Annotated in this window: 42 protein-coding genes and 1 pseudogene; 26 read left to right on the top strand and 17 right to left on the bottom strand. The window is 59.5% G+C overall.

All coding sequences use genetic code 11. From position 1 onward, the window contains the following. The first annotated feature begins 444 nt into the window (after nucleotides 1-444). From E4P00_RS09865 to E4P00_RS09835, 7 genes are read left to right on the top strand one after another with little or no spacing between them, the layout of a single operon-like run. Nucleotides 445-2,067: a methyl-accepting chemotaxis protein gene (locus E4P00_RS09865; protein ID WP_032877491.1), complete on the top strand. Its 1,623-nt coding sequence runs from the start codon at nucleotides 445-447 to the stop codon at nucleotides 2,065-2,067. Further along, nucleotides 2,067-2,579 (top strand): chemotaxis protein CheW, encoded by a 513-nt coding sequence (locus tag E4P00_RS09860; RefSeq protein ID WP_248091045.1) that lies wholly within the window; start codon nucleotides 2,067-2,069, stop codon nucleotides 2,577-2,579. Before E4P00_RS09865 ends, E4P00_RS09860 begins: the two co-directional genes overlap by 1 nt. After that, nucleotides 2,576-3,832 carry a protein-glutamate O-methyltransferase CheR gene (locus E4P00_RS09855; RefSeq protein WP_032877489.1) on the top strand — a complete coding sequence of 419 codons (1,257 nt, stop codon included), beginning with the start codon at nucleotides 2,576-2,578 and terminating at the stop codon, nucleotides 3,830-3,832. Before E4P00_RS09860 ends, E4P00_RS09855 begins: the two co-directional genes overlap by 4 nt. Further along, complete coding sequence (locus tag E4P00_RS09850) at nucleotides 3,829-4,530, top strand: chemotaxis protein CheW (protein ID WP_032877488.1); 702 nt, start codon at nucleotides 3,829-3,831, stop codon at nucleotides 4,528-4,530. The genes E4P00_RS09855 and E4P00_RS09850 overlap by 4 nt, the downstream gene beginning before the upstream one ends. Beyond that, on the top strand, nucleotides 4,527-6,806 hold the full coding sequence (locus E4P00_RS09845) for a hybrid sensor histidine kinase/response regulator (RefSeq protein ID WP_032877487.1): 2,280 nt from the start codon (nucleotides 4,527-4,529) through the stop codon (nucleotides 6,804-6,806). The genes E4P00_RS09850 and E4P00_RS09845 overlap by 4 nt, the downstream gene beginning before the upstream one ends. Next, on the top strand, nucleotides 6,803-7,813 hold the full coding sequence (locus E4P00_RS09840) for a chemotaxis response regulator protein-glutamate methylesterase (protein ID WP_078820447.1): 1,011 nt from the start codon (nucleotides 6,803-6,805) through the stop codon (nucleotides 7,811-7,813). The genes E4P00_RS09845 and E4P00_RS09840 overlap by 4 nt, the downstream gene beginning before the upstream one ends. A 52-nt stretch (nucleotides 7,814-7,865) precedes the next feature. Next, nucleotides 7,866-8,867 (top strand): PleD family two-component system response regulator, encoded by a 1,002-nt coding sequence (locus tag E4P00_RS09835; protein WP_032877485.1) that lies wholly within the window; start codon nucleotides 7,866-7,868, stop codon nucleotides 8,865-8,867. 147 nt (nucleotides 8,868-9,014) lie between these two features. Here the strand turns inward: E4P00_RS09835 and E4P00_RS09830 are convergent, their stop codons facing one another. The 5 genes from E4P00_RS09830 to E4P00_RS09810 all read right to left on the bottom strand — a co-directional run bounded on the left by E4P00_RS09830 (nucleotide 9,015) and on the right by E4P00_RS09810 (nucleotide 12,311). Then, a complete protein-coding gene (locus E4P00_RS09830; protein ID WP_087945225.1) occupies nucleotides 9,015-9,269 on the bottom strand; it encodes a bacteriocin immunity protein in 255 nt (84 codons plus the stop codon). A 30-nt stretch (nucleotides 9,270-9,299) separates the two neighbouring features. Beyond that, nucleotides 9,300-9,566 carry a bacteriocin immunity protein gene (locus tag E4P00_RS09825; RefSeq protein ID WP_348984607.1) on the bottom strand — a complete coding sequence of 89 codons (267 nt, stop codon included), beginning with the start codon at nucleotides 9,564-9,566 and terminating at the stop codon, nucleotides 9,300-9,302. A 218-nt stretch (nucleotides 9,567-9,784) separates the two neighbouring features. Continuing rightward, the gene (locus E4P00_RS09820) at nucleotides 9,785-10,039 is read right to left on the bottom strand and encodes a bacteriocin immunity protein (protein WP_032803300.1); all 255 of its coding nucleotides are present in this window, start codon (nucleotides 10,037-10,039) and stop codon (nucleotides 9,785-9,787) included. Nucleotides 10,040-10,043: 4 nt separating this feature from the next. Continuing rightward, complete coding sequence (locus E4P00_RS09815; RefSeq protein ID WP_248131309.1) at nucleotides 10,044-10,970, bottom strand: S-type pyocin domain-containing protein; 927 nt, start codon at nucleotides 10,968-10,970, stop codon at nucleotides 10,044-10,046. A 27-nt stretch (nucleotides 10,971-10,997) separates the two neighbouring features. Next, entirely contained in the window at nucleotides 10,998-12,311 is a 1,314-nt protein-coding gene (locus tag E4P00_RS09810) for a hypothetical protein (protein ID WP_248131307.1), read from the bottom strand. Nucleotides 12,312-12,843: 532 nt separating this feature from the next. On the opposite strand from E4P00_RS09810, the gene prfB reads away from it, so the two are divergent. The 7 genes from prfB to E4P00_RS09775 all read left to right on the top strand — a co-directional run bounded on the left by prfB (nucleotide 12,844) and on the right by E4P00_RS09775 (nucleotide 19,473). Further along, nucleotides 12,844-13,939, top strand: a protein-coding gene (gene prfB, locus E4P00_RS09805) for a peptide chain release factor 2 (protein ID WP_098465888.1) whose coding sequence is annotated in 2 segments (ribosomal slippage) — nucleotides 12,844-12,915 and nucleotides 12,917-13,939 — 1,095 coding nt in all. Because the reading frame shifts where the segments join, the coding sequence is not laid out codon by codon here. Nucleotides 13,940-14,019: 80 nt separating this feature from the next. Next, nucleotides 14,020-15,522 carry a lysine--tRNA ligase gene (gene lysS / locus E4P00_RS09800; RefSeq protein WP_005785507.1) on the top strand — a complete coding sequence of 501 codons (1,503 nt, stop codon included), beginning with the start codon at nucleotides 14,020-14,022 and terminating at the stop codon, nucleotides 15,520-15,522. A gap of 84 nt (nucleotides 15,523-15,606) precedes the next feature. Next, the gene (locus E4P00_RS09795) at nucleotides 15,607-16,323 is read left to right on the top strand and encodes a TetR family transcriptional regulator (protein WP_078820451.1); all 717 of its coding nucleotides are present in this window, start codon (nucleotides 15,607-15,609) and stop codon (nucleotides 16,321-16,323) included. 53 nt (nucleotides 16,324-16,376) lie between these two features. Then, entirely contained in the window at nucleotides 16,377-17,654 is a 1,278-nt protein-coding gene (locus E4P00_RS09790; RefSeq protein ID WP_005785511.1) for a flavohemoglobin expression-modulating QEGLA motif protein, read from the top strand. A gap of 108 nt (nucleotides 17,655-17,762) precedes the next feature. Beyond that, entirely contained in the window at nucleotides 17,763-18,668 is a 906-nt protein-coding gene (locus E4P00_RS09785) for an alpha/beta hydrolase (protein WP_032877483.1), read from the top strand. Further along, on the top strand, nucleotides 18,665-18,991 hold the full coding sequence (locus E4P00_RS09780; RefSeq protein ID WP_017529735.1) for a hypothetical protein: 327 nt from the start codon (nucleotides 18,665-18,667) through the stop codon (nucleotides 18,989-18,991). Before E4P00_RS09785 ends, E4P00_RS09780 begins: the two co-directional genes overlap by 4 nt. A gap of 170 nt (nucleotides 18,992-19,161) precedes the next feature. Continuing rightward, nucleotides 19,162-19,473 (top strand): hypothetical protein, encoded by a 312-nt coding sequence (locus E4P00_RS09775; RefSeq protein WP_248131304.1) that lies wholly within the window; start codon nucleotides 19,162-19,164, stop codon nucleotides 19,471-19,473. 402 nt (nucleotides 19,474-19,875) lie between these two features. Here the strand turns inward: E4P00_RS09775 and E4P00_RS09770 are convergent, their stop codons facing one another. The 3 genes from E4P00_RS09770 to E4P00_RS09760 all read right to left on the bottom strand — a co-directional run bounded on the left by E4P00_RS09770 (nucleotide 19,876) and on the right by E4P00_RS09760 (nucleotide 21,771). Continuing rightward, a complete protein-coding gene (locus E4P00_RS09770) occupies nucleotides 19,876-20,661 on the bottom strand; it encodes an OmpA family protein (RefSeq protein ID WP_005785517.1) in 786 nt (261 codons plus the stop codon). A 56-nt stretch (nucleotides 20,662-20,717) separates the two neighbouring features. Further along, a complete protein-coding gene (locus E4P00_RS09765) occupies nucleotides 20,718-21,143 on the bottom strand; it encodes a DUF4398 domain-containing protein (RefSeq protein ID WP_005785519.1) in 426 nt (141 codons plus the stop codon). A 283-nt stretch (nucleotides 21,144-21,426) separates the two neighbouring features. Further along, on the bottom strand, nucleotides 21,427-21,771 hold the full coding sequence (locus tag E4P00_RS09760; RefSeq protein ID WP_005785520.1) for a hypothetical protein: 345 nt from the start codon (nucleotides 21,769-21,771) through the stop codon (nucleotides 21,427-21,429). Nucleotides 21,772-21,967: 196 nt separating this feature from the next. Here E4P00_RS09760 and ppc point away from each other — a divergent pair, with 196 nt between their 5' ends. The 6 genes and pseudogenes from ppc (at nucleotide 21,968) to E4P00_RS09730 (ending at nucleotide 28,430) form a co-directional block, all read left to right on the top strand. Next, complete coding sequence (gene ppc, locus E4P00_RS09755; RefSeq protein ID WP_216090825.1) at nucleotides 21,968-24,613, top strand: phosphoenolpyruvate carboxylase; 2,646 nt, start codon at nucleotides 21,968-21,970, stop codon at nucleotides 24,611-24,613. A gap of 280 nt (nucleotides 24,614-24,893) precedes the next feature. Then, a complete protein-coding gene (adk, locus tag E4P00_RS09750) occupies nucleotides 24,894-25,541 on the top strand; it encodes an adenylate kinase (RefSeq protein WP_005785523.1) in 648 nt (215 codons plus the stop codon). Nucleotides 25,542-25,632: 91 nt separating this feature from the next. Next, the gene (gene tsaB, locus E4P00_RS09745) at nucleotides 25,633-26,319 is read left to right on the top strand and encodes a tRNA (adenosine(37)-N6)-threonylcarbamoyltransferase complex dimerization subunit type 1 TsaB (protein WP_248131302.1); all 687 of its coding nucleotides are present in this window, start codon (nucleotides 25,633-25,635) and stop codon (nucleotides 26,317-26,319) included. Between the two features lie 160 nt (nucleotides 26,320-26,479). Beyond that, on the top strand, nucleotides 26,480-26,782 hold the full coding sequence (locus E4P00_RS09740) for a hypothetical protein (RefSeq protein WP_032877477.1): 303 nt from the start codon (nucleotides 26,480-26,482) through the stop codon (nucleotides 26,780-26,782). After that, nucleotides 26,782-27,650: pseudogene (locus tag E4P00_RS09735) on the top strand (DUF72 domain-containing protein). The gene E4P00_RS09740 and the pseudogene E4P00_RS09735 overlap by 1 nt, the downstream one beginning before the upstream one ends. A gap of 81 nt (nucleotides 27,651-27,731) precedes the next feature. Next, nucleotides 27,732-28,430: an extensin family protein gene (locus tag E4P00_RS09730; protein WP_248131300.1), complete on the top strand. Its 699-nt coding sequence runs from the start codon at nucleotides 27,732-27,734 to the stop codon at nucleotides 28,428-28,430. Nucleotides 28,431-28,433: 3 nt separating this feature from the next. Here the strand turns inward: E4P00_RS09730 and E4P00_RS09725 are convergent, their stop codons facing one another. Then, nucleotides 28,434-29,054 (bottom strand): energy transducer TonB, encoded by a 621-nt coding sequence (locus E4P00_RS09725; protein ID WP_216090829.1) that lies wholly within the window; start codon nucleotides 29,052-29,054, stop codon nucleotides 28,434-28,436. A 96-nt stretch (nucleotides 29,055-29,150) separates the two neighbouring features. Between E4P00_RS09725 and E4P00_RS09720 the strand changes: the two genes are divergently transcribed. Further along, nucleotides 29,151-29,933 carry a class I SAM-dependent methyltransferase gene (locus E4P00_RS09720; protein WP_032877472.1) on the top strand — a complete coding sequence of 261 codons (783 nt, stop codon included), beginning with the start codon at nucleotides 29,151-29,153 and terminating at the stop codon, nucleotides 29,931-29,933. 91 nt (nucleotides 29,934-30,024) lie between these two features. On the opposite strand, the gene E4P00_RS09715 is transcribed toward E4P00_RS09720, so the two are convergent. Then, on the bottom strand, nucleotides 30,025-30,678 hold the full coding sequence (locus E4P00_RS09715; protein WP_032877471.1) for a TetR/AcrR family transcriptional regulator: 654 nt from the start codon (nucleotides 30,676-30,678) through the stop codon (nucleotides 30,025-30,027). Nucleotides 30,679-30,771: 93 nt separating this feature from the next. Between E4P00_RS09715 and E4P00_RS09710 the strand changes: the two genes are divergently transcribed. From E4P00_RS09710 to E4P00_RS09700, 3 genes are all read left to right on the top strand, one after another. Then, complete coding sequence (locus E4P00_RS09710) at nucleotides 30,772-31,872, top strand: efflux RND transporter periplasmic adaptor subunit (RefSeq protein ID WP_032877470.1); 1,101 nt, start codon at nucleotides 30,772-30,774, stop codon at nucleotides 31,870-31,872. Nucleotides 31,873-31,877: 5 nt separating this feature from the next. Further along, a complete protein-coding gene (locus E4P00_RS09705) occupies nucleotides 31,878-34,943 on the top strand; it encodes an efflux RND transporter permease subunit (protein ID WP_103733444.1) in 3,066 nt (1,021 codons plus the stop codon). Between the two features lie 235 nt (nucleotides 34,944-35,178). Then, the gene (locus E4P00_RS09700; RefSeq protein ID WP_143508414.1) at nucleotides 35,179-35,430 is read left to right on the top strand and encodes a hypothetical protein; all 252 of its coding nucleotides are present in this window, start codon (nucleotides 35,179-35,181) and stop codon (nucleotides 35,428-35,430) included. Nucleotides 35,431-35,511: 81 nt separating this feature from the next. On the opposite strand, the gene E4P00_RS09695 is transcribed toward E4P00_RS09700, so the two are convergent. The 3 genes from E4P00_RS09695 to plsB are packed head-to-tail and all read right to left on the bottom strand — an operon-like array spanning nucleotide 35,512 to nucleotide 39,200. Then, nucleotides 35,512-36,201, bottom strand: a complete 690-nt coding sequence (locus E4P00_RS09695) for a DUF4197 domain-containing protein (RefSeq protein ID WP_005785540.1) — start codon at nucleotides 36,199-36,201, stop codon at nucleotides 35,512-35,514. A 26-nt stretch (nucleotides 36,202-36,227) separates the two neighbouring features. Next, the gene (locus E4P00_RS09690) at nucleotides 36,228-36,629 is read right to left on the bottom strand and encodes a YbaY family lipoprotein (protein WP_216090831.1); all 402 of its coding nucleotides are present in this window, start codon (nucleotides 36,627-36,629) and stop codon (nucleotides 36,228-36,230) included. A gap of 51 nt (nucleotides 36,630-36,680) precedes the next feature. Beyond that, on the bottom strand, nucleotides 36,681-39,200 hold the full coding sequence (gene plsB / locus E4P00_RS09685) for a glycerol-3-phosphate 1-O-acyltransferase PlsB (RefSeq protein WP_248131298.1): 2,520 nt from the start codon (nucleotides 39,198-39,200) through the stop codon (nucleotides 36,681-36,683). 180 nt (nucleotides 39,201-39,380) lie between these two features. Between plsB and E4P00_RS09680 the strand changes: the two genes are divergently transcribed. Continuing rightward, nucleotides 39,381-39,590, top strand: a complete 210-nt coding sequence (locus tag E4P00_RS09680) for a cold-shock protein (protein WP_003219353.1) — start codon at nucleotides 39,381-39,383, stop codon at nucleotides 39,588-39,590. A gap of 71 nt (nucleotides 39,591-39,661) precedes the next feature. Here the strand turns inward: E4P00_RS09680 and E4P00_RS09675 are convergent, their stop codons facing one another. The 4 genes from E4P00_RS09675 to E4P00_RS09660 form a co-directional block, all read right to left on the bottom strand. Beyond that, on the bottom strand, nucleotides 39,662-40,039 hold the full coding sequence (locus E4P00_RS09675; RefSeq protein WP_216090832.1) for a hypothetical protein: 378 nt from the start codon (nucleotides 40,037-40,039) through the stop codon (nucleotides 39,662-39,664). Nucleotides 40,040-40,094: 55 nt separating this feature from the next. Next, on the bottom strand, nucleotides 40,095-40,904 hold the full coding sequence (locus E4P00_RS09670; RefSeq protein WP_248131296.1) for a putative RNA methyltransferase: 810 nt from the start codon (nucleotides 40,902-40,904) through the stop codon (nucleotides 40,095-40,097). Further along, a complete protein-coding gene (dapE, locus tag E4P00_RS09665) occupies nucleotides 40,904-42,055 on the bottom strand; it encodes a succinyl-diaminopimelate desuccinylase (RefSeq protein ID WP_248131294.1) in 1,152 nt (383 codons plus the stop codon). The genes E4P00_RS09670 and dapE overlap by 1 nt, the downstream gene beginning before the upstream one ends. A 254-nt stretch (nucleotides 42,056-42,309) precedes the next feature. Then, nucleotides 42,310-44,901: a glycosyltransferase gene (locus E4P00_RS09660; RefSeq protein WP_248131292.1), complete on the bottom strand. Its 2,592-nt coding sequence runs from the start codon at nucleotides 44,899-44,901 to the stop codon at nucleotides 42,310-42,312. 217 nt (nucleotides 44,902-45,118) lie between these two features. Here E4P00_RS09660 and tcdA point away from each other — a divergent pair, with 217 nt between their 5' ends. Continuing rightward, complete coding sequence (gene tcdA, locus E4P00_RS09655) at nucleotides 45,119-45,928, top strand: tRNA cyclic N6-threonylcarbamoyladenosine(37) synthase TcdA (protein WP_005785557.1); 810 nt, start codon at nucleotides 45,119-45,121, stop codon at nucleotides 45,926-45,928. Nucleotides 45,929-46,097: the final 169 nt, after the last annotated feature.

Raw genomic sequence — 46,097 nt, 5'->3', positions numbered from 1 at the left:
CAGGGATGCCGGTTTAGCCGCCCCGCGCCATGGATGGCGCGTGGCGGCGGCCTCCCAAATCCATGGCGGATTACGGGCACACCGAGCCTAAGCGAGGTGCCGAGTGGTGGGGCAAGAGCCCTTTTGGTTACTTTTGGCTGGGCCGGCATTCCGGGCTCTTTTCCAAAAGTGACCCGCTGTAAAAGCGGAACCAATAGCAACCGTTACCGCAGCAATGGATATGTACTCGGTCTGATCCAAGATCCCGGTCGACTACAAGACCGCCATCGGGAGCAAGCCCCCCTCCCACATTTGAACTGCGGCCCATCAGTTGGATCTCCCTAGGCACACGTACCACCCATCCCACTTACGCATTCTGTGGATCCCCCCTCAAAAGCGTTGATAAACCCGAGCATCCGCTCAGCTATACTCCCCTCCATTTGAATGCCCCTGTGAGGAATTACTGTGAAGAACTGGACCCTGCGCCAAAGGATTTTGGCGAGCTTTGCGGTAATTATCGCCATCATGCTGCTGATGGTGGTGCTCTCCTATTCGCGCCTGCTCAAGATCGAAGCCAGCGAAAACTCCGTGCGCGACGACGCCGTGCCCGGCGTGTTTTTCAGTTCGATGATCCGCAGTGCCTGGGTCGACAGCTACCTGCAAACCCAGGAACTGGTCGGGATCCACGAAAACCAGGGCATTTCCGATGAAGACAAGCAGGACTACAAGTCATTCGAAGCGCGGCTTGAGCAGCACATGGCCAGTTACGCGGGCACGATCAATATCACCCAGGATCGCACCGAATTCGATGCCTTCGAAAAACTGCACCAGAACTACAACGCCATTCTTGCCCAGGTCCTGGCGGCTCATCAGAGCAACAACCCGGCCGAGGCGCTGAGGCTGTTCAACGAGCAACTGACCCCCGCCTGGACCGCAGGCCGCATGAAGCTCAACGACATCATCAATGAGAACAAACAGGTCGCCGACAATGCCACCGCTGCCATCGATGATGCCGTAGCAGCGGCAAAGGTCAGCATGGGCGTCTCGCTGCTGCTGGCGATTCTCGCCGCGGCGCTGTGCGGCCTGTTGCTGATGCGCGCGATCATGGCGCCGATGCAGCGTATCGTGCAGATCCTCGAAGTCATGCGTACCGGCGACCTGAGCAAGCGCCTGAACCTGGAGCGCAAGGACGAATTCAACGCGGTCGAAACCGGCTTCAACGACATGATGACCGAGCTGACTGCCCTGGTGTCCCAGGCGCAGCGTTCGTCGGTGCAGGTCACCACCTCGGTCACCGAGATCGCCGCGACCTCCAAGCAGCAACAGGCCACCGCCACGGAAACCGCAGCCACCACCACGGAAATCGGCGCCACCTCCCGCGAGATTGCGGCCACGTCCAAGGACCTGGTGCGTACCATGACCGAAGTGTCCACCGCCGCCGACCAGGCCTCGGTGGCCGCCGGTTCCGGCCAGCAGGGCCTGGCACGCATGGAAGAGACCATGCACTCGGTGATGGGCGCCGCCGACCTGGTCAACGCCAAGCTGGCGATCCTCAATGAGAAGGCCGGCAACATCAACCAGGTGGTGGTGACCATCGTCAAGGTGGCTGACCAGACCAATCTGTTGTCTCTCAATGCCGCCATCGAGGCGGAGAAAGCTGGTGAGTACGGTCGCGGCTTTGCCGTGGTGGCCACCGAAGTGCGCCGCCTGGCCGACCAGACTGCCGTGGCAACCTACGACATCGAGCAAATGGTGCGTGAGATCCAGTCAGCGGTGTCGGCGGGCGTGATGGGCATGGACAAGTTCTCCGAGGAAGTCCGCCGGGGTATGTTCGAAGTGCAGCAAGTGGGCGAGCAACTGTCGCAGATCATCCACCAGGTACAGGCCCTGGCGCCGCGGGTGTTGATGGTCAACGAAGGCATGCAGGCCCAGGCCACCGGCGCCGAACAGATCAACCACGCGCTGGTGCAATTGGGCGATGCCAGCAGCCAGACCGTCGAATCCCTGCGTCAGGCCAGCTTTGCCATTGATGAGCTGAGCCAGGTCGCGGTGGGTCTGCGCAGTGGCGTGTCGCGTTTCAAAGTCTGATGAGCGATCTCGCGGCTAAACGCGTCGCCGTCCCGGCAGCGAAAACGGCGTTGTTCCTGGTGTTTCGCATCGGCAACGAACGCTTTGCCCTCAAGGCCACCGAAGTGGCGGAGGTGCTGCCGCGCCTGCCGCTCAAACCCATCGCCCATGCGCCACTGTGGGTGGCGGGTATTTTTGCGCATCGCGGTACGCTGGTGCCGGTAATCGATGTCAGTGCCCTGACGTTCGGCACCCCGGCCCAGGCTCGCACCAGCACGCGGCTGGTGCTGGTCAACTACCAGCCGCAACCCTGGAGTGAAGCGCGTGGGCTGGGGCTGATCCTGGAGCAGGCCACCGACACCCTGCGTTGCGACCCCGCCGAGTTCCAGCCTTATGGCGTGGACAACCAGCAGGCGCCCTACCTGGGGCCGGTACGCGAGGATGCACAGGGCTTGATGCAGTGGATTGGCATTGCCGAACTGCTGAGCGCTGAAGTACGCGCCTTGCTGTTTTGCGCCGAGTTAAGCCTATGAGCAGTGACCCGCGTTTTTCGGCGTTCTTGAAAGAACGCATCGGCCTGGACGTTGCCTCGGTGGGCGAGGCGATCATCGAGCGTGCGGTGCGCCAGCGCTGCCAAGCCTCCCAGGCGCAGTCGACGGAAGCTTACTGGCAGCTCCTGCAACATTCCCACGACGAGCAGCAGGCACTGATCGAAGCGGTGATCGTTCCCGAGACCTGGTTTTTCCGCTATCCCGAATCCTTCGCGACCTTGGCTCGCCTGGCCCTGCTGCGCCTGGCCGAGATCAAGCAGATGCGCGCGCTGCGCATCCTCAGCCTGCCGTGTTCGACTGGCGAAGAGCCCTATTCGATTGCCATGGCCTTGTTGGATGCGGGCCTGGCGCCCCATCAGTTCAAGGTTCAGGGGATGGACGTCAGCCCGCTGTCGGTGGAACGTGCCCGGCGCGGTGTGTACGGCAAGAACTCGTTTCGCGGGGCCGATCTCGAATTTCGCGACCGCCACTTCACAGAAGAAACGGGCGGTTACCGCATCGCCGACCGGGTGCGCGAGCAAGTGCGTCTGCAAGTGGGCAATTTGCTCGACCCGACACTGCTGGCCAACGAGCCGACCTACGATTTTGTGTTCTGCCGCAACCTGTTGATCTACTTCGACCAGCCGACCCAGAAGCAAGTCTTTGATGTGCTCAAGGAACTGACTCACGTGGACGGTGTGCTGTTTATCGGCCCGGCCGAGGGCAGCCTGCTGGGGCGCCATGGCATGCGTTCGATTGGCGTGCCGCAATCCTTTGCCTTCAGTCGACACATAGAGCAGACCCCGCCGCCGGTATTCGTGCCGATGCCTGCGCCAGCACCGCAGCGCAGTGCAGCACCGATACCACTCAAGCCGCGTCCGTTCAGCACGGTCAGCACTCAGGTGCCGCCGGTCAAGGTGCCCCACACCGACGCAGGGGATTTGCTCGGCCAGATCGCGACCCTGGCCAATGAAGGCAAAAGTGCCGAGGCCCGGGCCGCCTGTGAGCGTTATTTAAGCAGCCACCCGCCGGTTGCCCAGGTGTTCTACTGGTTGGGGTTGCTCAGCGATGTTGCCGGCAGCGCCTTGGAAGCCCAGGGGTATTACCGAAAAGCCTTGTACCTGGAACCGCAGCATTCGCAGGCCTTGATGCATTTGGCCGCGTTGCTCGAATCCCAGGGCGACAGTGCGGGAGCGCGCCGGCTACAGGCCCGCGCCGCCCGTAGCGAGCGAGCACACAGTGAGTCCGAACGATGAACAGCCCTGACGCGCTCGACACCGCAGGCCTGGACCTGACGCTGACCGATACCCAAGCCATCGATGACTGCTGGAACCGTATCGGCATTCATGGCGACAGGTCCTGCCCACTGCTGGACGAGCATATTCACTGCCGCAACTGCTCGGTGTATTCCGCCGCCGCCACGCGCCTGCTCGACCGCTATGCCCTGCAGCAGGATGATCAGCGCCCGCAGGCCGCCGCCGAAGCGGGTAGCGAGGTGGTCACCCGTTCGCTGTTGATGTTCCGCCTCGGTGAAGAATGGCTCGGTATCGCCACCCGCTGCCTGGTGGAAGTGGCGCCATTGCAACCGATCCACTCCTTGCCGCACCAACGTTCCCGTGCGCTGCTGGGGGTGGCCAACGTGCGAGGTGCGCTGGTGGCGTGCCTGTCGCTGGTGGAACTGCTGGGCCTGGACAGCACCAGCAGCGTGCCCAGTGGCGGGCGGATCATGCCGCGCATGTTGATCATTGCCGCCCAGGACGGTCCGATCGTCGTGCCGGTGGATGAGGTGGATGGCATTCATGCCATCGATGAGCGCACCTTGAACGCGGCCTCGGCCTCCGGTACCCAGGCCAGCGCACGCTATACCCAAGGTGTGTTGCAGTTCAAAGGCCGCAGCCTGCGCTGGCTGGACGAAACGCAATTGTTGTCCGCCGTGACCCGGAGCCTCGCATGACCCCCGATCAGATGCGTGATGCCTCGCTGTTGGAGCTGTTCAGCCTGGAGGCCGATGCGCAAACCCAGGTCTTGAGCGCCGGCCTGCTGGCCCTGGAGCGCAACCCGACGCAGGCGGATCAACTTGAAGCCTGTATGCGCGCCGCACATTCGCTCAAGGGAGCGGCGCGGATTGTTGGCGTGGATGCCGGGGTCAGCGTGGCCCACGTCATGGAGGACTGCCTGGTCAGCGCCCAGGAAGGTCGTCTGTACCTGCAACCGGAACATATCGATGCGTTGTTGCAAGGCACTGACCTGCTGATGCGTATCGCCACGCCAGGCAACAGCGTGGGGCCGTTGGATATCCAGGCGTACGTGGCGTTGATGGAGCGTCTGCTTGACCCGGCGCAGCCACCCGCTACGCCTGCGCCAAAAGCTGAGCCCGAGCCTGCTCCGGCGCCTATCGTTGAAGCATTGCCGCAAGAGCCAGAGGTTGCACCGCCCGTCAGCAGTGAGCCACCGCGTCAGAACAAGCGCATCACCGAGGGTGGCGAGCGCGTGCTGCGGGTCACCGCCGAGCGCTTGAACAGCCTGTTGGACCTGTCGAGCAAGTCCCTGGTGGAAACCCAGCGGCTCAAGCCTCACCTGGCCAGTATGCAACGCCTCAAGCGCATTCAAAGCAACAGCCTGCGCGCCCTCGATACCCTGGACGGTCACCTCAAGCACCTGGATTTGAATCTTGAGACTCAGGAAGCCCTGGCCGATACCCGCCGCTTGTTGAGCGAAGCTCAGGCACTGCTGGCGGATAAAAACGCGGAACTTGACGAGTACGCCTGGCAGGCAGGCCAGCGCGCCCAGGTGCTATACGACACCGCGCTGGCCTGCCGCATGCGACCGTTTGCCGACGTGCTGGCGGGGCAGGTGCGCATGGTGCGTGACCTCGGTCGCAGCCTGGGCAAGCAAGTGCGCCTGGAAATCGAAGGCGAAAAGACCCAGGTCGATCGAGACGTCCTGGAAAAACTTGAAGCACCGCTCACTCATTTACTGCGCAATGCTGTCGACCACGGCATCGAAACGCCCGAGCAGCGGCTGCTGGCAGGCAAACCGGCGGAAGGCCTGATCCGCCTGCGTGCGTCCCATCAAGCCGGGTTGCTGGTACTGGAATTGAGCGACGACGGCAACGGTGTCGACCTGGAGCGGCTGCGCGGCACCATTGTCGAACGTAATCTGTCGCCGGTGGAAACTGCCCTGCGCCTGAGCGAAGAGGAATTACTGACGTTCCTGTTCCTGCCGGGGTTCAGCTTGCGCGACAAGGTCACCGAGGTGTCCGGTCGTGGCGTTGGCCTGGATGCGGTGCAGCACATGGTTCGCCAACTGCGTGGCGCGGTGGTACTGGAGCAGACGGCGGGGCAGGGCAGTCGCTTCCATCTGGAAGTGCCGTTGACCTTGTCGGTGGTGCGCAGCCTGGTGGTGGACGTGGGCGAAGAAGCCTATGCCTTCCCCCTGGCCCACATTGAACGCATGTGTGACCTGGCTCCCGACGACATTGTGCAACTGGAAGGCCGCCAGCATTTCTGGCACGAGGGCCGGCATGTGGGCCTGGTTGCCGCCAGCCAGTTGCTGCAGCGCCCACCGGGGCAGAGTCCTTCGCAAACCCTGAAAGTCGTGGTGATCCGCGAGCGCGATGCCGTGTACGGGATTGCCGTGGAGCGCTTTATCGGTGAACGCACCCTGGTGGTGTTGCCGCTGGATGATCGTCTGGGCAAGGTCCAGGATATTTCCGCAGGGGCCTTGCTCGATGACGGCTCGGTGGTGTTGATCGTCGATGTCGAAGACATGTTGCGTTCGGTGGATAAATTGCTCAACACCGGCCGCCTGGAACGTATCGCCCGGCGCAGCCAGCAGGCCACCGAAGCACCGCGCAAGCGCGTGCTGGTGGTAGACGACTCGCTGACCGTACGCGAGCTGCAACGCAAATTATTACTCAATCGTGGTTATGAAGTCGCTGTTGCGGTCGATGGCATGGATGGCTGGAACGCATTGCGCTCCGAGGACTTCGACCTGCTTATCACTGATATTGATATGCCTCGCATGGACGGTATTGAATTGGTCACACTTTTGCGTCGTGACAGTCGCCTGCAATCGTTGCCGGTGATGGTGGTTTCCTACAAGGATCGTGAAGAAGACCGACGTCGTGGACTCGACGCGGGCGCCGACTATTATTTAGCCAAAGCCAGTTTTCATGACGACGCCTTGCTCGACGCCGTGGTTGAACTGATTGGAGGCGCCCGGGCATGAGGATTGCGATCGTCAATGACATGCCCCTGGCGATAGAGGCCTTGCGCCGCGCCTTGAGCTTTGAGCCCGCCCACGAGGTGGTGTGGGTGGCCAGCAATGGCCTTGAAGCGGTGCGGCGCTGTGCCGAGCTGACCCCGGACCTGATCCTGATGGACCTGATAATGCCGGTAATGGATGGGGTGGAGGCTACCCGGCAGATCATGGCCGACACGCCTTGCCCTATCGTGATCGTTACTGTCGACCGCCAGGCCAACGTCAGCCGCGTATTCGAAGCCATGGGCCACGGAGCGCTGGATGTGGTGGATACCCCGGCGCTGGGCGTAGGCAACCCCAAGGATGCGGCGGCACCGCTATTGCGCAAGATCCTAAATATCGGTTGGTTGATCGGCCAGCGCGGCACGCGCGTGCGTGCCGAACCCCCACCGCAACGGGTCACCGGCAAGCGTCAACGGCTAGTGGCCATTGGTTCTTCAGCGGGTGGGCCGGCGGCCCTCGAGGTTCTGCTCAAGGGCTTGCCGCGGGATTTTCCCGCCGCCATCGTGCTGGTGCAGCATGTGGACCAGGTCTTCGCCGCCGGCATGGCCGAGTGGCTGAGCAGCGCCTCCGGCCTGCCCGTGCGCCTGGCCTGTGAGGGCGAGCCGCCCCAGGCCGGCGTGGTATTGCTGGCCGGCACCAACCACCATATTCGCTTGTTGAAAAATGGCACGCTAGCCTATACCGCAGAGCCGGTGAACGAGATTTACCGGCCCTCCATCGACGTGTTTTTCGAAAGCGTCGCCAGTTACTGGACCGGTGACGCCGTCGGCGTACTACTGACCGGCATGGGGCGCGACGGGGCCCAGGGCCTCAAGCTGATGCGCGAACAAGGATATTTGACCATCGCCCAGGATCAGCAGAGCTCGGCGGTGTACGGCATGCCCAAAGCGGCGGCGGCGATTGATGCTGCTGTTGAAATTCGCCCACTGGATAGAATTGCGCCCCGATTGCTGGAGGTCTTTGCAAAATGATCGAAAATCTCCCGCCGTGCTGGCTTGCAGGTAGTAATTCAGGTGACTGCACATGAATGATTTACAACTCGACGACTTCAAGACCGATGAGAACGCCGCCATGGTGCTGCTGGTCGACGATCAGGCCATGATCGGCGAAGCCGTGCGGCGCGGCCTGGCCCATGAAGAAAACATCGACTTCCACTTTTGCGCCGACCCGCACCAGGCGATTGCCCAGGCGATCCGCATCAAGCCGACGGTGATCCTGCAGGACCTTGTAATGCCCGGCCTCGACGGCCTGACCTTGGTGCGTGAGTACCGCAATCACCCGGCGACCGCGAATATCCCGATCATCGTGCTGTCCACCAAGGAAGACCCGCTGATCAAGAGTGCGGCCTTTGCGGCCGGCGCCAACGATTACCTGGTCAAGCTGCCCGACAACATCGAGCTGGTGGCGCGTATCCGCTATCACTCGCGCTCCTACATGACCCTGTTGCAGCGTGACGCGGCTTACCGTGCGCTGCGGGTCAGCCAGCAACAGTTGCTGGATACCAACCTGGTGCTGCAACGCCTGATGAACTCCGACGGCCTGACCGGGCTGTCCAACCGCCGCCACTTCGACGAATACCTGGAATTGGAGTGGCGCCGTGCCATGCGCGACCAGACCCAACTGTCGCTGCTGATGATCGACGTGGACTTCTTCAAGACCTACAACGACAGCTTCGGCCATGTCGAAGGCGATGAAGCCTTGCGCAAAGTCGCCGCCGCTATCCGCGACGCCAGCAGCCGCCCTTCGGACTTGCCGGCGCGCTACGGCGGAGAAGAATTTGCCCTGGTCCTGCCCAACACGTCGCCGGGCGGTGCGCGCTTGGTGGCAGAAAAACTGCGTATGGCAGTTGCAGCTCTGAAAATCCCGCACATTGCCCCGGCAGAAGGGGCGAGCCTGACCATCAGCATTGGCTTGTCGACGTTGACGCCGGTGCAGGGCACGGACTGCCGGCAACTGATCATGGCGGCGGACAAGGGGCTGTATACGGCCAAGCATAATGGGCGCAACCAGGTTGGTATCGAGTGAGTTGAGGCTGTACCCCATTAAAATGTGGGAGGGGCTTCCCTCCCACATTGTGAGCGCGGTATTCGTCCAGATTAAGTGCACATGAACGTGGTTGAACGAAGAAACCCGCCATCTATGTAGCGTCGATGGAAGGGGATTGCAGAGAGATTATTCTATTTTAAATCCAGGCCTGCCATTAGCCGCACGCCACTCTTTAACTTCTTTTACAATGCCCTCCGGGCTGTCTTCTCTGTCAGCTCTTGGATAGTAGACAAGATCTGATCCGTCAGGATGCTCCGTAAGTCGCTTGAATGCTAATAGCATTTCGTCATCTTCTTCCTCAGTGCGAGCACTCGCATCACAAAGAGAAGTTACAAAACTTAAAAATTCGCTTTCTGTGTACTCGGAAATTGAGGTTTTCATCTTAATTACCCAATTGAATGGCCGTATTTATTATGGCTCAACCTTAAATCCAGGCTTGTTATTGGTGGCTCGCCAGTTTTCAACTCTTTGAGTTATAGCTTCAATTGTACTTTCTGTGTCCGGTGCGGTGTAATAAATAAGGTCTGTTCCTTCTGGGTGTTCAGTAATTAATTCGAAGTGTTGTAAAAGTTTATCTAGTCGCTCATCGGTTGGAGCGGTATTTTCCTTGAGTATTTCTTTCATGAATAATAAAAATTTATCTTTTGTATACTCGGAAAAACTTTGTTTGAGTTTCATCATTCGGCTCCTTTCTTATGAGGCTCCATGTGGCGTTTAGGGGTTGGTATGCGTAAATTTCAGCATTATGATTCTGACCGCCCATCGGCAGCCGTCTTCGAACTCATTCGAACCGGAAGGTCGATTGTGCTGTTGACTGCCGAGGTTATTGTCGACTCGTTGAGTGAAATAAGAAGTCTGCCATCGTTGTAGAACCGATGGCAGGGGATAGGGCGGCGTTATTCTATTCTGAAACCAGGCTTGCCATTATTCGCACGCCACTCTTTGACTTCTTTTACAATTCCTTCTGGGCTGTCTTCTCTGTCATCTCTTGGGTAGTAGATTAGATCCGCTCCGTCCGGGTGCTCCGTCAGGCGTTCAAACTCGAAAACCATTTCAATGTCTTCTTCTTCGGTGCGAACGCTGCTGTCACAAAGAGAGATTACAAAGTTCAGAAATTCGGTCTCTGTGTATTCGGTGATTAATGTTTTCATCTTTTTAGATACCTTTTCTATGAATTTCTTTATGGCGTTTTGGAGTGGCTATATAGATGTTGTCAATGTCAAAAATCTCGCCGCCTTGAGAAATGAAAATTTTGTGGTGAATTTCGAATTTAACAGATTTCCCCACCCACTCTGATTTGCTTGAAAAGGGAGCTTTCCCATCCAGCATTATCGACAAATTTTGACGTTTGAACTGACTTGCCAGTTCCGAGTCATTGGCAACCGTTTTCCAGAAGGCTTCGCGAAATGCTCTGAAGTTTTTAAACTCCTGACCTTTAAGCTTGTCGGCAATTTGCGAAGGTATAGGGGAGCCTTCGCCTTGTGAGGCCGCTCCTAGCCAGGAACCGGTTATAGATTGCCCGTTGCCTGTCACAACTCCTGGGTCTTCCCGTTGATCCCTGAAAAACACATAGATGGGAGGTAAGCCAGAGTTGACCGGGAAGACAGTGATGAAGTCGTCAAATCCCGCCTCAGCAGCGGCCGGAAAACTGTCAATCCTTCCTTCAACGGGAGTTACGGTAGCTCCCGCATAGACAGGCGGTTCAGGTTGATCAACGGGCAGCGTTGTTGAGCTATCCCCAGGGGCAACGATAGGTGTCCAGATCAACGTTCTTGGTGGAATGTCACTTGTCGTGACGGTGTATACCTTCTGCCCAGGATCATAGGTCGCAGCAACCACCTTGACCTTGGAAGGCACGCTTGTACCGTCGGCAGTGACCACGAATACTTCTGACCGCCCATCGGTAGCCGTCTTCGAACTCATTCGAACCGGCAGGTCGATTGTGCCGTTGACTGCCGAGGTTATCGTCGACTCGTTGAGGTCTGGTACCAAGGTTGAGATCGGTGTACCAAGCGCATAACGCTCTGGAAGTTCTCCATTTGCGAGTTTGGGGGAATAGACCAACGCTGAAACACCGACCATTAAGCCACTCGCGGTACTTGCGACCAACTACGTCAATGCGGCCACTGCTGACCGAATAGCAGCTTGCAGCGTGATGGTAATCCCTTCTGCTGTAGCGATAGTCCCGACTGAGGTCATGACTATCGCTTGAGTCGCAGCAGCGGTGCCCGACAGTCGATAGGTATTGGTTACTCGTACCGCTTCAATACGCGCCTGGGCCGTGGCTACCTGCTGCGCACGTCCCGCGAGGTCGCTGATTGCATTGGAGGCGTTGGCAAGAAACCGCGCGGACTCTGACTTCAGCACAAAATCATGGTGGCTGAGCCATCTCACCCCAAGCGCGGTGTTCTGCTGCAGATAAATAAGTTGTTTCAGCCCCTCAAGCTCGGGTTTGCTCAGTGGCGGTGTAACCCGTGGGTTGGCTGCGGGATAGTAAATCATCAACCCGTTCCGGTTTATGGCTAACGGTGGGTCAATAGGTTTGATCGCAGTCATCGTTTCTTCGATCATTTTGTCCAGCGTGTTTTTGTAAAGCATGAGGGTCTGGTCGGGTGTCAATCCAACGACAGAACCGGCAAGAGAGGCGAGTTCCACCTGCAAATATTCCGGCAGCAACTGCACCTGAATTTCCAACTCATCGGCAATGGCCTTCAGATACTCATTGTGTAAATTTGCCCAGCCAGGATCATGTTCGGCTAAATTGGCCTCCAGCGTTTGCCGGGCCTTTGCCAACCCTGAAAGTTTTTTAGCCAGAATGTCTATGGAGAGCGAGAGAGCCTTGAGTTCTTGCGCGGCTCTCCAAACGTTGTCGTAAAGTGTGTACGTATCGCCCAAATTTTTTATCGGGTCAGAGGATGCAAGCGTTTCACGTAGTTTTGTATAGGTTAAGTTTTCCATCAGATAAAAAGGGCTTTGATCATAGAGCCCATAGATGAGTGGCGCAGTATTGGTGTATTTGGTTTTTTTTGCGTCGATGATTTCAAGTGCGATTTTTTGATCGAGAATGGCTGAGGCTGTCTCTGTGAGAGCCTGTGAAGCTTTCGCGGCTTGCTGTTTCTCTGCGAGTTCGCGTTCAGTTTCAGTCGTTAGCGTTGCGAACCGTGCGCTGTACTCTGCGTCAATCAAGGATTGATTGTACTGTTGCTCTCCAATGAAATCAGCGGTGGTGCTAGGGAAGTCAAACTGCTTGAAGCGGCTACGGTCTCCTTCACCTCGACGAGGCCCTTCTTGAAGGCCCCAGCCATCTCCACTTCCTGCGTAGCCTCCGCCTTCACCACCCCAATAAGTGTTTCGTCTCCCGGCGGTAATTATCGTGGGCTTGAGTTCTAAAGGTTGTCCTGGTTGCCACCCTTGCTGGGCCATAGGGTCTCTCCGTTTTTATGAGAGTGATCGAGTTTGAAAGTTTGTACGTCCTGAAAAAAGCTCAGTCGCTTTGATCGAACTTATTTGAGCGGGAAGGAATAAAAAACTGATGGCGTTTTGATTTGATTTTATGTCTGTAGGAGTATTTGTAAGACGGGTCTGAAACTGATGTATTTATATTCTTGTATATTTGTGACTTGAGTCTTGGGGCGATTTGGCTAGAAACCTAATTGTTTGTTTTTGTTAGGGTGGGTTGGATTGTGCTCTTTTAGGCGGGCTCTGATTTTGATGTTCAGATTATTTGTATAAACAGATGAACGGTCATTTTTGAGCGAGTAGTAGGTGTGGTTTTTCTAACGCGGGGTATCGCCCTCCCGCAGGAAACGCTTTGGTGGTCGCGCATCTGTTAGCGAAGCTAGCGTGAGGAGAGGAAGCGCCGCCTTGGCAGAATCGGCCAAGCGGGCTGCCGTTCCCAGCCGTTTGCCGTTATACTCGCCGGCTTTCAAAAGTTCGCCAACGAGTGCTGCCCGCCATGGAAATCAACCCGATCCTTAACACCATCAAGGACCTGTCCGAGCGCTCCGAAACTATTCGGGGGTATCTTTGACTACGATCAAAAGCATGAGCGTCTGACCGAGGTCAACCGCGAGCTTGAAGATCCGAGTGTCTGGAACAAACCTGAATACGCCCAGGAACTGGGGCGCGAGCGCGCTGCGCTGGCGCAGATCGTCGACACCCTCGACGAGCTGAACACCGGTCTGGCCGATTGCCGTGACCTGCTGGACATGGCTGTCGAAGAAAATGATGAAGGCGCAGTGGGCGATGTCGTCGCCGAGCTGGCCCGTCTCGAGGAAAACCTCGCCAAGCTCGAATTCCGCCGCATGTTCAGCCATGAAATGGACCCGAACAACGCCTACCTGGACATCCAGGCCGGTTCCGGCGGCACCGAGGCCCAGGACTGGGCCAACATCCTGCTGCGCATGTACCTGCGCTGGGCCGACAAGCGCGGTTTCGACGCGACCATCATGGAACTGTCCGCCGGTGAAGTCGCCGGTATCAAGGGCGCGACCGTGCATATCAAGGGTGAATACGCCTTTGGCTGGCTGCGTACCGAAATCGGTGTGCACCGCCTGGTGCGCAAGAGCCCGTTCGACTCCGGCAACCGTCGTCACACTTCGTTCTCCGCCGTTTTCGTCTCGCCAGAGATCGACGACAAGGTGGAAATCGAGATCAACCCAGCCGACCTGCGCATCGACACCTACCGTTCCTCCGGTGCCGGTGGTCAGCACGTAAACACCACTGACTCGGCCGTACGTATTACCCACGTACCGACCAACACCGTGGTCAGTTGCCAGAACGAACGTTCCCAGCACGCCAACAAGGATACCGCCATGAAAATGCTGCGGGCCAAGTTGTACGAGCAGGAAATGCAGAAGCGCAACGCCGCTTCCCAGGCGCTGGAAGACACCAAGTCGGATATCGGCTGGGGTCACCAGATCCGTTCGTATGTACTCGATGCGTCGCGGATCAAGGATCTGCGCACCAACATCGAACGCAGCGACTGCGACAAGGTACTCGACGGTGATATCGACGAATACCTGGAAGCCAGCCTGAAATCCGGCCTGTAACACCCCTGTAGGAGCGAGCTTGCTCGCGATCCCCAGCCGAAGGCTGGGGAAAACGTACCTGTGATGGAATTTCAAAAGACATGAGCGACCAACAACTCGACCCGCAAGCCCTGCAACAGGAAGAAAACTCCCTGATCGCCCTGCGCAAGGAAAAGCTTGCTGCCGAGCGCGCCAAGGGTAACGCCTTCCCCAACGACTTCCGCCGCGACAACTACTGCGATGCCTTGCAGAAACAGTACGCGGACAAGACCAAGGAAGAGCTGGCAGAAGCGGCGATCCCGGTCAAGGTGGCAGGTCGCATCATGCTCAACCGTGGCTCGTTCATGGTGATTCAGGACATGACCGGGCGTATCCAGGTTTACGTCAACCGTAAAACCCTCTCGGAAGAAACCCTGGCCTCGGTGAAAACCTGGGACATGGGTGACATCATCGCCGCAGAAGGCACCCTGGCCCGTTCCGGCAAGGGCGACCTGTACGTCGAAATGACCAGCGTGCGCCTGCTGACCAAGTCCTTGCGCCCTCTGCCGGACAAGCACCACGGCCTGACCGACACCGAGCAGCGCTATCGCCAGCGTTACGTTGACCTGATCGTCAACGAAGACGTGCGCCAGACCTTCCGTGTGCGTTCGCAAGTCATTGCCCACATCCGCAGCTTCCTGATGCAGCGTGACTTCCTGGAAGTGGAAACGCCGATGCTGCAAACCATCCCCGGTGGTGCCGCAGCCAAGCCATTTGAAACCCACCACAACGCGCTGGACATGGAAATGTTCCTGCGTATCGCGCCGGAGCTGTACCTCAAGCGTCTGGTGGTCGGCGGGTTTGAGAAGGTGTTCGAGATCAACCGCAACTTCCGTAACGAAGGCGTCTCGACCCGTCACAACCCTGAATTCACCATGTTGGAGTTCTACCAGGCCTACGCCGACTACGAAGACAACATGGACCTGACCGAAGAACTGTTCCGTGAACTGGCGCAGCTTGTTCTGGGGACTACCGACGTGCCGTACGGCGACAAGGTGTTCCACTTCGGCGAGCCGTTCGTGCGTCTGTCGGTGTTCGACTCGATCCTCAAGTACAACCCTGAGCTGACCGCTGACGATCTGAACGACATCGACAAGGCTCGCGCCATCGCCAAGAAAGCCGGCGCCAAGGTGTTGGGCTTTGAAGGCCTGGGCAAATTGCAGGTGATGATTTTCGAAGAGCTGGTCGAGCACAAGCTGGAGCAGCCACACTTCATTACCCAGTACCCGTTCGAAGTGTCGCCGCTGGCGCGTCGCAACGACGACAACCCGAACGTCACTGACCGTTTCGAACTGTTCATCGGCGGCCGCGAAATCGCCAACGCCTACTCCGAGCTTAACGACGCGGAAGATCAGGCCGAGCGCTTCATGGCTCAGGTGGCCGACAAGGACGCCGGTGATGACGAAGCCATGCACTACGACGCCGACTTCGTACGTGCCCTGGAGTACGGCATGCCGCCGACTGCCGGTGAAGGCATCGGCATCGACCGCCTGGTGATGTTGTTGACCAACTCGCCATCGATCCGCGATGTGATCCTGTTCCCGCACATGCGGCCACAAGCGTAACCGTTGCGAAATCCGAAGCCGCCTTTTATAAGGCGGCTTTTTTATGTGGCATATTCCAGTGTCACTTTTAAAGGAAGAAGTGTGGTGAACCGCGTAATGGCTCAAGAAGGTGCCGCCGGCATTGCTGCTGCCGTGGCTGAAAGCGTTCAGTACCAGGGTCGCAAGGCCAGCCGCCGCGGCAGCGAACAACGCCGCCAGGACATTCTCGATGCGGCCATGCGCATCGTGGTGCGCGAAGGGGTGCGTGCCGTACGCCATCGAGCCGTCGCGGCGGAGGCGGGTGTGCCGTTGTCGGCCACCACCTACTATTTCAAGGATATCGATGACCTGCTCACCGACACCTTCGCCCAATACGTCGAGCGCAGTGCGGCCTTCATGGGCAAACTGTGGGTGCGTAACGAGGGCTTGTTGCGCGAGATGGTTGCCTATGGCGATGGCAGCCCGCAGTCGCGCGCGCAACTGGCCGATGACATTGCCCGGCTGACCGCCGATTACGTGCTGCGCCAACTGACCAACCGCCGCGAATACCTGATGGCCGAGCAGGCGTTTCGACAGGAGGCCCTGCTGAACCCGCGACTGGCTGAACTGGTGCGCTCCCATCAACAGATTCTGTTGCAGGGCACCGGGCAGTTTTTTCAGGTGTTGGGCTCCCGTGAGCCGCAGCAGGATGCCAAGGTGTTGACGGCTATCATCAGTCGGATGGAATATCAGGGCCTGTTGGGCGGCGCAGAGCCTCTGACCGGTGAAGAGATGCTTGAAATCCTCAAGCGTTACATGCACCTGGTATTGGCCTCGGTCTGACAGCATTCGAGCAAAGCCTGACAACGCTCAACGTTTAAAGAGGAAAACACCGGGTGGACGATTACCAGCAGACGATACGCAGCTTGTCCGATCGCATTGTGCTGGCGCAGACACCGATCCGGGTTCTCGACGCAGTAAAGTGGGACGAGAACATCCGCCAGGGATTCCTCAAGGCCAAGGGCAAAGCCATGCCTGCCGTGGACCGCGATTACTACCTGAACCGGCCCCTGTCTTTCGATTCCAGTGCGGTGAAGCTGGAGTTCCAGAACATCGAGCGCGACATCACCCGCCGCCTGGGCCAGTTCAGCCCGGTGGGGCAGATCATGCGGCGCATGTGCCGCGAATACCGCATGGTGGTGCGTATGCTTGAAGCGCGCGGCACCGAGGACTTTGGCCTGATATCCCAGGAACTGTACGGCGCTGCCTCCGATGCGTTCCACGCCGGCGACCCGACCCTGGCAGACCTGGGGCTGATGCTGTCGGACTACCTGAACAATATCGATGGCCGGGGCGATCTGAAGGACGAAGCCAAGACCCTCACCGCCAAGGATGCGGTGAGCCTGCTGCAAACGCGTCTGAACAAGGTGTTTGGCGAGGCAGAAGAGACCATCCGCGTGTTCGAGTCCGACGGTATCGTCGCGGATGCGGCGGCGGGCGCCGACTATATCAAGATCCGCGCCGACGCGATGTTCAACGACCGCGACGTGCGCGCCCTGGAAGTGCATGAAGGGCTGGTGCATGTGGGCACCACGCTCAATGGCCAGAACCAGCCAATCTGCACGTTCCTGTCCAAGGGTCCGCCGTCGTCCACCGTGACCCAGGAGGGCCTGGCGATCCTGATGGAAATCATCACGTTTGCCTCCTATCCCAGCCGCTTGCGTAAATTGACCAACCGTACCCGCGCCATCCATATGGTGGAGGAGGGCGCCGACTTCCTGCAGGTGTTCGAGTTCTTCCGTGAGCAAGGCTTTGAAATGGCCGAAAGCTATGGCAACGCCAGCCGGGTGTTCCGTGGTTCAGTGCCGACCGGTCTGCCGTTTACCAAGGATTTGTCCTACCTCAAGGGCTTTATCATGGTCTACAACTACATCCAGCTCGCCGTGCGCAAAGGCAAGTTGGAACAAGTGCCGCTGCTGTTCTGTGGCAAGACCACCCTGGAAGACATGCGCACCCTGCGCCAACTGGTAGACGAGGGGCTAGTGGTACCGCCCAAGTACCTGCCGGAGCAGTTTCGCGATATGAACGCGCTGGCGGCGTGGATGTGTTTTTCCAACTTCCTCAACCACTTGAGCCTGGATCGGATCGAGGCGGATTACTCCAATATCCTTTAGGTATTTCATTGAAGCAACCGGGTCACCGTGTGGGAGGGGGCTTGCCCCCTCCCACCATTGGATCTTCACAAGACTTCAGGTTTCAACTCACCTACGAGGTTTCAACGGATGAGAATCCTCGGCATTTTATGCCTGCTACTCACATTGAACGGCTGCAGCTCCTTGCTGTTCTATCCCGAGCCGGGCCTGCCCTTCACGCCGGAAAAAGCCCGCCTGCAATACCGCGACGTCACTATCACCACTGCTGACGGCCTCAAGCTCCACGCCTGGTGGTTGCCGGCTAAACCCGGCGTACCTCTGAAGGGAACGGTGCTGCACCTGCACGGCAACGGCGGTAATCTCGCCTGGCACCTGGGCGGCAGTTGGTGGTTGCCGGAGCAAGGCTATCAAGTGCTGTTGCTCGATTATCGCGGCTATGGGCTTTCGCAAGGCAAACCGTCCTTGCCGGCGATCTATCAGGATATAGACGCAGCATTCAGTTGGCTCGACAAAGCTCCTGAAACCCAGGGGCAACCGTTGATTGTGCTCGGTCAAAGCCTGGGCGGCGCGCTGGCGGTGCATTACCTGGCGGCCCATCCGGCACGTCAACCCCAGCTCAAGGCGCTGATACTGGATGGCGTACCCGCCAGTTATCGTGACGTAGGACAATTCGCCCTGAGCACGTCCTGGTTAACCTGGCCGTTGCAGGTGCCCCTGTCGTGGCTGGTGCCCGACGCCGACAGTGCAATCAATGCCATGCCCCAACTGACCGGTGTGCCAAAACTGTTGTTCCACAGCCTGGATGATCCCATCGTGCCAGTGGCCAATGGCATCCGCCTGTATCAAGTGGCCCCTGCGCCAAGGGTGTTGCAACTGACCCGTGGCGGCCATGTGCAGACGTTTGCCGACAAGACCTGGCAAACCGTCATGCTGCGTTACCTGGACGACCCGCAGCACTTCAACGGCCTGCGCCGGCTGGGCGAGATTCCGAATTATCCAATTCCTAAAGTTGATTCATCAGAGAGCCCGCAATGAGTGAAGAACGCAACATGATCCCGCTGATCCTCACCGGCATCGGCACTATCATCGGTACCGTTGGGTGCTTGTGGTATTACGGCTACCTGCACTTCGCCAAGCCGCAAGACGCGTTGCTGCTCAGCGACTTCACCATGCTCAAAACCGTGCCGGGGGAGGATTACAAAATTTCCCTGACCCCTGCCGCGCAGGTAGCGCAGTGCGTTGACGGCGTGTTGGTGATGTTTGATACCGAGCAAAAAGGCTTGAGCGGCGTGCTGGTGAACAACAAGAAGCAGGCCGTGCGTTGCATGGGGCAGGAAACTCCGCAACTGCAGCAGTGAGTCCTAACACCGCCGTTGTATGAAAACGTCCTTCAAGTCTCCTGATTAGTCAGGCGAGGTCTGTCCGAATCTATATAGCCTGGAACCATCTGTACTCGCTTGCCACAGATCGTGGACTGATCAGCTTGTCTGATCAGTGCATTGTATTAACTAATCTGGAGTACGAGTTTATGGACGGTATCGGCGGTTCACTTTCAGTTGGCGCGGGCTATTCAGTTGGCTCCGAGGCACCCTCGCAGGGCCTGGATCAGCTAATTCAGGACATCCGGGATAAAATTCAAGCCAAGCGCGGCGAAGGTTCGCAGGGTTCGGGCGGGGCCCAGGGGGCTGGAGGCGGGGAGAGCCTTGAAGAACTGCTCGAAAAGCTGAAGAAGTTGTTGGAAGAAAGAGCCGCCCTGGAGGCAAAAGACCCAGCTGGCACATCTGGCCAAGGCCAGATTCAGGTGGGCGGCGGCGACAGCCCGGGCTCTATCGCGTTTTAATCCCCTGCCTTTGAAAGCCTGCCAGTGATTTGGGGGGGGCATGAGTGTGGCCGGCCCACGGCGTGCCGGTGCCACCACAGTATCTCCTCAAGAAGTCGCCTGGAACTGAATTGCGTAAACCGCCACAAACGGTGGTGTGACTTCTTTACAGCGGGGCTGGGACGGTGGTGATAAATATTGATGCGATACGCAATATGCTGGCGATGGTCAGGGCGCATCAGGCGTTAGAACGACAAGATGCGCTGGAGCAGGCGCGTAACAAGTCGGCAGGCAGTTCGGCGCAGGGTTGCAAAGACCCCGGCATGATAAAACCGCCTGATGAAGACACAGATCGCCCAATCAATTTTTCCTAGCCAAAAAAAACCCACCGCGAGGTGGGTTTTTTTATCCGGCAACAATCAATCAGTTAGCAACGGAAGACCGTGGCTTGACTGGCTGGTTGTCGTTGGAGATGGTCACTTCAACGCGACGGTTCATGGCACGGCCCGAAACGCTGCCGTTGTCGGCAACTGGATATTCCTTGCCGTAGCCCTGGGTCACGATGCGCGAGATATCCACGCCTTGTTGAGCCAGTGCACGTTGCACGGAAGCTGCGCGACGCTCCGACAGGCTCTGGTTGTACGAGTCGGAACCCGTGCTGTCGGTGTAGCCTTCAACGATCACTTTACGATCCGGGTTATCGCGCAGGAACTGCGCCAGCTTGGTGATGTTCACCAGGCCGCTGGATTTCAGGTCGGACTTGTTGGTGGCGAACAGTACGTCGCCGAAAGTCACCAGGGTGCCGCGATCGGTTTGCTTGGCGTTCAAGCTGTTTTGCAGTTGCTTGATTTGCGCGTCACGGGCGTCCAGCAGGGCTCGGGCACGTTCGTCACCGGCATTTTTCAGCTTGGCTTCGGATTCGCGCAGGACGATGGTGTCCTTGGCAACTTCAACACGCTGGTTGGTCAGGTAAGCGAGTTGGTCGACTTTCTTCTCGTCTTCGTTGTCGCGGTATGCCTTGTCAGCCTTGTCCAGCCATTCGCTGGCGTCTTTGGTTTCCAGGGCTGCCAGTTTGGTGGCTTGCGGGTTGGTTTGCAGGGCCGAGAAGTTAGTCCGTGCATTTTCCAGGTTCGCGTTCGGCGGGGTGGAGCAGGCCGCCAAGGCAACGCTCATCGCTAGCAGGGCAGGGATCATCAATTGTTTACGCATAGTCGTGTCGTCCTTTCAATTCGATATCAGGTGCGATGCAATCAAGGGGCAGTGGCTTACTTCTGCATGATTGCAGCTGGGCGCATGCCTTCCTTACGCAGTTCTTCAACAGCCTTCTGGGAATCCTTCACAGCCTGTTGAGCCTTGGCAGCCTGGGCTTTACGCTCGGCGACGCGGGCGTCCCATTCGGCTTGTTCAGCCAGCTGACGAGCTTTCTCGTAGTTCTTGTCGTGCATCGCGATTTCAGCTTCTTTGAGCTTGTCCTGAGCCGACTTCATTTCCACGGCTGCAAACTCGGTACCGCCAGCGCTCACGGCGCTGTTAACGGCCGATTGGGTCACGGCGTACTGCTCGGTTGGAGGGTTGCCGGCGCAGCCTGCCAGAACGAAGCTGGTGCCGATTGCCAGCGCGGCCAATTTGAGCCCGCGCAGGTGGTTAAACGAGGATTTGGCGGTGCTGGTGTTCATCGTCTTCAACTCCATTGGATAACTCCTGAAAAACATCAAAATCCATCGTGGCGTATCGGTTGCGGGCCCGGCGGTAAAGCTCATGAGGCCAGTTCAAACGACCGTTCCACAAGTGATGGCTACTGGCTGTGACCTGAGGCTTTTTTCAAAAGTTCAGCGGATATGGCGAATTGCCTGAAAAAATATCTGACTGAGTGGTCAGCGTTCAAAAGATGGAACTTTCGCAGCGCGAAACGGTACTCCGAGCCTGTAAAAAGCCCGGAATACCTGGGTTAGATTGACGTCAATAAAATGTTGTTCAGTGTTTCTGTTCGTCAGCGCTGGCGGACAAATCATGTAAATAGCGGCGGGACAACGTCAGAAACCGGGGTGTGAGCCCCACGTCTTCATACAGCGGGTCCCCCTCTTCATCGGTGGCAATCACTTGGTCGCCCTTGATATAGGGAAAGCTTTCTTCCAGCTCTTCAAGGGCGGCGCCGATCAGCTCGCCGAGCAGTTCTTCGACGTGGCGCTTGGGGTACATCTCGGCAATGGCGGCCAGCCTTGCGGCAGATTCCACATCCAGATGAATCGCGTACTCAGTCTTGGTCAGGCGACCCTTGGCAGTTTCTTCCCAATGCTGGGCCAGTTCTCGAATTTTCATGGCTACCTCAATAAGCCTGCGTTGGCAGGCGGTGATGAGTGACCAGCCGCCTGCGTGAATAACGCGACGGCTCATGCTTGAGACTAGCTTTAAGCCACAAGGTTTAAAGTCGTTTGCGTTCGGCCTTGTCAGAAACCGACGCCGGCGGCACTCTGGAACACCTGCGCGTCCCGGATTTCTGGCTGGAGATTGGCTGATGAGTGATATCGATGCACGCTTGCGTGAGGATGTTCACCTGCTGGGTGAACTGTTGGGCAACACCATTCGAGAGCAGTACGGCGATGACTTTCTTGACAAGATCGAGCAAATCCGCAAAGGCGCCAAGGCTGACCGCCGCGGCGCCGTCTCGGACAAGGCGGCCGGCGACGAACTGAGCGCCAGCTTGAATCAGTTGCAAGAGGACGAGTTGCTGCCTGTTGCCCGGGCCTTTAACCAGTTCCTCAACCTGGCCAACATTGCCGAACAATATCAACTGATTCATCGGCGCGATGAATCGCAACCAGCGCCTTTTGAGTCCCGGGTGTTGCCGGAGTTGCTGGCGCGCCTGAAAAGCGAAGGGCACAGCCATGAATCCCTGGCCCGGCAGTTGGCACGGTTGGAAATCGAGTTGGTGCTCACCGCCCACCCCACCGAAGTGGCTCGCCGTACCCTGATCCAGAAATACGATGCCATCGCCGCGCAACTGGCCCTCCAGGACCACCGTGACCTTACCAGCGCCGAACGCGAGCAGATCCGCGAACGCTTGCAACGGCTGATCGCCGAAGCCTGGCACACCGAAGAAATCCGCCGCATCCGGCCCACCCCGGTGGACGAAGCCAAGTGGGGCTTTGCGGTGATCGAACATTCGCTGTGGCACGCCATTCCCAATTACCTGCGCAAGGCTGACCAGGCCCTGCACGCTGCTACCGGCTTGCGCCTGCCCCTGGAGGCTGCGCCGATTCGCTTTGCCTCGTGGATGGGCGGCGATCGTGACGGCAACCCCAATGTCACCGCGCCGGTTACCCGCGAGGTGCTGTTGTTGGCGCGCTGGATGGCAGCGGATTTGTACTTGCGCGACATCGATCAGCTGGCCTCCGAGCTGTCGATGCAACAGGCCAGCCCGGCGTTGCAAGCCAAGGTCGGCGACAGCGTCGAACCCTATCGCGCCTTGCTCAAGCAACTGCGCGAACGCCTGCGCGCCACGCGCCAGTGGGCCCACGCTTCGTTGACGGCCAGCACCCCGGCGCCTGCCGAAGTGTTGCAGAACAACCGCGACCTGCTGGACCCGCTGGAGTTGTGCTACCAGTCCCTGCATGAATGCGGTATGGGCGTGATCGCCGATGGGCCGCTGCTCGACTGCTTGCGCCGTGCGGTGACCTTCGGGCTGTTCCTGGTGCGCCTGGATGTGCGTCAGGACTCCAGCCGTCACTCGGCGGCCATGACTGAAATCACTGACTACCTGGGCCTTGGGCGTTATGAGGATTGGGACGAAGACGCACGCATCAGCTTCCTGACCCAGGAACTGGCCAGTCGTCGTCCGTTGCTGCCGGGGTATTTCAAAGCGTCGGCAGACACCGCCGAGGTGCTCAATACCTGCAAGGAAATCGCCGCCGCACCGGCTGCCTCATTGGGCTCGTATGTTATCTCCATGGCGGGTGCCGCCTCGGATGTGCTGGCGGTGCAGTTGCTGTTGAAAGAGTCGGGCGTACAACGACCGATGCGTGTGGTGCCGTTGTTCGAAACGCTGGCTGACCTGGATAACGCCGGGCCGGTGATGGAGCGGCTGTTGCAACTGCCAGGTTATCGCGCGCGGTTGCAGGGGCCTCAGGAAGTGATGATCGGCTACTCCGACTCGGCCAAGGACGCAGGCACTACCGCCGCCGCCTGGGCGCAATACCGGGCGCAGGAGCGTCTGGTCGATATCTGCCGCGAACAGCAGGTGGAACTGCTGTTGTTCCATGGTCGTGGTGGCACCGTTGGCCGTGGCGGCGGCCCGGCTCACGCGGCGATCCTGTCGCAGCCACCGGGCTCGGTGGCAGGGCGTTTCCGCACCACGGAACAAGGCGAGATGATCCGCTTCAAATTCGGCCTGCCGGATATCGCCGAGCAGAACCTCAACCTCTACCTGGCCGCCGTGCTGGAAGCGACACTGCTGCCGCCGCCACCACCGGAGCCTGCCTGGCGTCACTTGATGGACGAATTGGCGGCAGACGGTGTCAGTGCTTACCGCGCCGTGGTGCGGGAAAATCCGCAGTTCGTCGAGTATTTTCGCCAGTCCACGCCGGAGCAGGAGTTGGGCCGTTTGCCCCTGGGCAGTCGCCCGGCCAAGCGTCGCGCAGGCGGGATTGAAAGCTTGCGCGCGATCCCGTGGATCTTCGGCTGGACCCAGACGCGCCTGATGCTGCCTGCCTGGCTCGGCTGGGAGGCGGCATTGAGCAAGGCGCTGGAGCGGGGGGAAGGTGAGTTGCTGGCGCAGATGCGTGAACAGTGGCCGTTTTTCCGCACGCGCATCGACATGCTGGAAATGGTGCTGGCCAAGGCCGATGCCGATATCGCCCGTCTTTATGATGAGCGCCTGGTGCAGCCAGACCTGCTGCCATTGGGTGCGCATTTACGCGACCTATTGTCGCAGGCCTGTAATGTGGTGCTTGGCTTGACCGGCCAGTCGCAGTTGCTGGCCCATAGCCCTGACACCTTGGAGTTCATCCGCCTGCGCAACACCTACCTCGACCCGTTGCACCTGTTGCAGGCCGAGTTGCTGGCGCGGTCCCGTCGGCAAGAGGCGGCGCAAGACAGCCCTCTGGAACAGGCGCTGCTGGTGTCCGTGGCCGGTATTGCCGCCGGTTTGCGCAACACCGGTTGAGGTTTCTTGCGTGTTCTCAACGGCTTGCGGATCAACCACGACGACCGCCCTGAAAAGGGCGGTCGTTGTTTGAGGAGGCGGGTTGCGCTCAGGCACACCCTGTCGCTGACGTATGCCGGGTGCGGGTTTCTCCTACTTTTGGCGGCTTGTATGGTGAGGGCCCGCTGTGTATCTTGATCAGCCTTTGGCCGTTTGATCGGCCTGGACCCATATTTTTACGAGATTGGCCCCACGCGGCGAATCCGAGCGTCATCTCTATAAAAAATTGAGGAGCACATCGATGCGCGTCATTCTGCTGGGAGCTCCCGGGGCCGGTAAAGGTACTCAGGCAAAGTTCATCACTGAAAAATTCGGCATTCCACAAATCTCCACCGGCGACATGCTGCGTGCTGCTGTCAAAGCCGGCACCGAGCTGGGCCTGATCGCCAAGAGCGTGATGGACAGCGGCGGCCTGGTCTCCGATGATCTGATCATCAACCTGGTCAAGGAACGCATCAGCCAGGAAGATTGCAAGAACGGCTTCCTGTTCGACGGTTTCCCTCGCACCATTCCCCAGGCTGAAGCCTTGGTGAAGGCGGGTGTTGAGTTGGATGCGGTGGTTGAAATCGCCGTAGAAGACGAAGAAATCGTCCAGCGTATTGCCGGTCGCCGCGTTCACGAAGGCTCGGGTCGCGTTTACCACATCGTCTACAACCCGCCAAAAGTGGCAGGCAAGGACGATGTTACCGGTGAAGACCTGGTGCAGCGTAAAGACGACACCGAAGAAACCGTGCGTCATCGCTTGTCGGTCTATCACTCCCAGACCAAGCCACTGGTGGACTTCTACCAGAAGTTGTCCGCGGCCCAAGGCAAGCCGAAGTACAGCCATATCCCTGGCGTGGGTTCGGTAGAAGCCATTACCGCCAAGGTGATGCAAGCACTGAGCTGATCCCGCCATCAGCTTTGCGTACAACGGCCCGCTTGCGGGCCGTTGTTGTTTATACTGGCGCACTTTTTTCCCGATTTGGACACCCACACCGATGAGCACCCTGCTGGCCCTGGACACCGCGACTGAAGCTTGCTCCGTTGCCTTGCTGCACGATGGCAAGGTAACGAGCCACTACGAGGTGATCCCGCGCCTGCACGCGCAGAAGTTGCTGCCGATGATCAAGCAGTTGCTCGAAGACGCCGGTATCACCCTGGCTGCCGTGGATGCCATCGCCTTTGGTCGCGGCCCCGGTGCCTTTACTGGTGTGCGCATTGCCATTGGCGTGGTGCAGGGCCTGGCGTTTGCGTTGGAGCGTCCGGTGTTACCGGTGTCCAACCTTGCCGTGCTGGCCCAGCGCGCACTGCGCGAACACGGCGCCACGCAAGTGGCCGCGGCGATTGATGCGCGGATGGATGAAGTCTATTGGGGCTGCTACCGCGAAACTGCCGGTGAAATGCGTCTGGTGGGCGTGGAGGCAGTGCAGCCGCCAGAAGCGGCAGGGTTGCCGGCTGATGCCAGCGGTGAGTGGTTCGGTGCCGGCACCGGCTGGGGTTATGGCGAACGCATCGACGTGCATTTGGTAGGGCAGGACGCTGCGATGTTGCCTCATGCCGAAGATCTGCTGGCGTTGGCACGTTTTGCATTCGAACGCGGTGAGGCGGTCCCGGCGGATCAAGCGGCACCGGTTTACCTTCGCGATAAAGTGGCGCAGACAAAGGCCGAGCGCGGAATTATTTGACGCCAAAAATGTGGGAATTCGGTGGCAAATTTCGCCAATCGTCAGAATTTGTCGCGGTTTTTAAACCTTTTACAAATTATGTGTTCTAGTTATCACCAGAGCATTTGCGCACTACGGAAAGTGCCGCTAAATTGCCATCATTGATACCGAGTCTGCATGTATGCGTATAGACGGCTTCTCCTCACAGTCCTACCCTCTCAAACGTAAGCCACGCAAGGCGAACGTGACGGTAGACGAGTCCGTGGAGGATTCGCCGGACTTCATTGAAGTCCACGCTGATTCGCCCTCCAGCGCCAAGGGGGCCGGGAGCGCACGTATCAGCGGCGTTCCTGCCCGCCAGCAAGACATGGTCTTCCCCCGCTCCATGAGCAAAAGCGTTGCCACCGCCCTGGCCAGTTACCTGACCACCGCCGGCTTTGTCGAATGGGATATGGAAGTGCTGGGTCTCGACATTCATATCTGATGGGTTTGCCTTATTATATTGGTTGCCCGTCCTGGAGTGAAAACGCCTGGCGTGAGTACCTGTACCCGGTGGAGGCGCGTTCCAGCGATTACCTCGGGCTCTATTCTCAAGTCTTCAATGCGGTTGAAGGCAATACCACGTTTTATGCTCGACCTTCGGCCGCTACCGTGCAGCGCTGGGCCGAGATCATGCCGGCTGACTTTCGCTTCACCGCCAAATTCCCAGGGGATATCAGCCATGCGGGTGACTTGCGCGAGCAATTGCCTGCGGCAGAAAGTTTTGTCAGTTTGATGAGCCCTTTGGGTGAGCGCGTTTCACCGCTGTGGCTGCAGCTCTCAAAAGCGTTTACCCCGCAGCGCCTGGCTGAACTGGCCGGTTTCCTCGATGGCATTGATCGTCCATTGGCCGTGGAAGTCCGGCACGAGCAGTTCTTCGCCAAGGGAGACGCCGAGCGTATGCTCAACCGCCTGTTGCGCGATCGTGGCGTCGAGCGCATCTGCCTCGACCCTCGCGCCCTGTTCACCTGTTCAGTTGTACGTCAACCTCGGCGGCAGTGCTGCACGCCCAGTCCAAAAAGCCCAAGGTGCCACCGCGACCGGCGGCGCTGACCCAGTTTCCCCAGGTGCGCTTCATCGGGCATCCGGAGCTGGAGGCCAATGACCCGTTCCTGATCCCATGGGTGGAAAAGATCGCCAGTTGGATCGAAGAGGGACGCACGCCGTACATATTCCTGCACACCTCGGACAACCGCCTCGCGGCACAACTGGCGTTGCGCTTTCATGCACAGCTGATGGCGCGCCTGCCCGGCCTGCCGCCGCTGCCCACCCTGCATCGAGAGCCCGTTGCGCAGCAACTGGGGTTACTCTAGGGGGCGTTCTCAATTAGTTTCCCCGGCGGGGAAACTAATTGAGAACGCCCCCTAGACATCCGATTTTTCAAGGATTGAGCCGTGGGTTCGATAAAAGTGCTGGGCCTGCTGTTGCTGCTGGCGGGCGCTTTCGCGCTGGGCGTCTGGCGTGGCTGGGTGCCGATGCCGGCTGACTGGAACCCCTGGGCACCCTTGGATGTGCGCGCCAGTCCCAACCTGCTCACGCGCTACAAGCTCAGCCGTTTGCAGGATGATCCGGCGCTGTGTGACCAGGTCTTGAAAACTGCCGGCCTGCGGGTGAGCCGTCAGGCGGATACCGCTGCCGATGCGGCGTGCCCGTTGCGCAATGTCCTGCGTGTGCAGGGCGCTGAGGTGGCTCTGAGCAGCAGCTTTCTGGCCAGTTGCCCCCTGGCTGTGGCGTTCGCGTTGTTCGAGCGTCACAGCCTGCAACCGGCGGCCCAGGCAGTGTTCGGCCAGGCGGTGAGTCGGGTCGAGCATTTGGGCAGCTTTGCCTGCCGTAATGTTTACAACCGTGTCGACGGGCGCCTGAGCCAACATGCCTCGGCCAATGCCTTGGATATCTCCGGTTTTCGTCTGGCGGACGGGCGCAGCATCAGCGTGTTGAAGGGTTGGCCGGGGGAGGGCGACAGTGCGCGTTTCCTGCGCTTGGTGCGCGATGGTGCCTGTGATGATTTCAACGTGGTGCTGAGCCCGGATTACAACGCTGCTCACCGCAACCATTTTCACCTGGATATGGGGCGATGGTGGGTGTGTCGCTGAGGCTTAAGCGGCCAGGCGCAGGTTGTGGGTCACCAGTGGGCGCGCCCAGTAGTAGTCGAAATCCAGCGCCTTCTGTTGCGCCATCAATTCTTCTTCGGGGTATGGCTCGGCAGCCGGTGGCAACAGGTCCAGTTCGAACTCGGCAATCGGCAAGTGCAGTGTGCGTGGCTCGGGGGCCGGGCCGGGCTCTGGTAGTGGTTGGCCGGCGTTCAGCACAATCGGGCGGACCCAACCGCTGTCGAAGTCCTGCTGGCGCTGCTGGGCGACGAGTTCTTCTTCCGGGAAGGGTATCGGCGCCGGTGGCAGCAACTCGGTTTCGAATTCGGCAATCGGCAGGAACAGCGGCTCAGGCGGGGCGATCTCGGTGTCTTTCACGTCACACTCACGCTGGGTGAGGATCTGCGAGAGCATGTCGGCGCCTTCGCCGGGTTCGACCGAAGGGTCGGCAGGTGCAGGCGCCTTGGCGGCCAGTGCCTGCGGCGCTTCACCTAGCTGTTCGGCCAGCGCCCGGGCGAAGAAGTCCTGCCACACATGACTCACCCCGGCCAGCGCTTGAGTATTGCGCAGGCCGTAGTGGTTGTGGGTCGGCAGTACACCGATGGTTAGGGGAAGAATGTCTGACATTTTTCTCGGTCGACGCTCAGCTCTGGCAAAATACCTGACTGCTGTTTTTATCGGCCGCTGTTTGCCGATCCTTAATATTTTTGAGCGTAGCGATTGATGAACGAACAACCAGCGGCCAGCCGCATCCAGGTCGAGGCGTTGGCCGACAGTTTCCAGGCCTGCGCCGAGCAGTGGGCTTCGCTGCTGGGCTTGCCTTTACAGGTGGCGGATGCGGATTTTTCCCTGCAAGTGGGCGAGCAGGGCCTGCAATTGCAGCAGCTTGGGCCCGATGCGCCGGGGCCGGTGCGGGTCGACTTTGTCGAAGGCGGCGCGGCACATCGGCGTTTATATGGCGGTGGCAGTGGGCAAATGATCGCCAAGGCCGTGGGCATCGCCCAAGGCGTACGGCCCAAGGTGCTGGACGCCACGGCCGGGTTGGGCAAGGACGCGTTCGTATTGGCCAGCCTGGGGTGCGAGATGAGCCTGATCGAACGCCAGCCGTTGATCGGTGCCTTGCTCGAAGACGGCCTGGCACGCGCTGCGCAGGATTTTGAAGTGGCACCGATTGTGGCGCGCATGAAGCTGCTCAAGGGCAACTCCATCGATGTGATGCTCAATTGGGAGGGCGAGCCGCCCCAGGTGATCTACCTGGACCCGATGTTTCCACACCGTGAGAAAACCGCCCTGGTGAAGAAGGAAATGCGCCTGTTTCGACCGTTGGTGGGCGATGATCCGGATGCACCGGCCTTGCTCGCTGCCGCCCTGGCTTTGGCCAGCCACCGTGTGGTGGTCAAGCGCCCGCGCAAGGCGCCGTGCATTGACGGGCCCAAGCCGAGTCATGCGTTGGATGGCAAGTCCAGCCGCTACGATATTTATCCCAAGAAAGCGCTCAAGCCATAAGCTGCAAGCAACAGCACTCATATTCGTGATGCTGCGAGATCCAAATGTGGGAGGGGGCTTGCTCCCGATGGTTACGGTCGGTTGCTGCACCCTACGCTGTTGTCGAGACCGGGCTGCGATAGGCCCGCATAAACAACTTCACCACGTCCTGCACATGTTCTTCTGCCTCTTCTGCGCTCAGTTGCCCGCCGCAGCCGTACAACAGGCGAAAGTTCGCCGTGCCCTTGAGCAGGCAAAAGAAGTGCTCCGCCGCTTTGAAGGGGTTGTCGATGTGTAAGGCACCGCTCTGGTCGATCTTGCCGAGCAGGCGCTCCATGCCTTGCAACATGCGCATGGGGCCGGCTTCGAAGAAGATCCGCGAGAGCTTCACGTCCTGATTGCCGGTGGTCATCATCAGGCGATGCAGGTTCACCGACTCCTCGCTGTTGATCAGCCGATGAAAGCCCCGTGCGATGTTCAGCAATACCGTCTCTACGGGCATGCCTTCGGGGAGCTCGAAATACATCACCGGCAATTGCTCTTCACATTTGGCCACTACCGCCGCGGTGAACAACGTCTCTTTATCGGTGAAGTGGCTGTAGACGGTGAGTTTCGAGACGCCCGCCGCAAGCGCGACGGCATCCATGCTGGTGTTCGCGTAGCCATTGCCCAGGAACAGGGATTTCGCGGCTTCGAGGATTGCCTGGCGTTTTGCCATGTCCTTGGGACGCCCGGGGCTGGCGGTGTTCACAGGATTGTCGGACATTTTCACCTTTAATACTGGACTGGCGAGTTTGGTATTAATAACATACCGGCCAGTATAATTATTCCAAGCTCCATTTGCGAAAGGTCCTTCAGCATGCGCAGCGCGTTCCTGCCCCTTGCTTTGCCTGTCAGCCTGGTCTTTTTATTGGCCGCCTGCGGCCATGAAGAAGCGACCCAGGCCACCGTCCGCCCCGCCATGGTGGTGCAGCCGCAGCCCTCGGCACAGGCAATGGACAGCTACCCCGGTGAAGTACGTGCCCGTTATGAGCCGGACCTGGCCTTTCGCATCGGCGGCAAAGTCAGCAAGCGGCTGGTGGAAGAGGGCGAGCGGGTCAAGGCCAACCAGCCACTGGCTGAACTTGACCCCCAGGATGTGCGCCTGCAACTGGAAGCCAGTCGTGCCCAAGTGGCCGGCGCTGAGGCCAATCTGAACCTGGTGCGCGCTGAGCGCGATCGCTACAAGACCCTGATGGACCGTCAGATGGTCAGCCGCTCGCAGTACGACAACGCCGAAAACCTCTACCGAGCAGGTGAAGCGCGCCTGAAGCAGATCAAGGCCGAGTTCGACGTGTCGAGCAACCAGGCCGGATATGCCGTGCTGCGCGCGCCCCAGGACGGTGTGGTCGCCAAGCGTGCTGTCGAAGTCGGCCAAGTGGTCTCGGCGGGGCAGACCGTGTTCACCCTGGCCACCGATGGTGAGCGCGAAGTGCTGATCAGCCTGCCCGAGCAAGGCTTCGGCCGCTTCAAGGTCGGCCAGCCGGTGTCGGTAGAGTTGTGGAGCCAGCCCGAACAGCGCTTCGCCGGACGCATCCGTGAACTGTCACCCGCAGCCGACCCGAAATCCCGCACCTTCGCCGCCCGTGTAGCCTTCACCGGCGGTAAAGTCCCTGCCGAACTGGGCCAGAGCGCGCGCGTATTCATACAAACCGACGGCGTCATTGCGCTCTCGGTACCGCTGTCTGCCCTCAGCGCAGAGAACGGCGCGTCCTTCGTCTGGCGGGTAAAGCCGGACAACACCCTTGAGCGTACGACGGTGCGCATTGGTGCGTTCGGTGAAAAAAACGTGCCGGTGCTCGAAGGCTTGGCTCCCACCGACTGGGTGGTCGCCGCAGGCGTGCATGTGCTGCATGAGGGCCAGCAAGTGCGCCCTGTGGATCGCTCCAACCGTGTCGTGAATCTGGCGGCCAAGGAGTAATCCCGATGGGTTTCAATCTTTCCGAATGGGCGCTGCGTAATCGCCAGATCGTACTGTTTTTGATGATCCTGCTGGCCGTGGTCGGCACCTTGTCCTACACCAAGCTGGGGCAAAGCGAGGACCCGCCCTTTACCTTCAAGGCCATGGTGATCAAGACCAACTGGCCCGGCGCAACGGCCCAGGAGGTGTCGCGCCAAGTTACCGAACGCATCGAGAAAAAATTGATGGAGACCGGTGAGTACGAGCGCATTGTGTCTTTCTCGCGCCCTGGCGAATCCCAGGTCACTTTCATCGCCCGCGACTCGATGCGTTCGGCGCAAATTCCTGAGTTGTGGTACCAGGTGCGCAAGAAAATCAGCGACATCCGCCAAACCTTGCCACCGGATATCCAGGGGCCATTTTTCAACGACGAGTTCGGCACCACCTTCGGCAATATCTACGCCCTGACCGGCGATGGTTTTGACTATGCGGTGCTCAAGGACTACGCCGACCGCATCCAGATTCAGCTGCAACGGGTGCCGGACGTGGGCAAGGTCGAGTTGCTTGGCCTGCAGGACGAGAAGATCTGGATCGAACTGTCCAACCTCAAGCTTGCCACCCTGGGTTTGCCGTTGGCCGCAGTACAGCAGGCGTTGCAGGAACAAAATGCCGTATCGACCGCCGGCTTTTTTGAAACCCCGAGCGAGCGTGTGCAGTTGCGCGTGTCGGGCAACTTCAAAACCGTGGAGCAGATTCGCGACTTCCCGATTCGAGTGGGCGATCGCACCTTTCGTATCGGAGACGTGGCCGATATCCATCGGGGCTTCAACGACCCACCGGCACCGCGCATGCGTTATATGGGCGCGGACGCCATCGGCCTGGCCGTGGCCATGCGCGACGGTGGGGATATTCTGGTACTGGGCAAAGCTCTTGAGAGTGAATTCGCACGCCTGCAAAAGAACCTTCCTGCGGGCATGGAGCTGCGCAAGGTGTCCGACCAACCGGCAGCGGTGAAGACCAGCGTCGGCGAATTCGTCCAGGTGCTCGCCGAGGCATTGGCCATTGTATTGCTGGTGAGTTTTTTCTCCCTCGGTGTGCGCACCGGCATGGTGGTCGCCCTGGCGATCCCGCTGGTACTGGCGATGACATTTGCCAGCATGTATTACCTGGGCATCGGCCTGCACAAGATTTCCCTTGGCGCTCTGGTGCTGGCCCTGGGTTTGCTGGTGGATGACGCGATCATCGCTGTGGAAATGATGGCGATCAAAATGGAGCAGGGCTACGACCGGCTCAAGGCTGCGAGCTTCGCCTGGACCAGCACAGCATTCCCCATGCTCACCGGTACCTTGATCACGGCGGCGGGCTTTTTGCCGATTGCCACTGCGCAGTCGAGCACCGGTGAATACACTCGCTCGATCTTCCAAGTGGTGACCATTGCCTTATTGGCCTCCTGGGTGGCTGCCGTGGTCTTTGTACCGTATCTCGGGGAAAAGCTGCTGCCGGACCTGGCGAAAATTCACGCGGCCAAGCACGGCACCGACGGCCCGGATCCCTACGGCACGCCTTTCTACCAGCGTGTAAGACGTTTGGTGGAGTGGTGTATACGTCGGCGCAAGACGGTCATCGTGTTGACCCTGCTGTTGTTTATCGGCTCGGTCGCGTTGTTCCGCTTTGTACCGCAGCAGTTCTTCCCTGCTTCCGGGCGCCTGGAACTGATGGTCGACCTGAAACTGGCCGAAGGCGCCTCCCTGAGCAACACCGCCGAGCAGGTCAAGCGTCTGGAGGTATTGCTCAAGGCGCACGCGGGTATCGAAAACTATGTGGCCTACGTGGGCACCGGCTCGCCGCGGTTCTACCTGCCGCTGGACCAGCAACTGCCGGCCGCCAGCTTCGCGCAGTTCGTGGTGTTGGCCAACACCATCGAGGAGCGTGAAAGCCTGCGCACCTGGCTGATTGAAACGCTCAACGAGCAGTTCCCCGAGCTGCGCTCGCGGGTCACTCGCCTGGAGAATGGCCCGCCCGTGGGCTATCCGGTGCAGTTTCGCGTGACCGGCGAACACATCGAAGAGGTCCGCGCTCTGGCCCGCAAAGTGGCGGCCAAGGTGCGCGAAAACACCCACGTGGTTAACGTGCATCTGGACTGGGAAGAGCCGAGCAAAATCGTGTATCTGAATATCGACCAGGACCGGGCGCGCGCCCTTGGCGTGAGTACTGCCAACCTGTCGAAATTCCTGCAGAGTTCCCTGACCGGTTCCAGCGTCAGCCAATACCGGGAGGACAACGAATTGATCGAGATCCTCCTGCGCGGTACCGTCCACGAACGCACCGAGTTGTCGCTGCTGCCGAGCCTTGCCGTACCCACCGACAATGGTAAAAGCGTGGCGCTGTCGCAGATCGCCACCCTCGAATACGGTTTCGAAGAAGGCATCATCTGGCACCGCAACCGCCTGCCGACCGTGACCGTGCGTGCCGATATCTACGGCAAGGAACAACCGGCGACCTTGGTGCAGCAGATCCTGCCGACGCTCACAGGTGTGCGTGCCGAACTGCCGGACGGTTACCTGTTGGAAGTGGGTGGCACCGTCGAAGACTCTGCTCGCGGGCAAAACTCGGTGAAGGCCGGCGTGCCGCTGTTCATCGTGGTGGTGCTGACTTTGCTGATGCTGCAATTGCGCAGTTTCTCACGCACGGCGATGGTTTTTCTGACTGCCCCCCTGGGCCTGATCGGTGTGACCTTGTTCCTGCTGGTATTCCGCCAACCCTTTGGCTTCGTCGCCATGCTCGGCACGATCGCGTTGTCGGGAATGATCATGCGTAACTCGGTCATTCTGGTGGACCAGATCGAGCAGGACATCAAGGCCGGACTGGCGCCGTGGCAGGCGATTATCGAAGCGACCGTGCGACGCTTTCGTCCGATTGTGCTGACGGCCCTGGCGGCGGTACTGGCGATGATCCCACTGTCGCGCAGCGTGTTTTTCGGGCCCATGGCTGTGGCGATCATGGGCGGGTTGATTGTGGCGACGGCGTTGACGCTGTTGTTTTTGCCGGCGTTGTACGCGGCGTGGTTCAGAGTCAGGAAGGAGGTAGCGTAGCGAGGTGTTTGCTGTTTCCCGTACATGTGTTTTTTGCGGGTTTCTCTGCCAGGCCGGTGCCTGGCCATCCCCTGATTCCCACCGGGCAGTATTTACATACCGATGCAAACACGCAGTCGCTCAGATGGAACGCTTGCCCTTGTAACTCCACTCAGGCAATGCCTGACGGACAGGCAGAGGACTTGGCACTGCCATGTGGCGGCCAGGCCTTTTCATTGAGTTCATGGAGTTTTACATGTCGTTCTTTAATGCGATTGCGGCTTTCAAAGGGGCTTTTCTCGGGGCCTTGCTGGGTAATCATGCGCCGCGAAATGATTTCGCGGTTACCCAACCGTATAGACCTCATCATGGCAGTTCAGGTCATTACCACCGCCCGCATTTTAGCTATGCCCAACCCACCAGGTATCACAACCCGTCATACCTGCATCAACAACCGGTCAACGGGTATCAATCACCCAGCAGACCTTTGTATCCGCTGTTTCGTTAAACCCGTGACAGGCTTGACCTGAAACAACTGCGCCAAGGCCCGTTACCAGCGGCCTTGGCGCAGTAGGGTCGTAGTGCGGGGTTACAGCGCTCCAAACACCTTCTTTGCCAAACTGGTGGCAGCCGCCGCCGGATTCTTGCGAATCGTCTCTTCCTGCTGCGCAATCATCTTGAACAAACCATCCAGCGCTTGCTCGGTCACGTAGTTTTCGACGTTGGCGCTCTTGGCATCCACGGCGCCGAAGGCCGCGGCCTTGCCGGCCAGGGCGTTGTACTGCTGAGCCACGCCGACCTTGTCGGTAGCGGCCTTGACGATGGGCAGGAACTTGGCGCGGATTTCCTCTCGGCTGCTTTTGTTCAGGTATTGGGTGGCAGAGTCCTGACCACCGCTGAGAATGCCCTTGGCGTCGGTCACGCTCATGTTTTTCACCGCATTGACCAGAATCGGCTGGGCCTGGGTCACGGCGGTTTCAGCCGCTGCGTTCATGCTGGTTTCCAGCTGTGTGACCTGGTCACCCATGCCGAACATTTTCAGCTTGTCGGCGACTTTGCCGAGCTTGCCTGGCAGGCCGATTTTTACTTCCGGGTTGTTGCTGAAACCACCGGGCTTGCCCAGTTGTTTGACGGCAATCTGCGCACCTTGGGTCAAGGCATCCTTCAGGCCGCCGCTGGCGTCGCCCTGGGACAGGCTGCCAAGGTCGAGGGCCATGGCGTTGGCACCGAACAGCAAGCCGGCACACAGGGCGGTGAGGCGAAGAGATTTGCGGAGCATGGGCGCTTCCTTATGACGTGAATTGATCAGTGTGCGACCGCATCAACCCGCAGGCGCAGCGGCTGTGGATCCTGGCCATTGAGTTGCACGGCGTGCCGCTCTGTAGTGATGAACAGTAACTTGCCCTCCAGTTCGATGCGAGCGCTGACCGAGTAAGTATGGCCTGGCTTGACCTGGGCCGGGTCATAGCTCAGGTGAAACGGCAGAGGCACCTGGCCTTTGACCGGGCCTTTCTGTTCGGCGAGGGTCACGGCCGGGGCGTCCATGAGGGACACATCTTGCAGGCTGACGCTCAAGGTGGCAGCAGGCGGCAGGGCAATACGTTGCAGATAGAACACTTCGCCGTCGAGGCTGGCTTTTGGGGTTGGGGTCATTGATTGGCAGGCTCCGAGCAGGGCGGTCAGGCCCAGGAGAATGATCTTTTTCATGGTGCAGCTCCTTTTCAACGGCGCCGGAATCCGCCCGGCGCCTCAGTCAATCTAACGGCTTTGTTCAGGTGTGACCGCTTCTGCTTGCGCCAGCGCTTCGGCTGCGCCATCTACGCGGTGCAAGGCCACCTGGCGGATCGACAGGCGAATATCGGCCGGCAGCACGCGTTTGGCGGCGCCTTCAGCCAGTTCGCCGAGCAGGTCGTGATAGCCCAGCTTGCCGGCTTCATCGCGACGCAGCACATCTTGCTCCAGCAACGTCTGAATAAAATGTCGGAAAAGACTCTTGTCGAAGAATTCCGGGGCGTTGAGACCGTGCAGGATTGATAGGCGCTGGGCCATGATCGTGCACAGGTCTTCCAGTTCTTCGGCGCTGATGCTGTTCTGGCCGCTGTTGAGCAGCAGCGATATCGCCATGTAGAACCGTTGCAGGGTCTGGGCGATGCTCTTGGACAACAGCGTCAACAGCACAAATTGTCGCGAACTCGGCGCCGGGCGCAGGTACACAGCGTTTTCGAAGCGCAGCAGGCCTTGTTCGACAAACGCGTCCAGCCACTGGTCGACCACGGTGTCCAACTCCTCCAGCGACCAGCGGATAAACAGCTCCGATTGCAGGTACGGGTAGAGCGCACGGGTGTAGCGCAGGATCTGTTCGCGGCTCATCCGCGAGCTGCTCTGGAAGAAGCTCGCCAGCAACGCCGGCAGGGCGAAGATATGCAGCACGTTGTTGCGGTAGTAGGTCATCAGGACGGCGTTCTGTTCGTCCAGGTAGACAATCTTGCCCAAGGCGTCGCTTTGTTCCGACAGCAGCTTCATGTCCTTGACGTGCTTGATCAGCGCCAGGCCATCGCCCTCCGGCAAGGTCGTGTGGGGCGAGTAGGGAACGCGACGCAGCAGCGCCAGGTACAGGTCGAGCTGGCGCGCCATGGCTTGTTCATCCAGGGCCAGGCGTGTGGTCGACAGCAGGGCCAGGGCCACCAGGTTCACCGGGTTGATCGCCGCGGCTTCGTTCAAGTGCCGCGCCACCTGCTCGCCAAGGCGGTTGGTGGTTTCGTTGAGCCACGCCGGCTTGTAGTTCGGGCCCAGTTCCTGGGCGCGCCAGTCCGGTTGCTCGGCGTCGAGAAATTCGGCCAGCTTGATCGGCTCACCGAAGTTGACCGCGACCTGGCCGAAGCGCTGCTTGAGGGCGCCGACCACTTTGAAAATATCGAAGATCGACTCTTTCTTCTTGCTCGCGCCACGCAATTCGCCGAGGTAGGTGCGGCCTTCGAGCACGCGTTCATAGCCGATATACACCGGCACGAACACGATCGGCATACGCGAGGAGCGCAGGAAGCTGCGCAGGGTAATCGCCAGCATCCCGGTTTTCGGTTGCAGCATGCGCCCCGTGCGCGAGCGGCCGCCTTCGACGAAGTACTCCACCGGGAACCCCTTGGTGAACAGGGTGTGCAGGTATTCATTGAACACCGAGGTGTACAGCGGGTTGCCCTTGAAGGTGCGGCGCATGAAGAACGCACCGCCACGGCGCAGCAGGCTGCCGATCACTGGCATGTTGAGGTTGATACCGGCCGCGATGTGCGGCGGGGTCAGGCCGTTCTTGAACAGCAGGTACGACAGCAGCAGGTAGTCGATGTGGCTGCGGTGGCAAGGCACATAGATCACCTCGTAGCCTTGGGCCACCTTCTGCACGCCTTCGATGTTATTGACCTTGATACCGTCGTAGATCTTGTTCCAGAACCAGCTCAGCACCACTTCCAAAAAGCGGATCGCGGTGTAGGTGTAGTCCGAGGCAATCTCGTTGCCGTAGCGCAGCGCCAGGGCCTTGGCTTTTTCCGCAGAGATTTTTTCTCGTTCGGCTTCATCAAAAATGGCCTGGCGCACCAGCGGCATATTCACCAGCCCCTTCACCAGGTTACGGCGGTGAGACAGGTCGGGACCGATCACTGCCGTCTTCAGGTTACGAAAGTGCACGCGCAGGATGCGCTGGGCCATGCGCACGGTGCGTTCGTGACCTTTATTGTGCTCGATCAATTCACGCAGGTTGATTGGCGCGGAGAATTGCACGCGGGTCTTGCGCCCCAGGATCAGGATGCTCAGCAATCGGCGCAGACGCCCGGTCACCGCCCAACTGTCGGCAAACAGCAGTTTCCACGGGCTGGACTCGCTTGCAGGAGACTGGCCCCAGAACACGCTGACGGGAATGATTTGTGCATTCTCTTCGGCGTGCTCGGTGAGGGTATTGACCAGGCGTGTCAGGGAGGGCGGTGCACCGCGCTTGTCCTGGCGGCCGAGCCAATCCGGATCCGGCGTGAGATAGAAGAACGCCGCGGGCTCCATCAATGGGCCTACCGACACTGGCAGCACCGGGCGCGGCAAGCCGGCCTTGGTGCACTCGGCATCGACCACCGCCAACTCGGTGAGGGAGGGTGATTGCAGGACGTAGAAAACCGGCCGGCTGCGGTCCAGGTTAAGGGTGAGGGACGACTGGTTGATCGTCTCCGAGCGAACCCAGAGGTACAACAGTCGGCGCAAGGTGCCAAACACCAGACGGCGGAACGGGGAGCGGGTCATAGGCGAACTGCTTCAAGTGGAAAAAACCGAGCAGATGCTCGGGCAGGTAGTGTGCCGTATTCACCGAAAATCGGCAAAAAAGCAGCGATGTAAACTTGAGTTGATGGTTTTTGAGCCTGTCTTATACTCGGCAGTTCAATACGTGCGACTCAACAATAAAAAACCAGTGGGAGTGAACAGATGGCAACGCGCGAAACCGGCAATGTGAAGTGGTTCAACGATGCAAAGGGCTACGGCTTTATCCAGCGTGAAGACGGCAAGGACGTGTTTGTGCACTACCGCGCCATTCGCGGTGAAGGCCACCGCTCGTTGGCCGAAGGCCAGCAGGTGGAATACGCCGTGGTCACGGGGGAGAAGGGCTTGCAGGCAGAGGATGTGGTCGGTTTGTAAGTTCAGCACTGAACCAATGTGGGAGGGAGCAAGCCCCCTCCCACACTTTTGATTGGGTTTACAGATCAGGATCAGGTGGTCTTCCAGGTGATCTGCTCTTCACCGTCTACGCTGATGCGAATCCAGGTATCGGCACTTTCCTCGCCTTCTTCCTCAACCCACGTCCCCGGTGCGCAGCGCACTTCAACATTCAATGCGGCAAACGCGGCGCGGGCGCAGGCGATGTCGTCGTCCCACGGGGTCTGGTCGCTTTCCAGGTACAGGCTGTTCCATTTGCCTACAGCCTTGGGTAGCCAGGTAACTGGCACGCTGCCGGCCTTGCACTTGTAGGTCTGGCCTCTCTGGACCCAGTCGGAGCAAGAGCCCAGGGCGGCGCCCAGCCAGGCGGCGATGGCCTTGTGATCGACGTCGGCGTCTTTCAGGTAAATCTCGATATCGGGTTGGCGCATGGATGTTCCTCGTTGCGGGATTCGAAAATCCATTCGCGGATATTTGTAAAGTCAGCTATTGAAGCACGAAATAATCGTAGCGCATCGACACCGTGACCTGCAGCGGCTCGGCCGCCTCGATCACTTCGGCGCGGCGCTCGGCACTGGCCCGCCAGCCATGAGGCGTCATGGCCAGCAGGTTGGCGCGGTCGGCAGGCTCGGCCAGGCTCAGGGAGAACTCAAGGGTTTCACTGTGCGCCAGGCTCATGCCCTCCGGCACCAGGGCCAGGTGTTTATCATCGGTGTACTCGCGCACTTCGTCGTACAGGCGCTCGCGCAGTTCCATCAAGTGGCCGCTGGTCGGGCCGACCTTCATCAAGCCGCCGCCGGGGCTGAGGAGGCGCTTGGCTTCTTGCCAGTCCAACGGGCTGAACACGCTCGCGAGGAACTGGCAGCTGGCATCGGCCAAGGGTACTCGGGCCATGCTGGCGATCAACCAGGTCAGCGCCGGGTTGCGTTTGCACGCGCGCTTGACCGCTTCCTTGGATATATCCAGGGCATAGCCATCGGCGTCGGGCAGCGCCTCGGCGATTTGCGCGGTGTAGTAACCCTCGCCACAGCCGATGTCGACCCAGCGCTGCGGTGCGCGCTCGGCGGCCAGTGCGGCCAGGCGCTTGGCCACCGGGGCGTAGTGCCCGGCGTTGAGGAAGTCACGGCGTGCCTCGACCATGGCCAGGTTGTCGCCCGGGTCGCGGCTGTTCTTGTGCTGCACCGGCAACAGGTTCAGGTAGCCCTGGCGCGCACGGTCGAAACGGTGCCCGACCGGGCACGCCACGCCATTGTCCACCGCGTTGAGCGGTGCGCTGCAAATGGGGCAGGCAAGCATCAGGCGAGCAACTTGATCAGGGTCTGGTAATAGATTTCGGTCAGCACATCGAGGTCGCTGGCCAGGATGCGTTCGTTGACCTGGTGGATGGTCGCGTTGACCGGGCCCAGCTCGACCACCTGGGTGCCCAGCGTGGCGATAAAGCGCCCATCGGAAGTACCGCCGCTGGTGGACGCCTTGGTCTCACGCCCGGTGATCGCCTTGATACTGGCAGATACTGCATCCAGCAGCGCACCCGGCTCGGTGAGGAACGGCAGGCCCGACAGCGCCCAATCCACATGCCAGTCCAGGCCATGTTTATCCAGGATGGCCGCGACCCGCTGTTGCAGGCCCTCGACGGTGGATTCGGTCGAGAAGCGGAAGTTGAACACCGCCGTCAGGTCGCCGGGGATCACGTTGGTGGCGCCGGTGCCGGAATTGAGGTTGGAAATCTGGAAGCTGGTCGGCGGGAAGAAGGCGTTGCCGTCATCCCAATGCTCGGCAGCCAACTCGGCCAGAGCCGCTGCAGCCAGGTGGATCGGGTTCTTCGCCAGGTGCGGGTAAGCCACGTGGCCCTGTACGCCGCGTACGGTCAAGGTGGCACCGAGGGAGCCACGACGGCCGTTCTTGACCACATCGCCCACCAGGGTGGTGCTCGACGGTTCGCCGACGATGCACCAGTCCAGGCGTTCCTTGCGTGCAGCCAGGCGTTCGATTACGGCCTTGGTGCCGTGATGCGCCGGGCCTTCTTCGTCGCTGGTGATCAGGAAGGCGACCGAGCCCTTGTGGTCCGGGTAGTCGGTGACAAAGCGTTCCGCCGCCACCAGCATCGCCGCCAGGCTGCCTTTCATGTCTGCCGCGCCACGGCCGCAAAGCATGCCGTTTTCATCGATAAAGGCGTCGAATGGGTCGTTCTGCCAGGCCTGCACCGGGCCGGTCGGCACCACGTCGGTATGGCCGGCGAAGCACAGCACCGGGCCTTCGTGCTTGCCGTGGGTGGCCCAGAAATTGTCTACGTCTTCGATACGCATCGGTTCAAGCGCAAAACCGGCGTCGCCCAGGCGCTGCATCATCAGCTTCTGGCAATCGGCATCGATCGGCGTGACCGAGGGGCGACGGATCAGGTCGATGGCCAGTTGAAGGGTCGGCGAAAGGTCGGCATGGGCCGTCATGGGGAAACTCCGGAAAGCGTGTGATGGGCGCAGGACGAATGTGGAAATATCGAGCCTGGAGCGACGCAATTCCAATGTGGGAGCTGGCTTGCCTGCGATAGCATCACTGCGGTGTGCCTGTCAGACAGCGGCGTCTGCATCGCAGGCAAGCCAGCCCCCACATAGAATTGGGCCAGGCCAAGTCTCACAAAAGGGCCGTTATCTTATAGCAAAACGGCGGCCAGAGGCCGCCGTTTAGTGCATTGCGCAAGTTTTTACACAGCCGTGGCGGGCTCAGCCTTCGGCGCCGGTTTCGGCAGCGACGACAAGAACGCCATGATCAGCGCAGCCACGTAGGGCAGCGACTGCACCAGCAACATCACGACCCAGAAGCGAATGTCATTGCTTGGCAGGCCCTGCACCAGGTAGATCCCCAGCGCGGCGCCCCACAGCAGCAGCATGATGAACATTTCTTCGCGGGCTTCAGAGATCGCTACCCAGAAGCCATGGTTGTCCGCGTTTTTCGGCGTGCGAAAGAACGGAATGCTGGTGGTGAAGAAGCCATACAACACCGCCTTGGCGATGGTATGGGACAACGCCAACCCGGCCAGGGCCGCGCAGAACGCATCTTTCAAGTTCACCCCTACGGCACGACGGTAGAGGAAGATGATCTTGCCGACCTTGAACACGAACAACGCCAACGGCGGGATTGCGAAAATCAGCAACGGCGGGTCGACCCGTGTCGGCACGATGATCATCGCCGCCGACCACAACAGCGCGCCGACGGTAAAGAAGATGTTCATGCCATCCGCTACCCACGGCAACCAGCCCGCGAGGAAGTGGTAGCGCTGGCCGCGAGTCAATTCGGTGTCTTTGCCACGTATCAGGCTGGCGGTGTGACGCTTGATAATCTGGATCGCGCCGTAGGCCCAGCGGAAACGCTGTTTCTTGAAGTCGATAAAGGTATCCGGCATCAGGCCCTTGCCGTAGCTGTCGTGGTAGTACGCTGCCGACAAGCCTTTCTCGAACACGCGCAGGCCCAGTTCGGCGTCTTCACAGATGCACCAGTCGGCCCAGCCCAGTTCCTCAAGCACCGAGCGACGGGTCATGGTCATGGTGCCGTGCTGGATGATCGCGTCACGGTCGTTGCGGGTAACCATGCCGATATGGAAGAAGCCTTTGTATTCGGCGTAGCAGAGCTTCTTGAAGGTGCTTTCGTTCTGGTCGCGGTAATCCTGGGGCGACTGCACCACGGCGATTTTCGGATCGGCGAAGTGCGGCACCATGTGCTTGAGCCAGTTGGGTGACACGCAGTAGTCCGAGTCGATCACCGCGATCACTTCGGCATCCTTGGCGGTGTGCGGGATCAGATAATTCAACGCGCCCCCCTTGAAACCAGCCAGGGGTGCGACGTGGAAAAACTTGAAGCGCGGGCCCAGGGTTTCGCAGTAGTCGCGCACCGGTTCCCATACCGCCGGGTCCTTGGTGTTGTTGTCGATGATCAGGACTTCGTAGTCCGGATAGTCGAGGGCAGCCAGGGCGTTGAGGGTCTGTTTGACCATCTCCGGAGGCTCGTTGTAGCACGGCACGTGGATCGACACTTTCGGACGGTAGTCCGAATCGCCTTCTACCGGCAGGAATTCACGCCGGCGCTTGTGGGTCCATACCGCTTCCGCCAGTTCGTGGGCTTCGGTCAGCAACACGATAAATACGCCGAGAGCACCGAGGGCCAGCAACACGCCGACTATCAGGCTGAACCAGGTGCTGTATTGCTGGCTGTAGTCGTAGCCGATCCATACCAGTACCGACCCGCACAGAAACGCAATAAAGGTCAGGAAGGTCCGGCCCCGCTGGCGCAGCGCCGAGCCGTCGATCATCAACAGGGTCAGGGACAGCAGTGCAAGCACCACCGAGCCGATGGCCAGCACCCGCCATTGCGGGATAGCAACGACCGGGCCTTCAAAATTGAATTTCTGCTGGCGCGCGGCGTTGAACACGCCCCAGTAAGCACCTGCCGAGCCTTCGTCACTGACTTTCCACGGCTGATCGAAGGCCTCGATCACGAAGTAGTTGTAACCCTGGCGGTTAAGCTTGTTTACCAGCGTGCGCAGGTAAATGGCCTGGTCAGCCGGCGACGATTCATTACCACCGCGCATACGGCCGTTACTCGGCCAGCCAACTTCCGACAGCAGCAGCGGCTTTTTCGGGAAGGCTTTCTTCAGATCCTTGGCACGGTCGAGTACGTACTGGCCGGCCTTGTCCATCGGGATATACTCCCAGAACGGCAGGATGTGCGCGGCGATCAGGTCGACGTGCTTGGCCAGTTGCGGGTTCTTTTCCCAGATGTGCCATTGCTCGGAAGTGGTCACCGGCACTTTCACGGCAGCGCGCACGCGGTCCAGCAACACAATCAGCGCTTCAGGGGTGATTTCGTCACGGAACAAGGCTTCGTTGCCGACCACCACGCGCACGACACTGCGCGAGTTATTGGCGATCTCGATGGCACGCTGGATTTCACGCTCGTTGCGTTCAAGGTCCGGGCTGATCCAGATCCCCAGGGTCACGCGCAGGCCGAACTCTTCGGCCAGCTTGGGGATTTCGCCCAGGGAGCCATCGACCGAGTAGGTACGGATGTTGTCCGTCAGCTTGCTCATGATCGCAAGGTCCTGACGCATCTGCTCTTCAGTCGGAAACTGATTCTTCTGCGGGTACTGGCCTTGCTGGAACGGCGAGTAGGAAAACCCGGAGATCTGTTCAGGCCAGTTGGGAGCGGTGACTGGGCGGTTGATCAGCGCCCAGAAACCGGTGAACAGCGCGGCGATGGCCAGCACGATCACCAGGTTGAGTCCAAATTTACGCGATGCCATGGTTATGTCGGGTTCCAAAAGGTGCGGAACGAAAAGAGGTGTCGGCCTACGCCGAACGGCGCGCATCCTACACCGGCCTTTCCCTGAGCGTATAGCAGACAGAGAAAAGCCGGACGTTAGTCTGCGAAAGTCCACCTAAGTTCTTTACTTGTAGCTGGAAGCTTCGAACTTGTCGCGCTGTAGTCCATAATGCGCGCCGGTTTTTGGGGTAATGATCATGAGTACAGAAGATCCGCGGTTTGCAGGCGTCGCCCGCTTGTACGGCATCGAAGGGCTGGAACGCTTGAAAGCGGCCCATGTGGCGATTGTCGGCGTCGGCGGCGTGGGCTCCTGGGCGGCGGAAGCGATCGCCCGTTGCGGGGTGGGCGAGATTTCGCTGTTTGACCTGGACGATGTCTGCGTGAGTAACAGCAACCGCCAGTTGCACGCCCTGGACAGCACCGTGGGCAAGCCCAAGGTCGAAGTGATGGCCGAGCGCCTTCGCGGCATCAACCCGGCGTGCACGGTGCATGCCGTCGCGGACTTCGTTACCCGCGACACCATGGCGGAGTACATCACCCCGAACATCGACTGCGTGATCGACTGCATCGACGCCGTCAACGCCAAGGCGGCGCTGATTGCCTGGTGCAAGCGCCGCAAGATCCAGATCATCACCACCGGCGGCGCTGGCGGGCAGATTGACCCGACGCTGATCCAGGTGTGCGACCTGAACCGCACCTTCAATGACCCGCTGGCCTCGAAGGTTCGCTCCACCCTGCGCCGCGACTACGGTTTCTCGCGCACCGTCACCCGTCATTACAGCGTGCCGTGCGTGTTTTCCACCGAGCAACTGCGCTATCCGAAGCCGGACGGCAGCATCTGTTTGCAGAAGAGTTTTGTTGGCGACGGCGTAAAGTTGGACTGCGCGGGCGGGTTTGGCGCGGTGATGATGGTCACGGCTACCTTCGGGATGGTGGCGGCGACCAAGGCGGTGGACAAGATTGTGGCTGGGGTGCGCAGACCTTCGGAGCGGGTCAAGCCCCTCTGAGTCTCAGAGTTTCACACCGTTCAAAATGTGGGAGGGGGCTTGCTCCCGATGGCGGCCTCAGGGCCGACCAGGATGTTGGATTAGACCGAGTACATATCCGTTATTTAGGTAACGGCCGCTATTGGTTCCGCTTTTACAGCGGGTCACTTTCGAAAAGCGCGAAAGTAAC

It is taken from the genome of Pseudomonas sp. B329 (genome assembly GCF_023127835.1).
Classification (GTDB): Bacteria; Pseudomonadota; Gammaproteobacteria; order Pseudomonadales; family Pseudomonadaceae; genus Aquipseudomonas; species Aquipseudomonas synxantha_A.
This window is presented reverse-complemented; position numbering and strand designations above follow the sequence as displayed.

Coding starts and splice junctions, on each gene's coding strand:
- E4P00_RS09860 (WP_248091045.1), top strand. CDS start 2,067: ATGAGCGATCTCGCGGCTAAACGCGTCGCCGTCCCGGCAGCGAAAACG.
- E4P00_RS09855 (WP_032877489.1), top strand. CDS start 2,576: ATGAGCAGTGACCCGCGTTTTTCGGCGTTCTTGAAAGAACGCATCGGC.
- E4P00_RS09850 (WP_032877488.1), top strand. CDS start 3,829: ATGAACAGCCCTGACGCGCTCGACACCGCAGGCCTGGACCTGACGCTG.
- E4P00_RS09845 (WP_032877487.1), top strand. CDS start 4,527: ATGACCCCCGATCAGATGCGTGATGCCTCGCTGTTGGAGCTGTTCAGC.
- E4P00_RS09840 (WP_078820447.1), top strand. CDS start 6,803: ATGAGGATTGCGATCGTCAATGACATGCCCCTGGCGATAGAGGCCTTG.
- E4P00_RS09835 (WP_032877485.1), top strand. CDS start 7,866: ATGAATGATTTACAACTCGACGACTTCAAGACCGATGAGAACGCCGCC.
- E4P00_RS09830 (WP_087945225.1), bottom strand. CDS start 9,269: ATGAAAACCTCAATTTCCGAGTACACAGAAAGCGAATTTTTAAGTTTT.
- E4P00_RS09825 (WP_348984607.1), bottom strand. CDS start 9,566: ATGAAACTCAAACAAAGTTTTTCCGAGTATACAAAAGATAAATTTTTA.
- E4P00_RS09820 (WP_032803300.1), bottom strand. CDS start 10,039: ATGAAAACATTAATCACCGAATACACAGAGACCGAATTTCTGAACTTT.
- E4P00_RS09815 (WP_248131309.1), bottom strand. CDS start 10,970: ATGGTCGGTGTTTCAGCGTTGGTCTATTCCCCCAAACTCGCAAATGGA.
- E4P00_RS09810 (WP_248131307.1), bottom strand. CDS start 12,311: ATGGCCCAGCAAGGGTGGCAACCAGGACAACCTTTAGAACTCAAGCCC.
- lysS (WP_005785507.1), top strand. CDS start 14,020: ATGAGCGACCAACAACTCGACCCGCAAGCCCTGCAACAGGAAGAAAAC.
- E4P00_RS09785 (WP_032877483.1), top strand. CDS start 17,763: ATGAGAATCCTCGGCATTTTATGCCTGCTACTCACATTGAACGGCTGC.
- E4P00_RS09780 (WP_017529735.1), top strand. CDS start 18,665: ATGAGTGAAGAACGCAACATGATCCCGCTGATCCTCACCGGCATCGGC.
- E4P00_RS09775 (WP_248131304.1), top strand. CDS start 19,162: ATGGACGGTATCGGCGGTTCACTTTCAGTTGGCGCGGGCTATTCAGTT.
- E4P00_RS09770 (WP_005785517.1), bottom strand. CDS start 20,661: ATGCGTAAACAATTGATGATCCCTGCCCTGCTAGCGATGAGCGTTGCC.
- E4P00_RS09765 (WP_005785519.1), bottom strand. CDS start 21,143: ATGGAGTTGAAGACGATGAACACCAGCACCGCCAAATCCTCGTTTAAC.
- E4P00_RS09760 (WP_005785520.1), bottom strand. CDS start 21,771: ATGAAAATTCGAGAACTGGCCCAGCATTGGGAAGAAACTGCCAAGGGT.
- ppc (WP_216090825.1), top strand. CDS start 21,968: ATGAGTGATATCGATGCACGCTTGCGTGAGGATGTTCACCTGCTGGGT.
- adk (WP_005785523.1), top strand. CDS start 24,894: ATGCGCGTCATTCTGCTGGGAGCTCCCGGGGCCGGTAAAGGTACTCAG.
- tsaB (WP_248131302.1), top strand. CDS start 25,633: ATGAGCACCCTGCTGGCCCTGGACACCGCGACTGAAGCTTGCTCCGTT.
- E4P00_RS09740 (WP_032877477.1), top strand. CDS start 26,480: ATGCGTATAGACGGCTTCTCCTCACAGTCCTACCCTCTCAAACGTAAG.
- E4P00_RS09725 (WP_216090829.1), bottom strand. CDS start 29,054: ATGTCAGACATTCTTCCCCTAACCATCGGTGTACTGCCGACCCACAAC.
- E4P00_RS09720 (WP_032877472.1), top strand. CDS start 29,151: ATGAACGAACAACCAGCGGCCAGCCGCATCCAGGTCGAGGCGTTGGCC.
- E4P00_RS09715 (WP_032877471.1), bottom strand. CDS start 30,678: ATGTCCGACAATCCTGTGAACACCGCCAGCCCCGGGCGTCCCAAGGAC.
- E4P00_RS09710 (WP_032877470.1), top strand. CDS start 30,772: ATGCGCAGCGCGTTCCTGCCCCTTGCTTTGCCTGTCAGCCTGGTCTTT.
- E4P00_RS09705 (WP_103733444.1), top strand. CDS start 31,878: ATGGGTTTCAATCTTTCCGAATGGGCGCTGCGTAATCGCCAGATCGTA.
- E4P00_RS09700 (WP_143508414.1), top strand. CDS start 35,179: ATGTCGTTCTTTAATGCGATTGCGGCTTTCAAAGGGGCTTTTCTCGGG.
- E4P00_RS09695 (WP_005785540.1), bottom strand. CDS start 36,201: ATGCTCCGCAAATCTCTTCGCCTCACCGCCCTGTGTGCCGGCTTGCTG.
- E4P00_RS09690 (WP_216090831.1), bottom strand. CDS start 36,629: ATGAAAAAGATCATTCTCCTGGGCCTGACCGCCCTGCTCGGAGCCTGC.
- plsB (WP_248131298.1), bottom strand. CDS start 39,200: ATGACCCGCTCCCCGTTCCGCCGTCTGGTGTTTGGCACCTTGCGCCGA.
- E4P00_RS09680 (WP_003219353.1), top strand. CDS start 39,381: ATGGCAACGCGCGAAACCGGCAATGTGAAGTGGTTCAACGATGCAAAG.
- E4P00_RS09675 (WP_216090832.1), bottom strand. CDS start 40,039: ATGCGCCAACCCGATATCGAGATTTACCTGAAAGACGCCGACGTCGAT.
- E4P00_RS09670 (WP_248131296.1), bottom strand. CDS start 40,904: ATGCTTGCCTGCCCCATTTGCAGCGCACCGCTCAACGCGGTGGACAAT.
- dapE (WP_248131294.1), bottom strand. CDS start 42,055: ATGACGGCCCATGCCGACCTTTCGCCGACCCTTCAACTGGCCATCGAC.
- E4P00_RS09660 (WP_248131292.1), bottom strand. CDS start 44,901: ATGGCATCGCGTAAATTTGGACTCAACCTGGTGATCGTGCTGGCCATC.
- tcdA (WP_005785557.1), top strand. CDS start 45,119: ATGAGTACAGAAGATCCGCGGTTTGCAGGCGTCGCCCGCTTGTACGGC.